This is a genomic window from Pantoea sp. A4, from assembly GCF_000295955.2.
Lineage (GTDB): Bacteria > Pseudomonadota > Gammaproteobacteria > Enterobacterales > Enterobacteriaceae > Pantoea > Pantoea multigeneris.
Window position 1 is genome coordinate 1 of the sequence record NZ_ALXE01000009.1, and the last position, 54806, is coordinate 54806.

Here is a 54806-nt window from a genome sequence, read left to right on the forward strand (position 1 = left end):
GGAAATGGAAAGCAGATCGGCGCGGATAATTTCAGGTTCATTTGCAGGCATTGTGGGTTGAGAGCCGCGCTGGTTGCCGCTGATGTGTGCTGAGAATGAGGTGTAAATGCAGGTTCGATCATTTATAAATGCAGGCCGCTACAGGTATACCGCATTTATCATCTCGACGGCCTGAGTGTAAAACGCAGGCAACGCCGCAAGGGGCTAACAACTGAGCGGTTTCCGCTTCCGCTTCTTCCCCCGGATGCGGCTGAGCTGAGATGGTCGATGATTTTTGTCATGGATGCACTTGCCAGCAGCTGCAGGATTAAGTGCCTGACCTGTTTGGATTATTTAACGAAGGAGTGTATGGCGATCATTACGGTATTCGGGATTACAGGCGCTCAGGTGACACGCATTATGGACAGAATCGCGCTGTTTCGGGCCCCCCCTGTAATGATAAGAACTGTTATAAGCCCGGAATTCACTTGCCACGCGTTCAATCAATGGATCTTCGAACATGGTTTTGAGTTGCGCTTAATCCAGCAGGGCAAGCCAAACCAGAATGGATTTATTGAGCGTTTCAATGGGCACTGTCGTGATGAATGCCTGAATGAGCATTGGTTAATGCGATATTCTACATACCCGGGAAATCATTAATGACTGGCAGCAGGATTATAACGAGTGTTGACCACACTCATAGCTGAATTACCTGACACTAGCTGAATATTAAGTGGGCTGGTGATACGGGAAACATGAATAAAAATCACGCGACATTACTAACCTAAGACTGTATCTAATACTCGGGGCAGGTCAAGGAACGGAATTAGTGTAAAAATAGCGCTGAATTAGGAATTCAAAACAATAAACAAATGAAAAAGCAAGCATTGTCTTAATCTTATTGGTTTTTTATTGATATTTATTTTTTTATAACTTAAATTAAAAGCATAAAAAATGAGATTTTTATGGTACTTGAGACAGAAGAGTAATGCCCTGTGAATTGTGATTTAATTATAGGTAGGAATTATAATGCTAAATGTAAAAACAGACACTAAGATAACGAGTGAATATTTACTAAAGTCAAGAGAGGAATTTTTAACTACCCTTGGGAATGGAAAAATACCACTTACTTCAGAGTGTGCAAAATGGGTTTGCTCTGAAGCATCCAGGCATGGAATGTATATTAATCATATTGAGTCTGGAGATTTGGTAAATTACACATACACGCCTTATTGTTATTTAATTTTGAGCTCAAAAGATATCATTAATAATGACGCTAAATTACACCACAACAACAACCATGCTACTTGCATTATATGCTCCCATGAAGAAATGGGATGTAAATTATTTAAGATTAAACTAAATAAATACATTGAAGTATAATTCAAAATTATCTTTGATAAAAATGGAAAAAATTTAGAAATTTTTAATCATATCACATCTCTTCTTTTGTATTTCAATAGATTTCCTGATTGATGTCCTTGCATTGCGAAGGCATGCTCCTACAGCTCCGCGATTGTCTGTAATATGACTCCTGAAAAACACTTGAAACTCTATATTGTAGTATTTCTGGCACAGAGAGTGCAAGATAAACCCTTGGGAATAAAGTCCTGAGTGTACTATTTTAGTATATTTCAAATAAAACCCATCTTATGCGTTTTTCATATCTCTTATTCTACACTCTGTCTTATCTTGACGCATCATTTTTTCACTTTTAAATCTATGTAGAATCTCTTCCTTTAGCATGGCTTCCCGTGCTTCATCGCGCATTTCTTTACGCGCGTTCCACAGGCACTTTGCCAACGTACGCCTGTCATCGAGATAATGGCTGCGAATAACTCGTTTAAAAATATCCCTACCTGAACTCATTACAAGTAAATGAGTCAAAAAACCATTCATCACAGGACTGGTATGAGCATTTTTTCTGTACTTCATAATCCATCTCCCAAAAATCAAGAAAGTAGTCTCATTTAAAATAAATTTATATTAAATTCATGGTATTTCCGTATTGTGTTTTTTTCATAGAAATAACAAGTTACCTAAATTCTCTTTGAGAAAATCAACTTATATTTTTCGTGCGCACGGTCTAATTAATCATAAAATCCTCAATCACGGGTTTTAGCGACCCTATTGAGTTGAAGTGCTGTAGGTATAAGTAAAGTAAGAAAGCATAACACTATAATATAAATAAAACTCCCGCTTGGGAGTTTGAAAATATTTACAAGTACGGCACTAATCAAAAATGAAATAACCATAACACTTGCAATGACGAGCATTGAGTTTAGTCGAAAAAAACGGCTTATGATCTTCATGTCATGACTCCTAATCATCTCTGTTAATTTCTTACTGAATTTAAATTCATCCCTCGTTAATATTTAGATTATAATTAATAAAATAGCAACAAAAAAGTAGAAGTGAAAATATAGCTTTTTTCATCCCGAATAGAGAATATAATTTTATTCAATAAATTCAGTGGCTTGTGAAGTTAATTTTGTCTGGGTAACTGAATATATTCAGATTATTCTCAAAAGGTAGGGGCACACACGCTGCGATCAAAAAACAACCAGCCTGTGTATTGCATTTAAGAATCCCGAGATGACAATTGGATTTCTTACTATATATTTAAATTGGCTTAAGGTATTCTTTGATTTAACACCTAATGAAGCCCATTAATCAAAATGAGCATAGTTTATTTTACAATCCTCCCTAAAAAGATTGGTATACTTCTCTTTGATGTGTTTAGTCTGCGCTTACATACAGTGATGGCATAACGTAACACTGAGTGCCACTCGGGGGTTGCTGTTTTGGCAAGGTAATTATTCAGCGCTGGTATTAATTCAGACCACAAATATATGTGTTCACTTTTCCTATGTTTCTGTTTCATTTCTTTAAAAACGACATCAACTTCTTTCTTAATTTCAACAATACCCGTCCCTTGCTGATGTTTAGCAGCAAGGCGTCGTATCTTAAGTACGTAGAATTCTATATTTATAACTTGCATTATGAAAGCACCCTCATTTGCATCAAAAATTACTAATTAAAAAATTTTATTTAAAATAGTTAGGATATAAGTGTTTTTCTACGCTTTTAGTCAGCTTGTTGCAAGTTTTTTTAAAAAAGATAAAAATTTGAATTTCAACTCAGGATGGTTTAGCTGTATTGACTAACGATTCTTGCCTGCGGATAGTTCTAACTTAACTTCATATAATTGGTGTTATATGAAGATAGGATCCCTTTGAGGATCCGGGTATGATAGGGATCAACCGGTTCCGCCCCCGGAAATGAGCAACATACAGGCAGCGCTACGTGAAATCTGACAAAGAAGCAGGGTATGACATCAGCAGATTTTGCGTAGCGTACAAACTCTCAGGTGAGGTTGCAAAATGACCAAATCGAACACTGTTTCACCCTCTTCCAGTTTGGCGGTGGTCCCGGACGAGGATCTGGCAGCCCGGCTGCGGGAGTTTGTGCAGGACAGGGAAGCGTTCTCTGACAACACCTGGCGGCAGTTGCTCAGCGTGATGCGCATCTGTGGTGCCTGGGCACAGAAAAACGGACGCAGCTTTCTCCCGATGTCCTCGTCCTGCCTGCGTGACTATCTGTTATATCTGCAGTCAACCGGCCGGGCCTCCTCAACCATATCAACCCACGCGGCGCTGATCTCGATGCTACACCGTAACGCCGATCTTAATCCCCCGAACAGCTCGCCGCTGGTCTTCCGGGCGGTTAAACGTATCAACCGTACTGCCGTGGTTCAGGGAGAGCGTGCCGGCCAAGCTATCCCGTTCCGGATCCGAGACCTGATGAAGCTCGATGCAGCCTGGGCGGAGTCAGTCTATCTGCGCGAGCTAAGGGATTTGGCCTTTTTGCATGTGGCCTATGCAACTCTGCTCCGCATCAGTGAACTTGGCCGGCTGCGCGTCAGGGACGTCACCCGCGTCGCCGACGGACGGATCATCCTGGACGTTGCATGGACCAAAACCTTAGTGCAGACAGGGGGGCTGATTAAGGCGTTGGGCGATCTTTCCACGACGCGCCTTACGCAGTGGCTGATGGCTTCAGGTCTGGCCTCAGAGCCTGATGCGTTTATATTTTCCCCTGTGCATCGTACGAATAAGGTCAGGGTGAATACGGAAAATCCGCTCACCACGCGTGCAATAGAGGATATTTTCAAACGGGCGTGGCAGGAAGCTGGGCCTGATGGGGAAATCGCCGGCAATAAGAACCGTTACCGGGGTTGGACCGGTCACAGTACACGGGTAGGTGCTGCTGTGGATATGGCTGCGAAAAACTACAGCACAGCGCAGATCATGCAGGAAGGAACGTGGAAAAAACCGGAAACGGTAATGCGCTATATACGGCACGTTGAGGCACATTCTGGTGCTATGGTGGATCTTATGACTACCTATAATATACTCAGTGATTAAGGGGTATGATGAAATTACCTGTAAGTAACTCTGTAAAACGGGCCATTCACTTTGAAAGATGTTCCACATAGTGACTATGTACCTTGAGGAGATAAACATGCGTAAACCGCCTCACCGAATACCAAATTATTACCGTGCTCAAGGCCGTTGTAGCTGGATGTATATTTGAAGAGCTTCTCTCGGAGCAGGAATATCCGGATCTTCGTACTACAACTGAACAGCGTAACTTCCTAAAAAAAATACGTCGAAAAATTACCGATTTATGGATCAATCCTGATATATTAAAAGTACGTGGTATTAAAGCCGGGATACTTATAATACCACCAAGTTTCTTGTGCCTTGTAAAACAGATTGCATCGGCAATACATGCTTGTGGCAAAGTTACCGGGAGCCCCTCTGACTTAGGACTAGCGGAGAATACTGACGATTTGTTTAACAGTAATCGATTCTTCATGGTATGTTCTCAGGTAACTTGATGAAGATATTACTCACATATCGGTCTAAAGTTAACTGGGAGGGAATCAGAATGTTAAGTTTAAAATAATTTTCTTATGGATGATGATTTTCTTTGTTGATTTAAAAAAAAAGCCGTCCATATGGGCGGCAAGGGTGTTTAAACATACAACTACCAACTCATAATTATTATAGCTATGATTTTTATACTGTAGAGGCAGTTTTGCAAGGTGGTTAATTGAAATTTTGTTGTGATTTTTTTGTAAGCCTGAACTTATCTTTCCCGAAGATTAGCTAAAATTTTGAGTTAGTAAAGTTACTTGTTTATACTTATCAAAAGCTTAGAACCATTCCTAAAGATATTTTCGGCGTGATTAACCATGACCCAGAATATTATACAAACTTAAGCAGGATCAATCGCATAAATTCCGGTTTATTATTCTGTAAACCTGCATTTTCTTACAAATACATAGCCATTGTCTGTTTTCAGTAGTTGTGATAACTGACGTCTCAACGCGATGCTGTCCAACATTTCAGCCACTTCTGTTGTGCACTGATTTTGACTACTCAGATCCCCGGACACCTACGCGTCTAGAGCTCGATTACCGTCAGCAGGCGGAGCCCGTGACCGTAAATCAACGCAGCGGGGAAAAAATCGATACCTCCTATGTGATTGGAACACAGCCACAGCGGCTGTAGCTGAAGTTTTGGCGCAAATTTATTGTGGCAAGAGCGTTTAAGCCGTAGCGATAACCCCTCTCGCGGTAAAACCGGTGAATGAGCTTGTGATTATCGCGCCAGTCTTCCCGTTTCAGCATGACCTGGAATAATGGATGCGGGTTTCAGTCATCTCCCTGATGCGCAGTCACAGCCAGTTGTCGTTTGCCGCAGTGGAGCGGTGCCATAACGAACCGCGGCTGATCTGCGGCGCAAAGCACATCTGTCTTTCGCTGAAACTGTTGCGTGCCTGTAAGACCCTGGCCCACTATCGCAGGTGTACCAGCGTCACCTCTTTTTGCCAGCACGTGCTACGGCATGCTCTTGTTGAGGCTTAGATCGATAATCTGTTTCTTCATGCGAAGGTCTTCCTCCTCGAGTTGCCGAATATGTTTGGTTCTGACGGTAAAATCCTGCCGCGCTTTTGCGCCAGGTGTAGAAAATGGCGCTGGGGCTGCCGGGCCTGTTTCAAACCTTCTGGCACGGGTGTACGCAATCTAGCCTGTTTCAGGGCAAAGCCAAATGACTCTTGGGTGAATCGAGACTTTTTGACAGGCATAACCTACGCTCAGGAAGTCAATCTTATACCGGGGTTATTAACCGAGCTTTTTATCTAATCCTTGGGGTAGGTAAGGGGTATTTCACTACGGGCTGAGTCAAGCAGTAAAAAAAAAACGATAAATCAATGTATTAAATTTCCTACTTTCCTAAATATTATATTGAACTATGCTTGATGAAGCAGGTCGTGTCTTTAATTAAAGAGGAATATTGCATGGGGCTTTTAGATTTCGTTAAACATGCTGGTGAGAAGGTATGGGATGCTGTTTCGAGTCATGATGATAGTGATAAATCAGGAAAGCTTAAAGAGCATATCAGAAGCCTAGGACTTCCGGGGGCAGAGTCAGTCGAGGCGAGTGTCGCAGATGACGGAACCGTGACACTGAAAGGCAATGTATCCTCACAGGAAGTTAAAGAAAAAATACTGGTAGCAGCAGGTAATGTGGAGGGCGTCAGCAAAGTAGACGACCAGTTAAAAGTTTCTACTGAAGAAAGCAAACACGAGAGTACTTACTATACCGTTAAGTCTGGCGATACTCTTAGCGCTATATCACATGCGGTTTATGGGACAGGGAACAAGTATCAGTCAATTTTTGATGCAAACAAACCTATGCTGAAAAGCCCTGATAAAATCTACCCTGGCCAAGTTTTGATTATACCGAAAAGTGATTAGTTCTTGATGTTACTTCGAAAATGATACGAAGGAAAACGAAAAATGGGACTTTTGAATACTGTAACAAACACCCTTGCAGGGCAAGGGGCAAGCTCCTCACCCTACCAAGTTATTTTCACATGGATAGAGGAGCAAGGTGGATGCGGGGCAATTCTTGAAAAATTTAAAGCTGAGGGATTGGAAAATCTCATTCAGTCGTGGTTAACATCAGGGGATAATCTACCTTTATCTCCTGAGCGAATAACAACTATTTTAGGCTCTCCTGCAGTTCAGAATCTGGCAGTGAAACTCGGCGTTGATTCAGAAAAAGCGTCAACTATCCTGGCAGAATACCTTCCTAAAATCATCGATACCCTCTCACCTAATGGGCATATTTCTGAGCGTAATGACCTCGTTTCGTCAGGTGTGAAATTGCTTGAAGGTAAGTTTTTCAGTTAGTATTAAAGGCCGGTTTTCTCGGCCTTTAATCAAATAAGTCGACATTAATGGCTGCTCTTACCATAAGTGTTTGACCGGTTTGCGTTGATTTCTAACCTGCGATATAAGAAGTATATTTATGATGACCGATCTTATTGCCTTAAGGTTGTATCTGATCCTCTGGCCGGACAAAATCAAGATAAAGATGGACGGTAAGTATGCAAAGACAGCTACTTTTCCCGTTGCAAAGCTATCCCATCCTTCAGATAAAGGCCCGTTATGCTTTTTTTATGCTTCTTTACGATGCAAGATAAAAAACAACATCTATCCTTAGTATGTTAGATACAGATATCCCCAATATGAGGCATTTGCGATGTATAAAAAAAGCGTGACTTTTCTCTTTATAGCTTCAACTTTGTCCTTCTCACTAACCGCCTGCTCCTCAAATCAGGCAATTAAAACTAGCGACGGGCGCACTATTGTTACAAATGGCAAGCCTCAGATAGACAGTGACACTGGGCTGGTTTCTTATAAAGATGCTAAGACAGGCCGAACCGAACAGATAAATCGCAATAAAATTACCAACATGAGTGAGCTAGATAACTGATAAGGAGCGTGTTATGAAGAAACTAATTTTTCCTGTCATGGGGGCGATCATTGCACTTTCATTACTTACTGGGTGCACACGGACAAGCTATGCTATTCATACAGTTGACGGTCGAACCATTGTGAGCGATGGTAAACCCAAAGAGTCGGATGCTGGTTTACTTGGGTATGTTGATGCTAATGGTGTAAAACAGCAGATTAACAAACAGGATGTCAAAGAAGTCTCTGAGATACCGCATTAATGCATAACCGCCTCCGGGCGGTTTTTTTACATCGCTCATTAATTCAGGTGTGCATATTAATCATCAAGGATATCCTTGAGATGGTAGCCCATTAAAGTTATATTAATATACAATAACATAATCCTTCAGGAAGAAACTATGCCGGTGTTTTGTTTTTTCAAAAAAGGCAATCATATTAATGCGCTCGATGTAAATGACTTAGACGGTTCTGTTTTCCTGCAGGAATGGGGGTATAAAAAGCAACCTGAAGAGGTGAATGCTCTTAATGCTCATTCCGCGAAAGCACTGTTTAATCAAATTCGTAATGAAGAAAAATCGACTCACCACGCACTCTCTTTCAGAAATTTTTTGGCGCTGATACTAAGCCTGATTGCAATATCAAACTGGTTATTTCTTTAGGAGCTCTAAATTTTTCTAGGATGATCCTCTAAGATACGTATCTATCTTTTAATGAACTGGTGTAGAGAGATACCGGTAATGTTGAGTCCGTTCATTGCGCGTCTGGACTGTGTCAGTCCCTTAACGCCGACCGCGTTTTTGTTTTCAATACGGAAGATGCTGGCTTTGTCGCTGTAAAACGTCAGCGGCTTGACGTGCTGCTCTAGGTAGCCGCGTATGGCTTCAAAATAGGTTAATGCAGAATCTGATTTTACAAAATGAAGTACCATCAGGCGGCTGGTCGCATCATCGACGTAAACCAGAGGCGTGCAGGCCGGGCCGCGTTCTGCATACCATCTGCGGTCAGAGCCGTCGATCTGGATGAGTTCGCCGGTGCGACGACAGTGTGGTTACTAGCTCTTCGTTGCTAGAAGTCTGCGGGGGATGCGTGTGATCCGGATTTTACTTTTACCCAAATCCAACTCTTTACAAATAAATGACCTGCTCTTCGTAAAAGTTTGTAGGGCTTTTACGCGCATGAGTAGTAATGCCACACGCACGCTGGATTATCACTTCCCTGAGGGATTTTTTTCAGAAAAAAATGAGGAGGACGCCGGTTATAACTTTATGGCTGGAGGAACGTGCCGGATAGGGGTGATGCACGTATCCGAACCGACCGGCAACAGCGCTGCGGGCTCACCGATAGTGATGAGGTAATCACAGGCCCGGGGCCCGACCGTCGCTCAGAAAGGGGTGGAAGGTGTTTTAAGGAGTTCTTGAGTTGCGGCGCCAATAGCCTCCTTTGCACTGGCGTACGCGACAGACAGCATTACAGGGCCGTCGCTCCAAGCCGGAGTGAGTGTCACTTTACGGGCTGGTTTGCGGCTCGCCTTTCGATTTATGTGTACGGGCATAAAACCCCAGTTGAACAGGAAGGCACGCTTTCCGTCCGGAAAAAGCGGCGCTCAGATTAAAGTAAGTAAGACAAACGCAGTAAGGATATCGCTGCAGGATATCGAACATTCGGGTGACTTGACGCGTGGCATCCAGCCTGAAAGTAAGATGAAAGCTGCTTATTCAGCTCAACGAAGGTCAGATCCTCCCGCCTTTAACTGGGAAGGGAAGTGGTAAGGTTATTTTTCAAACAACTTCACCCTAACACTTTTCGGTCTGCAAGCCCATGTTTATCGCATTTATCTGCGGCTTCTCTGTGGTGAACCACAATCACCCGGCAATAAAGATGTCTATAGTGGCTTTTGCTTTTAACAGACACCAAAAGTATGACTTAACAAAAGATGAAGATGCTCTCCACAGCAGTTAACTGAGGTTTTACGTGTACAGGTAGTAGTGACATACCATGTAAAATTATCACTTAATGGTGAAATTTGTTGCTGAAAACAGTGAGGAGGACGCCGGATATAACTTTATGGCAGGGGAATGTGCCGTACAGACGTAATGCCCGTATCAGGCCTGCAACAACGCACCGGGCAAAACGGAAGTGATGACGTAATCACCAGTCCCGGGGCCTGGCGTCGCTCAGACAGGGTCGGAAGTATCGGCCATCAGCATCAGGGTCTCCTGCAGGACCTGCCTCTGCTGTGCTTCCTCTGCGCAGAATGCCAGTTTCACCGCCAGCAGCAGCCTCAGCTCAGAGGTTAAGGTTTCCCTTCTTTTTCAGAAGTTGCTGTGATCCGGCACCGATGACCTCCTTTGCACTGGAGTACGTGACGGGTAGCATCACAGGGCCATCGTGCCCGAGTTAGTGCATGTCGCTTTACGGGAGGATTGCAGCCCGCCTTTCGATTTCTGTGTTTGGGCATACCCCTATACTGTATGAAAAGGCGTATTATTAAATCTGAGACGGCGAAGCCAGGAGACAAATGAGTAAGACTTATGCTTTGAAAAGATTCTGCAGGATGACGCTCTTTTAGAAACCCTGGCCGGGCTCGAATACACCGGAATTGTAACGACAGATGAGCGTTTTTTGGTCGTAGAAGGCGCATGCATCATCCCTGCAACTGGATAGCTGGTGCGGTACGATCACCCAAGCAGGATGATCTGTTCCTTTGCCGCTGTCTGGTCATTGCTGAAAAATGAAGCCTGTTTCGCCTTAAACTGGCTAACGATATTATCTGGTTACTGAAAGAAGGGTGGTTAATGGGAGTCGGGGTAGATTTATCCGACAAGTTTGAATATCTCTGATGTTCCAGAGGTGGTTATCTTCTGGCGCAAAATATCTGTTCAGGCTCTAGCGCATCCTCCATGCAATTAAGCGGACCGAAATTTCACACGGCGTGCTCGGCGAAACATAACGTTAGGGGTGCCATGTCTCTGCTATCGACTCATTTTTTTAGCTGTTCTCGCGCAGGCGGCCCTTGAAGGGCATAACGCCCTGACAGCAACGTACGAGAAACCCTTTTTATCAACCTAGATGAAGTCCTGCTCATCACGGAGTTGATTAATAGTACGATAGCCGGCCCCTTCCTTGGAGCGAATCTGCCATTCCCCAAATGGCTGCTACGTACTTCGCGAAGCGCCTGAAATACAGTATGTCTTTGTCGATGAGCATCAGGCTTACTTCCACATTTAATCCATGTGCTATGCACTTGCGCGTGGTGGCTCGCAGCCTCAAACGTTGCTGAGCGATTCATCCTGACGGTGACCTGCTCCAGACTCAGCGATTAAACAGCATCCGGAGTAGCGCCGTCAGGTGTTCCGCCTCGGCCTCATCGACGTTTCCGTCAAGCCTTGCTATCAGCTTCAGGCACAATGAGGTTCGCGTCATCCGCCTCTCCTGACGCAGGATCTCAACGGTGATGCGGCCCAGTAGCTCAATCTGACAGGGGTGTATTACCTGGCTGAAATAGCCGGTCAGCCTGGCGTCTTTTCCCGGCGGTAGTCCGTCCTGTCGCATGCAATACCCGTGAGTAATGAATAAGGTCGGGCGCAAAATAACCGATGCAGGGGCACGTGTACAGCAGTAATCCAGAGGTGCCCTACCTTTTTAACTGTTGAAACAGTTAGTCCCGACGTTTCAGCAATATAAACTAGCGAGCGAGGCTCTGTGAACAGCAAAATAGCGGCGGGCGTCAGCATAACTTTACGCCATCTGCGCTCAGGTAAAAGTTCCAGCAATCATCAACTTTGCCGAAACCTACGTCGCCGAACGCTGCGCAGAACAGCTATTCACCGGATTGATGTTACGCGTCTTGCAGCTCAAAATGCCTGACACACTGTCAGGAAACCATTAAAGATTCAACAGCCCTGCCACACGTGTCCGTCGTCGTAATACCGGAAAAAAAGGGCTCCGAAGAAGGCTAATCTTGTGCAGACATGCCATATTAAAACTTTCCACTACACATAATATCTTTTATCTGAGGAAAACATCATGACAACAGCAAAACGCGGTGGAGCAGGAAACTTTGCGGTTGACCCGGCACGCGCTTCTGAAGCAGGCAGCAAAGGTGGTGCCGTCAGCGGCGGAAACTTCAAAAATTGTCCAGAGCGTGCGCGCGAGGCTGGCCGTAAAGGTGGACTTATCAGCCGTCGGGGCCCAAAACCTGAGGTTTAATTAAGTCCCATATAAGCAAGACGCGGTTTATCGTATTTCAGGTGCTTAGGATAATGCGCTAAAGGTATTTGTACAGCCCCTGTTTTCAGTCGGTCAAGCGACGACACTGAAATACCAAAGCTGTTGAAGTGCAGAGCATGCCTGATGATTATAATGAAACCAGGTGATAACTGGCGGAACTGCGGTAAAAATGCGGATATTAACGTTTGCTCGCTTATCTACGAGCTGGCTGACGCCTGGGGAAATGCTGCGAGTTGCGTTCAGATAAGAGGGACCAGTTGAAATGGGTCACCGGATACGGTCGTAGCTCAACGCTCTAATATCTCTCCCGTCCGGTTCAGAAATCGGAAAGACTTTTTTCCTGCGCCCAGACACACACGCTGAACATAATATTTTTGAGTATTATACAAACCTTTCATTGTACAGCTTATGATTTGTATCAACCCCAACCTAACTTATTGTTTAGTATAGATAAGCACTTTTTGCACCAAAAGAAAAGTTATACAGAAACACAATGCCTGTACAAGTTTGATTTGATTGTATAACTTTACGTCATACAGGCCCGACTAGATTATACCCATTAAGAGGTTAACTATGCGTCAGAGCAATATGAAATACCCGGACTCAGCCAGCGAAATTGCGCACTATTTCAGCAAGATGTCTGCGCCGAACCAGCAGGAAATTCTGGGGCAGATTGTCATTGAAATCCTGCGCGCTGGCAAAACCCTCAACCGCAAGGCCATATGTAGCAAGCTGCTGCACCGCTTTGAAGTGGCATCCAGTCTCGAAGAAGAGCATCACTATCATACACTTATCGGCATGCTGTTTGAGCGTTGAATTAACGTTGCGCGCTGCGTGTCCTTATAACCATCTGGGGAGGCCCTGCCATCTTGCGCAGAGGGCTTGAACTGGGAAATGTGGGAAAGATGAATACAGATTTAACACGCCTCGTCGACGTTATAATGGGTGAAGCAGTGGTTGCTCTACTAAAAAGTGAAGACCACATTAGTGCGGACTCTCTTGCTATGCGGCTTCGCGCCATGAGCGAGGGCGAGAAGAACCCGGAAAAGCGTGATGCCATCGCCCTGGCGTTGTGCGAGGTACAGAGAGAATTTTTACCGTTGCGCTAGAGTCGCGACACAAACGTGCTGGCTTTTGATGTCCTGGCCGGTACGGGCAGTGACTGTAAAAAATATTCACAAATACTGATCTCTGTGCAGAGCAGAGAGTGGCAGGACGCCCGCAGGACGCGGCTACCAGAGGTAGGCCGTTTTTTTATTTCAGGTATCAGCCTGACCACTTTTGCCCGTGGGGCCTAACGGATTACACAATGCAGCTCAAAGAACAGAACATCACCAACGAAGCAGACATCATTCAGCACGGCAGCTTCGGCGACGCTCTGGCCGCCGAAGCTGCCGTGCTGGACGCCGTCATTCGCGACATCGTTATCCACGGTAAAAATGTGACCACTAAAGAGATTATTCTTTATCTTATCGCCGAGCTCGAAAGCACTTCAGATGTGGTCGAGCTTGATGTGCTTCGCAGCACACTCGAAATTGTGGTAGGCAAAACGCCGGACGATGTAGGCTTCTGAGGCCATTTTTGCTGCTACTGCGTAGCGTGAGTGACGTCGGCCAGCGCAGTCGGGGAATCAAATCCCCCCTGCGAAGCCCACACGGAGCAGCTGACGGCGATGGTGAGGGTTACAGCAATCCAGATTTTCATAGTTATCTCCCGGTTTGAGTTATGTCACACTTTTCATTGTTGCACTCTTTCATTATTGCGCGAGAGGTGTAAGTCAGAGCGGGAGAAATCTGAAGATCAGTGCATCTGCTGAGCCAGCAGCCTGATAGCGCTTTCGCAGCTTTCGCGCATTTTCGCTGTGCCATCCGTTTTGCCCATGCTGTAAAGGGCGCTGGTAATTTCGTGAAGAGTAAGGTGCTGATCCGGCTTAAGAAGGCGCGCTACGACCGTTCCGATAACGGCGTAGATATCTTCGGCGGTGATGTCATCATTCATATGACCCCCATCCGCAAGGTGTGTAAATATACAGTATAACATGAAAGCGCCATGGCAGAAACTGTCGGTTGACTTCAGTGAAGCTTATGCGCTGACCGATCTTCAACTCTTGGCAGTCCAGTCCTTTCACTGGCGCGCGTGTGCATTTCCCGCCGGACCTCTTCGATAGCCCGCAGTCCCGCGCGAACCCGATTTTCATCCGTTTCATTTTCAATGGCCAACCGAAGGCGCTCCGTCAGCACCGCCCATCCGATGGCAACGCCCTCATCCAGCAGTGCCGTGACGGCCTCGCCAATCATAATGTCGGCCATTTTTTCTTCAAAGTCATTTTTCATGGGGGTATCCGGAAGCAGGTTTCGGGCGCAAAGCTTATCACAGCGCTGCTGGCCCGAAAATAAACTAGAGCAATCGTACAGAAAACTTCTTCGATTCACCTTCAATACGCGTCACAGACGCCCTGTCCGGGAGAGGTGTTCTGTCCTGGATGCACCTCATAACAGCACCGCATTTCCCTCACTTGGTTTGAAAAGGCCGAACGAGGCATAACCCTGAGCCAGAAGATGCTGGAGAGCCGGCAGCGCTTGTAGCCGCACAGCACCCGCCCCAGGGGGCCGCATCCTGTTAATCATACGGAGCCCTGATTCTGTTCAAACGGCTTATATCACCTCGCGGGTCTCTGGCCAGGCGACAGACGCTCCCGATGCGGTGAACAGCGCGCCCTGGAAATCAGTGACCCCGGCCGCTTCCAGCCACATCCATTCCTCTGGCTGCTCTATATCTGCCGCAATAACGTTTATCTCAAGCGCCGAACAGCAGCGCAGCACGGCGTGTACCACCGCCTGACGGGGGCCGCTTCTTTGAATATTGCGGACGATCCCGGCGCCGATGCGTACGCGGTCCGGCTGAACGTGGGCCAGCAGCGACAGCCCGGCTGAGCCGTCACCAAAGTTATCAATGGACAGGCTGATGCCAGCCAGCTTAAGCCTACGCACCGCCTGAGAAAACGCCTCCAGCTGAGATATGACTTCCGTCTCCCTGACGCCCAGTATGATCTGCTGCGGAACCAACTCGGCACTTTCAATAGCGTTGACGATCCGATCTACGGCGTCCGGCAACACGACCAGTGTCATGGGCAGAATGCTGACGTACAGCATGATATCGTCCGGGCACGATCTGCCTGCCTTGTTCAGCACAGCGGTGACCGTCGCAAGATTATGTTTGTAGACCGCTTCGCCATAGAGCCCCTCCGGCGCTTCCTCGGGCAGGGCTTCAAGGGCCGTGACCTCACGGGCGAGGGGGTCGACCACCGGGCGGAAGGTGACGCCCGTTGCCGGAGCCGGTGACGTGTTGTCGTCCGGCACAAAGTTCCAGTAATCGGTGGGCAAGACCTCAAAGTAGTTTTCTTTCTCACGTGCTTCCACGAAAGTTCGCAGAAACTGCAGGCCTCGGTCGTCGTAGGTCAGGCGATATTTAGACGTGCCCCGGTCAAGTACCGCCTGCAGTACGCTGACGCTGTCATGGTGCCTCAGGTCGAACAGCTCCATGCCGTGGTTGCCAAAGCGGCGCGACGGTGAGTAGTCGCGCATAAGTTCAACCACGTTGTGGTGACGTCGGTCGGCACAGATGCGACCGTATATGTCCAGCACGCCCTCCTCCGGACCCTCCAGGAGCTGAAAGAAGTGCGTACCGTTAAAAAGCAGGATGCCTGTGACTTGATGCCGGGCGTTCAACAGGCTGGCCTTCTCTACCATGCCTGGAATGATGCTGACGGGTACCTCATCGTCGAGGTGACTTCGGTAAATTATTGTTGTAAGCATTTCAGGTTCCGCATTGCCGTAGATTGTCACGGACATCTTAGCAGCTACCTTCGTTTCCTCAAACCGGACCGGTAATGGGCATGGCGAGATGAGGAATAAATATCAAGGAATGCCTGCAACGATAATTTTTAACGCATGCAGAACCCTTTAATCATAGTTGTTGAAATAAATAATCAATAATTAGTTTTTTCAGAGCATTCTCCGGTCAATTTGGGGGGCTGCATCTAGAATTTACTAGGAGGCTGTCATCAATGTAAAACGGAGGTAGTAAATTTGTCTATTCATAACGACGGGAAAGGGCACGTCATTATTGGCGAGGCGGCACTAAGCCTAGCGCTAAGCGAAAAGGAAATAAGTGTGCGATCGCTTATTTCCGAGCTAAAACACATGGCTGAGGCTGGCGGCAACGATAACCAACTCACTGAAATATCCGAAGCCAGAGACTGGCTGAAGAGCTTCCACGAGCCGGAGCAAGCCGTCCGGCATGTGCCGTACCTGCAGACTCTTGCTGGCCTGAACGACGAGAAGAACTGACACCAAAGGATATAGTCCGGCTCTGGCCGGGAGACGACGATGACCCCAGCGGTCGCGCACAGGCGCGTACCGGCCGGGGAACCTGTCAGGGACGACATCTCCGATAGTATTGTGCTAAACCGACACAAGATTAATTACCATAACTACCAGTCCCTTCATGCGCTGTCTTATTTGGCTGGAAAGAGCCTACGAAATTCGTCACATCTGTCGGTAATCGCCTCGGGGCTGATCAGTCGTGTCGGTGAGTTACTGTCGTGGCGCGTCAACCTGCCGCGGGATAATCTCCGGGTCATCGTGTCAATACGGTTCTCGCTGCAAATTTATCCTGTAAATGCGAGTGCGGGATAAAAGAGTTTTTAAAGGCAGATTATAAAACTGGCAGATTGAGAGGTGGGTATAAAATCAAGTTCCCAGAAGATTCGGTTAGACAAGGTATAAGCTATAGATTAGTTCAGACAAAAGTCATTAACTTATATCTAAAGAGGCTTCGCGCTGGGCGGTTTTCAAAACCCATCTTTGAAGTTAACGCCTTTAATTTTAGGTAGATTTTCGACACTAGAGCAGATCTAAAGACACCATCGGCGTTGGACTTTAACAATTAAACTGCAATAACTCTTTTGAGTCTGCGCTCTGAGGGGATCTGCCTACGGAATATGAATATTGCAGTGCTCTTCAGTTACCTTGTATAGCCGAATGTAGAATACTAGTACTGTCGTAGAAACCCGAACGATAGTATGAAAAGGTTGCAGGCAGGTTGATCGGTATCTACCCCATGTAACATGTCCTCATGTCTTAAAATGAAAAAACCGGCACGGAGCCGGTTTATGTACAACATTAATGGCTACCACTTATAGTGGTTGGAGTCTTCCCAGTCCTTTAACTCTTTTTCAGCCTGCTCTTTGCCGTAACCGTAACGTTCCTGGATACGGCCTACCAACTGGTCACGCTTCCCTTCGGCCACGTCCATGTCGTCGTCGGTGAGTTTGCCCCACTGTTCTTTCACTTTGCCTTTAAATTGCTTCCAGTTACCGCTGATGCGATCTTCGTTCATGCCGGTCTCCTTCGTTAATTCACGGGCTGCCGTCAGGCAATCCCTCTGCAGAGTTTCATGCTAATCAGTATGGTCCATTCATGGCAATTTTCCTGTCGTGCATCACATTCTCGGAGTTTTCCTGAGGTGAAGTCACCCTCCCTGGATAAAGTCTGGTATTTTGGGACTACCCCTAATGGCTGCTTACTAGGGGCGACTTCCGTTCTATGCCTGCAATTCCTCCTGTCCTGCCCTAAGGCTTCGTCATGCAACGTATCGAATTGATTCACATAATCGTTTTTTTAAGTGCTAAAGGGGAAACGGTAAACTGACCGGGGTCCATGGGTTGCATCTTTCCCCTTGTTGTTATCTGCCAGATACTCAATCTGAGGCGCGGGCACTTAGATCCAGCCGTCTGAGATGACGAGAGCGTCGGGCGTTATGAGCTTCTCATTCTGAATTAGCCTCTTTAGCGTACCGTCAGGCAGGAGTTTATCGACGGAGCGGTTTTCCACGTTCGAAAGATAAGTATTCCCTGCCGCATCGATGGCGGAGCCACTTATAGACGGGATATCCGCAACTTTCTCAATTTGTCCCACGAGTGTTTTATCACTTAACCGCTGATCTTTTAATGAAGCCGTAGGGATACGACAAAGCGGGCCGGTCGGGGACGCATAGTAAAGCCATCGTCCGTCAGGGCTGACCTCGATAACGTCACTGTGCACGGCAGGGCGCTTTCCGCGGTTATCTTCAAGAATTCGGCCCTGGTAGCCTTTCTGAACGAGCCCCTCAGGTTTACGCAGCAATGCATTTCCAGAGAGCCTCCTTATCGTTTTGCCCGTCTCAAGGTCGTGAATGATGACGCCGCCAAGCCCTGAATCAGTCACATACACTGAGTTACCCTGTATGCGCAGGTCGTTAGGCGCTCCACCAGGCGGTAAAGCTTTTTTTTCATCAAATCGGATAACTGAAGCCGCTTCGCCTGTTGCGATGTTGAATGCAACGAGTTTTGCTGCTCCCTTTGAAGGTTGCTCTCCCTGAGTGGCCCCCTGATCAACCGCCCACAGCAGGCCGTCACCGAAGTGATGGCAGGCATTAACGTTGACAAGGCTGTTGAGACCTTCATCACCCGACGTCCATTCATTCCAGTGATTACCCGGGAAGGGGGCCAGGCCAGATTCGGTCACGCGCGCAAGCGCCGGCGACTTCTCATGCCCTTTAAAGCGGGGGGGAAGTTGAGGAACATGGTGCCGCTGGCTGAGACAGCAATGCCGTTGGCAAGCCAGGGTGAAGTGGCAGCAACCTGAAGTTGCAGATTTACCATCGACTCTGCCGCAGCGAAGGCTGCCCGCAACAGGCACAATGTTGCGAGTCCGCCCGCAATAAATTCACGTCTTTGCATCGTCTGGCCTCCGGTTGAAAGATTCAGGCTTCCGGTATCCAGCGCTGCTGAGTGGCTTCTGCGTCGTAGCGAATGCCTGAAGGCAGTGTGATGAGCTCAATGAGGACGCCAAAAGGGGTCATGCCGAACCACGTCTGATTGCCCACCCCATCCTCCTGAGCAAAGCAGTCGGAAGGGCCTTCAAGCATTTCAGCGCCATGCTCCCGCATTCTTTCCGCTGCCTGGTGAATGTTATCCACATACAGTGAGAAGTGGTTAATTCCCGGCATGCCCGGATGAGAGGAGTGATCTTTCGCGGCAGGCTGTGTCTGAAATAACTCAACATTGCACCCATTCTTCAGCCGTAGCATGGACAGGCCGATTAACCTGAGTTCTGCAGGGAAGCCATTGAGAGGAGCCATTTTCTTGCCCGGAATAAACTTTTCAGCGTCAGTGGGCGGAACGATACGGTAGAGCACAGATGCATCCAGTGCGCCGATGAAGAAATGTTCTGCCTGCTTTAAATCAGAAACGGTAATGCCAATATGTTCAATTCCGCGGATCATCGGTGATATCCTTTTTAAAGTGATGCAGGAGGGCCAGCCGGGTTGTATCTGTAAAGCTGGCACCCTGCCTTCAGATAAAACGTCTGAGGTTTAAGCGTGATCGGTCAGCGCCTGCGCCGCACAGATGAGAGCCAGGTGGCTCAACCCCTGTGGCATGTTGCCGCGCCACTCGCCGCTGCGGACATCAAACATTTCATTGAAGGTTTCGACGTTACCGCGCTGGCAGAGCTTATCCAGAATCTCTTCCATTGCCTCTTCGGCTACCCGGGTGTCACCCATGGCCGCCAGCGCCTCGACCAGCCAGAAAGAGCAGGCAATAAACGTGCTTTCTTCCTGCTCAACGCCGCTGTAACGGTATAGCATCGCGCTGCCGTGGCCTAAATCCTGCCGGATGGCACGATAAGTGGCACGCATGCGTTCCGGGTTAACCGTGTTGCCATAGTGGTGTACCAGCGCCAGAGCGGCATCGAGCTTACCGTCTGCGTGGGGATAGAAGAGGTATGCCTGCTTTTCCTCCGACCAGCAGTGCTGTTCAATCCATTCACTAATGCGCTCCCGCTCCCGCTCCCAGCGCTGAATCCAGGTGGGTTCAATATGTTTTGCTTTTGCCAGTGAAACCGCGCTGTCAAGCGCCAGCCAGCAGGCCATTTTGGAGTGGGTATAATGCTGTTCGTCTGGCAACTCCCAGATCCCGCTATCTTTCTGACGCCACTGATCGGCACAGTAGTTCGCCAGCTGTCCCAGCATGCGCGAAGTTTCAAGATCCAGAATGTGGCCGGCGCGGATGAAGAGTTCTGCCGTGGCCAGCATGTCGCCATACATGCTCAGCTGAACCTGGTCGCGTGCGTTGTTACCGACACGAACAGGAAGAGAGTTCTGATAACCGCGTAAGGTGAGGTAACTCTCTGCAGGAACCACACCGCCTTCAAGCGTGTAACAGGCGCGCAGCCGGGTGCCGTGGCGTATGATGGTTTTCGATAACCAGGAAAAAGCGGCTTTGCAGTCTTCCAGCGCGCCCAGGAAAACGAACGACTTGATAATCAGGCAGGCGTCGCGTACCCATGCATAGCGATAGTCATAATTCTTCTCCCCCCCAATGCCCTCAGGCAGTGAGGTGGTCGCCGCAGCGGCCAGGGCACCGGTTGGCGAATACCAGAGGAATTTGAGAGACAGCGCCGAGCGTCTCACGTTATCTGCATAGCGGCCTGCATAGCTCAGGCTGTGCGTCCAGTCGCGCCACGCCGTATGGCTGGTTTCAATACGGGCATCAATGGCTTTCAAATCAGGCACAGCCAGCGGCTCGCGCTCCGTCACCAGCAGGGCGACCAGAGAGTGGCTTTCAGGTCGGGTGCGAAGCGTTGCGCGTATTATCCCATCGCCGCGCTCAGTGATTAGCCAGTCTTCAGTCGTGCGCAGCATCGCCAACAGATCGGCAAGATGATAAACGTCTCCTTGTTCTGTGTCGTCCCGCCACGGTGAGCGTGTTTCGGCTGCGGTGCCGAAGCGTAACGTTAGGCACAGCTCAACTTCGCCTTTAACCCCTTCAATACGTCTTGCTAGTTCGCTCCAGGGAAGACGACCGGCCAGCGTGCTGTTGATGGACTCTGTGATGAGTACACTGCCAGCCGACGTGAAAAACCGAGTTTCAAGTATATTGCTGTGAGGGCGGTAAGCCCGTTCTGTACGGTACTCATCTAAAGGTTCTATCTGGAAAAAGCCGCCAATTTCCGGATCCAACATGCGGTCAAATAATGGCGGTGAATCAAGGTTTGGTGCACACCACCAGTCTATGGCCCCATCAGGGGCAATAAGTGCCACAGACCGACCCTCACCAATGGCCGCATAGTCCCCAAGACGGGCAAATCCATCCTCGCGCATCGGCGATTGTAGTATCTGATTAATCATTGCTCTTCCCTGCATGCTGAGACGACAACGTGGCCGCTTTCGGCCACGTTCTTCAAAATCCTGCTGACACTCAGACCGTGCCGGTGCCGCCATCGGAGCACCAAACTTGTCCGGAGGCGAAGCTGTTGGTGGTTTCAGCGAAGGTGACATAGAGAGGCGCAATTTCTGCCGGCTGGCCAGGACGCCCCAGCGGTGCGGTGGCACCAAACTGCTCAACTTTTTCCTGTGGCTGGCCACCGCAGATCTGCAGAGGCGTCCAGTAAGGTCCGGGTGCGACAGCGTTAACGCGGATTTGCTGTTCGCCCAACTGCTTCGCGAGGGCTTTGGTGAAAGCGGCTATCGAAGCTTTTGTCTGAGCGTAGTCCAGTAGAATGGCGCTCGGTTCGTAGGCCTGTACTGAGGTGGTATTGATGATGGATGAACCGGCAGGCATGTATTCCAGCGCCGCTTTGGTTATCCAGAACATCGCATAAACGTTGGTCTTAAATGTAGCGTCAAAATCTTCCGTAGATAGCGTACGAATCGATTCGTTAAACTGCTGGCGCCCGGCATTATTAACCAGAATATCCAGACCATTTAATTGAGTGGCAGCTTCATTGACCAGTTGCTGACAAAATTCTTCCGAACGAATATCGCCGGGAATGGCAACGGCTTTTCGGCCTTCCGCTTCGATTAATTTAACAACTTCAGCGGCATCCTGCTCTTCATCTGGCAAATAATTAATAGCAACATCGGCGCCTTCTCGGGCATACGCGATAGCAACGGCACGTCCAATTCCAGAGTCTCCGCCAGTGATCAGTGCTTTACGTCCGGTTAGACGTCCTGTACCCCGATAGCTCGTTTCACCATGGTCGGGGCACGGCTCCATTTTGCTCGCCAGACCCGGGAAAGGCTGATGCTGTTTTTTAAACGGCGGCTTTGGATATTCCTGCGTGATGAGATTCTTATTGGTAAATGAGTTCATCTGTATCTCCTTTTGGGTGAGTAATATAAGCCTGGCAAAAATGTGAGGTTTGTCACGCTGACAGACATTAAAATAATTTTTTTAATAAAAGCAGCGTAATTCTGTTTAATTATTGAGCAGCTTTAAAAAAGTAAACTGAGTGAATTAAACACCAGAGGAAAGTTGAGAAGATTCTTAATTATGGCGGCTGTAAATGTGCAGCTTGAACCGGATTGACAAAATGACCCGGAGATTATTCCTCAGGCAGGGTGACATGCCACGGCAGTAACTCACAGATGCAGTTGTCCCGCCGCTTGGCGATCATCGATAGTACGTGACTAAGATAGCATTCAGGAACGATGCCATTCAGACGGCAGCTGACGATAAGTCCGTACAGTTGCGTGCCACGCTATCCATCGTGTTCGTAGCCGAAGAACCGATGATGTTTTCTCTCAAGATTTACCGTGCGCAGCAAGTTTACAGCCTGAATGTTGTCGGCCTCTGCCCAGCCGTCGCCAGCGTAGTTCTTCAGTGCTTCCCACGCATTCAGTATATATGCGAACGCTTTCACCAGCTCCGAGTGTCGTGACGGCTTTCCCGCAGCCAACCTGCATGCGTCTGGATCGCAATACGCATCAGTCAAAGCTGACTGTTGATAAGTTCTTGTCATGACTTAACCGCTCACCTATTCTCGTTTCTTCTTTGGAAAGCGAAAAAGGAAAACTCATGAAAAAGACGATCATTGCTGCAGCGGCTTGTCTATCGCTCTTATCCGGCGTGGCCATCGCGGCCCCGGGTGACAATCTTGCCAGCGTAGCGGATGCGCACTTTTCAAAAGGCAGTAACGGCATTACCTACGTTGACGGGATTGTCACAAATACCACGGACCACACCCTGAGCATGCAGAGCGTCAAAATCAACCTACTCAAGGACGGCATTGTTGTGGGTGATACCATTGGGCTGGGACAGAACATAGAGGCAGGTCAGCGGTGGAAGCTCCATGCGCCGGTAAATGCCAGTGAAACTCCTGACAGCTTCAAAGTGACGGAAGTGCTGCAGCTGCCTCACTGACAGTGATTAGCTGGCCTGCCAGATTCGGTAGGCCAGTAGCCTAGCTATGAAGTTATTCTGGCGTTTTGTTTTTTTTCTCAGATATATAGCTTGTTTCAGGAACGTCATTTCTCACTGGAGCCAAATCGACAATTACGCTATCTTTAGACGAGTTCCGCAACGCAGGCGCGACGACAGCGTGGCTGCTGGATCTTCGGCGCACGTAGTCTGCGGGGATCCAGAGGCCGGAAAGTATCATCAGCTTATGCACCTTTTCTTTAGATAACACCACGCCGTGGAGTTAGGCCAGCTTCTCACATGCCCGCGTCGGACCGAAGCCAGTATAACGTTCGCGGATGATCTGGATAGCATGTTCAGCGAGAGCCTCAGGCAGCTGGTAATTGCTGGGCTTGCCGCGCCGCCAGTCAGCCATACCGAGCGGACAATCAGTACGGTAGCGCTGGATTATGCGGCGGCACTATCTGTCAGAAATACCGAGACACTCCGCAGCAAGATTGGTTGTCAGCCGCCGGTCGACAACGTCCTGAATTATTTTAAGCCGGTTAACTTCATTCATCTTGAAAAATTCCACATCAGAAGCCGCCATCTCAGGGGCCTCAGCAGGTTGCCCGAAGCGGGCAGGTAAGGTAAGAAAGGTCAGGTTAGCTTTACCTTTATAAAACATGTCTATCCTGATTTTAAATGTCATTCTGATTTCCCATTTTTGAATGTCACTTTCGGCTGTTTTCTTAATAAAAGAAAAGGGCAGTGCGCTCATTTTTTTAGACTAGATTTGAAGAGTGGTGGCTCAGCCACAACGGGATTTATCGCCCTGAGTTGCTCCTGAATCTGCGCCCGTCTCCCGGGCATGTGTGTGCTGCGTTCACGTTTGCCGGCCACGTCCAGCTCATCCGGTTTCTCCTGCGCCAGTTTCAGTACCGCGCCCAGTCTTTTATTATCAATAATGCGCCCTTGCTGATAAACTCCATATTATGGAACATCTGGTACTCTAGGTCTTTGATGCCTGCAGTGACGGAAGACGAGCGTGCCGTCCGGGTAGTCAAATGCGAGAATTTTCTCTACGGCAATGTGCGAGTTTTCCTCCGTGTGTTCAACCAAGTATAAAATTTTATCGTACTGAAAAGTCACTGATTTTGAGAACGTGTGCTGTGTCTGCCAGGCGACGATATCGTCCAACTCTTGGCCGCTCACCAAAACGATGCGGCGCAGGTTTTTCGGGTAATTTAGCCGGTCGGGCAAAGCGCTGGTTAAAGTCCTGGATGAATGTTTCCAGCCAGGCGTTAGCTGAATGAATACCGGTGAGCTACATATACTTAGCTCGGGATAAAAACACATACTGGTAGCGCCTCTGAGCAAATCCTATTGCAACCATGATTAATTGGTTAGACGTGCGGTTTTGTGGATTTTTCTGGCAGTACTGGATTTAATTCTTATGATAATCAATATCATGCGTAATTTCGCGCAAGTGGATAGTATGTAGATCTGAAGCAGAAACCACGGAACTGAACACGGTAACTGCTGAGCGAGTTCAGCCTCACGACGGCCTACCGGGCGCTGGGATGCATTGATCCGTAGGAAACGTCGGACGCGTATTTCATTATTTCCAACGACCGCGACGAGGTCCGGTTTATCGATAACCGCCACCTGCAGACCGTGTGTGTACGCCGGGACAGCACGGCATTCCGGTTGCCGCTCTCTTCCCTCGACGAACGTTTCGTGACCTGTGAACTCCCGATGTTACCCCTCAGGCTCAGCGATTAAACAGCATTCTGAGTAGAAACTTTAGGTGTTCCCTTTCGGCCTCATCGTCGCTACCGTCGAGGTGCCCTATTAGTTTCAGGCACAAGGCGGTGCGTGTCAGCCGCCGCTCCTTACGCAGGATTTCAACGGTGATGCGGCCCAGCAGCTCAATCTGGCAGGGGTGGGTGACCTGGCTGAAGTAGCCGGTCAGCCCAGCGTCTTTTTCCAAGGGTAGTCCGTTCTGTTGCATGAAGTCTCTGTGTATGATTAATGACGTCGGGCGCAAAATAACCGATGCACAGGCGCGTGTACAGTAGTAATCCTGCGGTGCTCTATCTTTAAAAAGCACCACCCGTTATTGCAGACAATTCAGCGGCATAAATTAACGCTCCGGTTATCAGGGAGGTTTAGTGAACAGAAACATAACGGCGGACGACAGCATGCCAATTACCCTACCCGACACCAGCTTCTGCCAGGTGCTCAATCCGGAAGATACCAACCGAACCGATCCCCGCGCGTTTCTTGACCGCGACGTGGAGCCGTTTACGTTGCCCGGGTTTGTGACCCCTTTCGGCTACGTCCTCTGGCAGAACAGCGCGGAGCGCCAGTTCAGGCTGGTCACGCAGGAGCCTGAGCCGGAGACTGTTTATGCGGTGCAGCAGGAGGAAACCGAAGACTTCATCTCACCGGAGCGCGCCTCCATACAGGTTATGGTAAGGCGTACCCGCCAGCCTCAGCATGAAGGGGCGGCGCACGGCCTGTCGCGGCGTTTTTTCTGCCATTTTCTGCACCGCTGGTCGATCATCATTACCGACAGCGCGCAGACTAACGCCGCAAAGGTGATGTGGGACGGTAAAGGGGAATCGGGCTGCCTGCATCCCGTGCGCAGCTGGCTGGCGTTCTGCGGCCACTGGGCCGCCTTCTGTTGGGGCACCGAGCCTGAGAGCCATCTTCGTAGACAGGTTGTCATCAGCACGCACCCTCTGAACGCCGCGCAGAACTGATGCAGCTGAGGAACGGCACGGCCGCAGAACAGTTCTCCACCGGAGGGTTATCACGCGCCGTTCCGCGCACTAATCCTGGCGCATCCCAATGAAATGGCAAGCCGCAAGTGCTGTCAGGCCCGCGTTAAAGGTTCAGCCGTCCTTTGTCATACCCTTGAAAAAAGTGTCCTGAAGGCAGGCAGCCCAGTGCAGACGTGCCGCACTATAATAGTCTGATAAACTGGACAACTTTTATCTGAGGAAGACATTATGACAACTGCAAGACGCGGTGGAGCCGGAAACTTCGCGGCCGACCCGGCACGCGCCTCTGAAGCGGGCAGCAAAAGCGGTGCCGCCAGTGGCGGCAACTTTAAAAACTGTCCCGACCGCGCACGCTAAGCCGGCCCTAAAGGCGGACTTATCAGCCGCCGGGCTCCCAAAACTGAAATTTGATTAGGCTCAATGGACGCACGCCGGGGGTAATATTTCATCACGACGCGCTCAATTAGGAGATCTGTACTTCCTGATTATCTCTGATGTTAATGGACGATAACTACCAGCACTTTATCCCCTGGTTTTTTTATGCTCAGCTTATATTAACGGTCAGTACCCTGCAGTCTTATCATCCATATTTCAGGTCATGTTAAATCCTCTTCTAAGATTAAATCCCGAAACGCAGACATGCCCAGACTGTACATCAGGATGAAAACGATTTTAGACCACTCATAAGGTTTATTCAGTGTTTTTCGATAATTACTTCTGATAATCTGTCAGGCATCTGGATTCAAGTTTTTTTTTATCGCTGTGCGGCTGTGCGAAATTCTGACTGACGGGATAATGCGCGGAAAGTATTTATACGGAACCGGTTTCCAGTCCGTTAAGCGGCTACACTGAAATACCTTAATAAGGCGGAGGGAGAGCAGAGCGTGCCTGATAATGACCATGACCAGCACCATCTGATTATTGGCGAAGCTGCGGTTCATCTGGCGGTCAATAATACGGATATTACCGTTGATTCTCTAATCCGTGAGCTGGCGAATATGGCCGCCAGCGAGAAAAATCCTGCGCGCTGCGTGCAGATAAGAGGGGCTAAACGCTGGCTCCGCGGGTTTAAGTCATTACCGGGCAACCGGGACGAGCTGAGATGGGTCACAGTATCGGGGCGCGGCTCAACGCACTGAGGGGTTTTTGCCCGTCCGGCTTATACACCGGACAGGGTTCTTTCCTGAGACTCGGAAACGTACGTTCACCACAACATTATTCATCTTATACAAAAATTTCATTACCTCACTCACCATTCGAATACTAATACTCACCTAAGTTACTGTTTACTAATACCTAGCACTTTTTGCAAAAAAAGATAAGCTGTACAACAACACAATTGCTGTACAAGTTTGATTTAGTTGTATAACTTTACGGTCAGATCGAGCCGACTACATTTTAGCTATTAAGAGGTTCACCATGCGTCAGAACGTTACGAAATATCCGGATTCTGCCAGCGACATTGCGAACTACTTCAGCAAGGCATCGGCGCCGACTCAGCAGGAAACGCTGGGGCAGATTGTCGTAGAAATCCTGCGCGCAGGCAAGATCCTTAACCGTAAGGCCATTTGTACCAGACTGCTGCGCCGCCTCGAAGTGGCAGCGAATCAGGAAGAAGAGCGTCACTACCAGACGCTAATCGGCATGCTGTTTGAACGCTGAATAACCCCGGCGTGAAGAGGCGGGGCCCGCAGCATGCATTTAGGACCGCCCGGAATGGCGGTCCTGCCATGTTGGCCGGAAGGCACGAACCGGAAGATGCGGGTATGAATAATGCAGACTTCACTCGCCTGGCCGGTGTTGTGCTGGGCGAGGCGGTGGTCGCGCTGCTGAGCAGCGATGACCATGTCAGCGCAGACGGCGTGGCACGGCAGCTTCGCGCTATGAACAGCGACGAGACGAACCCGGAAATACGTGCAGCTATTGCCTTGGCGCTGGGCGAGGTGCAGAGCGAGTTTTTCCAGTCCCGTGAGAGCCGCGACGCAGACGTGCTGGTATTCGGTGCGCTGACAGGCCCGAATGGCGGTAATAATAAGTAATTGAAGAACTAATCTCCGACTAGTGCGGAGAGTGGCAGGACGCCCGCAGGACGCGGCTACCGGATGGTGGCCGTTTTTTATTTCAGGCAGTGAGCCTGGCCACTTTTGCCCGCAGGACCTGACGGATTACATCATGCTAAACAAACAGCCGACCACGACAGAAGCCGACATCATTCAGCACTTCCGCAGCGGCGGCGACGCGCTGGCCGACGAAACCGCCGTGCTGGACGCTGTTATCCGCGACATCGTTATTCACGGTAAAAAGGTAACCAGCAAAGCGATCATTCTTCATCTGATCGCCCAACTGGAGAGCACCACAGACGTGGTTAAACTGGACGTGCTTCGCAGCGCGCTGGAAATCGTGGTGGGCAAAACACCGGACGACGAAGGCTTCTAATATTAATTCTGCTGCGCAGATGCCAGCGCAGCCGGGTAGTCAAATCCCCCTTTTGAAGCCATGCGGAGTAGCTCAGGGGGGCGGCAAGGGTTAAGGCAATCCAGACTTTCACAGGCATCTCCTGGTTTGAATGATGCCACTCCCACCAGTGTGGCACGACAATGTTGTTGCACGAGGGGTGTACGTCAAAACGGTAGGAATCTGAAGGTCAGTGCATCTGCTGAGCAAGCATCCTGACGGCGCGTTCGCAGCTTTCGCGCATCCCGGCTGCGTCGGCCGTTTCGCCCATGCTGTGCAGGGCGTTGGTGATTACGTGAAGGGTCAAGTACTGGTCCGGCTTAAGAAGGCGCGCCACGACCGTTCCGATAACGGCCTAGATATCTTCGGCGGTGGTGTCATCAATCATATGACCTCCGTCCGCAAGGTGGATAAGTATACAGTATAAAAGAAAGACGTCGTGGCGGATACCGCGCCGCCCCGGCCGTCAGTGGAGCTTCTGCTCTGTCAGGCTGGCCACGCCGGTCTTTTCACTGCCGCGGATCTGCATTTCCCGCCGGACCTCTTCGATAGCGCGCAGCCCGGCGCGAATCCGATCTTCATCCGTTTCATTTTCAATGGCCGACTGCAGGCGATCCGTGAGGGCCGCCCAGCTGATGGCCACGTCCTCATCCAGCAGCGCGGTGACGGCCTCGCCAATCATGATGTCGGCCATATTTTCTTCAAAGTCATTTTTCATGGGGGCTTTCCGGCAGCAGGTTTCGGGCTCAGAGCTTACCACAGTGCAGTTAGCCAGAACATTCACAGGGACAATAACCTGTGAAAACTTTTGCGCTGCTGCGTCAGCGCTGTCCGGCAGAGATATGCTGTCCTGAAAATACCTTACTTCAGCGCTGGTAATTTCTTTCTGCGTACGCGCGGCTTTGCTGCGGGCGTTGCGGCATCCGCCCCCGGTGAGGGCTTCTCCAGGCGGTACAGGAAGATATCGCCGCGCTCCGCCTAGCTCGCTGGCCAGATCATCGCCGCATTCCCATCCTCCACGTAAAGCTCGCCCAGCGGCTGTACAACGGCCCAAGGCACGCCCAGCGTGCGGCGCAGTTGCAGGAGCTCCTGGGCCATCGCCACGACCTCCGCCTCATGGCTGTCCGGATTCTCCACGATCTGGCTGAGTCGGTCTTCGCTAATCATCGCTGTTTCCCCCTGTCCGTTATTTCCTGTTGCACTGATAGTCGCCGGCGTATTGCCGGACACGCCCTGCTGACGCATGCTGCAGGAAGCTGCAGCGCTGAAAGGGGCTTAGATATTGTCTTTAAGAAATTTTTACGCCTGATACCGTGCTGATGGCTTGCAGAGTGCGCAACCAGTTTTACGCTGGGCATACCGGTGAAAAGAGTACCGATTTTAAAACAATAAAAGGCGAAAAAAATGATTTTAAGTGAGTTTATGCTGAAGGTGAGCCGCTGGCCTGACATGCATTTCACAGCAATTGAAAGCGAGCAGCGCGAGGCCGGCATCGAGATTTATGCCCTCGACGAAAAGCCGGCTGCTGATTTACCGCACGCAGGATGCGCAGCATGCGTCGGCCATGATGACGCATTTCCGCTCCTGACTTAAAAAGGCCAACCGCGGCAGGAAAAGGCTGATGTGCCCGCGGCCGTTATGACCACGCAGCTTCCGCCTCACCGAGCCGCGTCCTGTTAATCACAGTGGGCCCGCGGGTCCTTTTTCTGATCCGGCGCTACAGACAGCCTCGCGGGTCTCCGGCCAGGCAACGGCCGCGCCCTCTGCGGTGAACAGCGCGCCCTGGAAATCAGTGACCCCGGCCGCCTCCAGCCACATCCACTCTTCCGGCTGCTCGATACCCGCCGCGATTACGTTAATCTCCAGCGCTGAGCAGCAGCGCAGCACCGCGTGTACCACCGCCTGACGTGGGCCGCTGCGGTGAATATTACGCACGATCGAAGCCCCGATGCGTACGCGGTCCGGCTGGACGTGCGCCAGCAGAGACAGCCCGGCGGAGCCGTCACCGAAGTTATCGATAGAGAGGCTGATGCCGGCCTGCTTCAACTGCCGCACCGCTGCGGAAAATGCTTTCAGCTGAGAAATCACCTCCGTCTCGCTGACACCCAGTATGATTTGCTGCGGTACCAGTTTAGCGCTGTCGATGGCGCTGACAATCCGACCAACGGCATCAGGAACGGATACCAGCGTCCCGGGCAGAATACTGAGGTAGAGCATAGTGTCGACGGGACACGATCTGCCGACTCTTTGCAACGCCTCGGTGACCGCAGCGAGATTATGTACGTACATCTCATCGCCTGAGAGCCCTTCCTGCGCATCATCGGGTATGACCTCAAGGGCCGTGATCTTACGGCCGAGCGGATCGACCACCGGGAGGAAGGTCACGCCCGCCGCGGGCGCTGGTGACCCGTTCTCATCCGGCACAAAGTCCCAGTCGTCAGCGGGCAGAACCTCAAAGTAGTTTTCTTTCTCCCGGGCCTCCACGAAGGTTCGCAGAAACTGCAGGCCACGATCATCATACGTCAGGCGGTACTTAGAGGTGCCGCGGTCAAGCACCGCCTGCAGCACGCTGCCTCGGGGGTGATGGCGCAGATCGAACAGCTCCATGCCGTGGTTGCCGAAGCGCCTCGACGGCGAGTAATCGCGCATCAGCTCAACCACGTTGTGGTGACGCTGGTCGGCGCAGATGCGGCCGTAGGTGTCCAGCACGTCCTGTTCCGGGCCTTCCAGGATCTGGAAGAAGTGCGTGCCGTTAAACAGCAGGATGCCCGTCACCTGGTGGCGGGCGTTGAGCAGCCTTGCCTTTTCCGCCATGCCCGGCAGGATGCTGACGGGCACGTCATCGGCGAGGTGGCTCCGGTAAATTATGGTTGTAAGCATTTCAGGCTCCGAATTGCCGCAGATTGTCACGGGCACGATAGCAGCCGGCCGCGCTTTTTCAAACTGGACCAGTAACGGGCGTGGTGAAATGCGACTTGAATATCGAGGAATGCGTTAAACGGTAATCTGTAACGCGCGCAGGGCCTTTTACTCATAATTATTGAAATAAATTATTACGCATTAAGGTTTTTTCAGAATATCCTCCGGGCACTTTCTTCAATTGTGTTTACAGTGTGACGTGAGGCTGTCATCAACGTGAAACGGAGGTAGTAAATTTGTCTATTCAACATGACGGGAAAGGGCACGTCATTATTGGCGAGGCGGCACTGAGCCTGGCGCTTGGCGAAAAGGAAATAAGCGTGCATTCGCTTATTGCCGAGCTAGGACACATGGCGGAGGCCGACGGCAGCGATAATCGTCTCACTGAAATAGCCGCAGCCAGAATCTGGCTGAAGAGCTTTCACGAGCCGGAGCAGGCCGTCCGGCTCGTGCCGTACCTGCAGACTCTTGCGGGCCTAAGCGACGAGAAGAACTGACGCCAAAGGACGTAGTCCGGCTCTGGCCGGAAGACAACGATGAAGATGACCTCAGCGGTCGCGCTCAGGCGTCTACCGGACGGATAACCTGTCAGGGACGACAACCTCCGCTTATCCCGCGCTTAAATCGCATTAGAAATTAATTCCTCCGTTATATTCAGGCATAAATTGCTCCTTTTATCATGGAAGGATGCCGCCTATGTGGCAGTTTTACTATCTGCTCAGAAAAGATCAGCAGGACCAGCTGCTCGTGAAGGGCTGCGTGAGACTTGAGGACAACTCTGAGCGTCATTTTTTGGGCTCGGCCGTGAGCTACCGGCACGCATATCAGATTGCGTCACAGCAGCTGTAGAAAAGGGCCAGCATCTGCCGCCTGTGCGTGGACGAAAACATGACTGAAGCGCGGTACGCCTCGCTTTTACCGCCCGCGTAGTGAGCGGTTTTTACGCTTAAGTCACAGACCGGATATTTGTTCACCTTCAGGTACCGTCACGAGGCTAAACTTAACGTTACCCGATACCGGGTGAGGGAGGTAACCATGGCTGACAGTAACGAAAAAAATGTGAAGGATGGCAAAGACGCCGACCACAGCAAGCTGCCCGCTGGCAACAAAAAAGACACCAGGGACAGCGATAAGATGAAACAGAAGGGCGTCAAATAGCATGTCTGACCAGCCGATGCCTGACGATGCGACGCCGCTGCCGGACCACGAGCCGGCGCCCAGTCATGAAGACGAGTTGCCGTGCGGCGAAAGAGATACTCCGCCCGATCGGGGCGCTACCCTGCTTATTTAACCGCCTCCGGGCGGTTTTTTTGATGCTTATATCTGCGCGCCGCTTATCGCGATACACTGACTATATCCCCCAATAAGCGGAGCGCCTCTGAAAACCGAAAATGAAATAGAGGAACTGATGCATGAAATCATCGGGCTGGCCATTAGGCAGGTACTGCACAGGGCCGGGGCAGTCAGCCCGCAAGAACTTATCGGCACGCTGTGGCGCCTGAAGGAGTCCGGTACCGATATGGCCATGCGCGAGGCCTGCAGCTTGGCCATCCGGATTTTTGCCGCCAAACTTAACTGAAATAGCCCCGTCACGCAGGTGTTATGAGGCCTGCCCTCAGGCATCGTCCGGCGTGTGACTGACAATAAGCTCTAGCACGCTGCGCAGCACCACCTGTCTCTGCGCGTCACGCTCGTGCTCAAGGTCGCGAATGATGTGGATGATGAGCGTTTTATTGGTCAGCTTTCCGCCTGAGGCCAGAATCGCCTGTATAGCCTCTTCAAGCTCCTGACTTTCAGCCGCCAGCGCGTTGCCGCCGTTCTGCAGGCGGCTGCGGATTGTGATCACTGAGTCGGTATTTTTCATGCTGTGAAGGTCCCTGCCGGAACATCCTGAGCGGATGAAGGCGATAATGGTGTTGACGCGGATTGTTATTATGTGTCCAGCAGCGCTACATCTGCAAAACGTACCCGATGACAGAGAAATTATAGGTTAAAAGGAGCTGCGGTGCGCTTCGTTAATCATGGCGCGCGTATGCAGTCATCTTGCGAAGTCAGGTAAAGTCGGGCGCTCAGCGCCCGCTGACGGAAGCTGTGGTTATCTCATTTTATCTTCATCATCAAACTGCAGGCGAATGATGGCCTCGCCGCCGGCATTGTGAATGTCTGCATCAGACAGCATCCATTTCGCATTTGCACCCCGGCGCACACCAATAGTACGGAAGTCGCGCAGCCAGCTGATGGCATCGCTGATACGCCGGCTGCGGCTGCTGATTTTCTCTGCTTTAAACATAATGTTCAGCTCTGTCAGGAGAGCGTCAACGGATATTTCCTCTTCACGCACGGCAAGATTGACTGCTGCTTCACCAATAACTGCGTGACCGGTCATGTCTTCGCTGTACAACACGTTTACACCTCGCTTAAAAAAACAATGGAAATAATCTCAACCATATCCCTATTATAGCAAGTTGCGGAGAATAATTTAAACTATTAGCATGTTTGTCGGGTATGGGTTAATAATAAATAGATTGAAAATTTTTTTTATTATAAGTTTATGATATTATTCTGATATATCGATGTCGTGTGTTTTATCCTGAGGAAATATTTCTCACCGTGACCTGCATCTAGGTCAAAGAGAGTGGAACCTCCAAGCGGAAACACCGTGCATGCTGCGTGTATCAGATTGCGCTAGGGCTTGCCCCTTAGGGTTTCTGCGTTATCATGCTCTGGTGTAGAGAAGCCAAGGATGTCCGGAACGGTTTTACTCCACAACGAGTTTTCTGCAAATAATATCATCATGCACCCCACACCCTCGTTTATTTTCTGCAGAGGATAGATAATGTCCGAAGCGTAAAATTCAACCACTTCCACACTGGCGCTATGCTTAAATATAAATCTGTCTGTTCGCAGTGGTACTTGCAGTAAATCCTGAAAAAACCGAAGAATACAGACGTCACTTTAAGCCGAATATCTTCATGCTAGAGATTTCAAAATGTGGCAGATATGCCGTTGTGCAAACCTGTAATGCTCCTAGTGAAGATGGGAATATCCTGTCGGTGATGGATTTGCAGACCAAAACAATTCTGTTTTCTGTTACTCCATCAACAGGCTGGGCCTCTCGCTATAAATTCAAAGTAGAAGACGATGGACGATTGCTATCGCTCAGGTGTGAACATCGAGGTATTGGCTGGTTCAGCTACTCGCACTATGGAACATTCAATGATGAATTTGCTTACCTAAAGGCTCGGCTTGAGAAAGGGGATTACAGCCTGAAAATTCTGGCTGCGAGAGAGTGGTTATACTCAAGTGTTGACAAAAAAATGCTCGGATCGTGTTAGGTGTACTAGAGTCGGCAATATCCGAAGGGGCTGATGTGCGGCCTTACTGGGGCTCTATTGCACATCGAATTCGTGGAGAAGCCTTTGAAATTTTAAGTGATCCGGCTAATGCACTATGCGCGTATGAAACAGCCATCAGCCTCAATCCAAAATTGGTGTAATAAAGCAGACTTTCAGCACTTAAGAAGCAATTATCACATAATTAATGTAAGCGTCTCACCTGCACTGTCTTGCGCTTTGTACTATCCGTCGTACCCAGCCGCTAAACTCTGACAGTGAAGGTGATACCTGTTTCTGCTAATCGAATTCAGTGCTCGATATTTTTACTAATATCAATCTAGGCGTGGACTAATCCCGCCTTCTCATTAGCTTTTGAATGGAGATTACAATGGAACTTGTAAAAGAAGCGGAACTGAACAGGCGCGTCTCATGGGGAAGTATCATTGCTGGCGTGGTAACTGTAATTGCAGTATCCCTACTATTAGCTACTCTTGGGTCCAGCCTGGGTTTTTCAATGCTTTCACCTCAGTCTGACGATGTAATCAACGGTGCTGACAAGGCTGTTCTCATATGGTCAGTTATCTCGATAGTACTGAGTCTAGCCTGCGGCGGTTTCGTGGCTGGCAGGCTGGCGGGGGCGGATGGAACCATCCATGGATTTCTATCATGGGCGACATCTCTGCTCGTGGCTTCAGTGCTGGGCTTCGCCGCCGCTGGCGGCATTTTGCAAATGGCCGGAAGCGCAATTGGCGCGGCAGCATCTGCCACAGGTACTGCCGTGAGTGGATTGGGCAATGCTGCTGGAAAAGCGTCTGGCACAACAGCAGATATAGCCCAGAACATTGCTGACAGGCTCGGACTGAACACTCAGCTCACGGCCCCACTTGCGAACGGACAGGTACTAGATGCGCTGCGCAAGAGTAATATAAGAGAACTTCAGCCGGAGTTTCTGCAGTCCCAGCTTCAGGCAGCCGGAAGTGATATCGCGAGCTCTGTCAAAGATTTGGCCATTAACCCGGGCAACAGTGACGCCATTATTAACACGTTAAGCGATAAACTGAAGTCACGGGCGGAAGCTGTCAGCAAAGGTGTCGACAGGAATGAGGTAAAAAAAGCGCTGACAGACAATACCCGCCTGTCATCTGAAGAAGCAGACAAGGCCGTTGATAACTTCATTCAGGCCCGTGACAAAACCGTTCAGGAGGTAAGCGAGCGTATGGCTCAGCTCCAGAGTAATCTGAACGATGCGAAAGCGCAGTACGCTGAATTTAAAAAACAGGCAAAAGAGAAAGCTGATGAAGCCGCCAGCGCGGCTGCAAAAATTGCATTATGGTCGTTTTTTGCTCTTCTGTTAGGCGCTGTTGTCAGTTCGCTGGCCGGTTTATGGGGAGTCAATACTCACCCTTCATACCGAAAAATCAGAGCCTGAAAAGAATCGGAAGACATGATCATCACACTGGCATTCCGTTACCTTTTCTGATGTGTGGTTCATCTGCAAATTCACCATAAATAAAAAGGCCTGCGATTAAAGCCGCAGGCCTTTTGTATGCTGAAAAGTGCAACTGTCCCGGACGTGTCGGGTGCCTCCCGATAGGTCAGAAAAGCCAGAGCCTGACCCGCTTATTGGCTTAGGCTTACGCCCGTTTGTGGCTTAGCCCCACCGCTGAGGGGGGATTCACCGCATAAGAAAAAATAGCACATACTACACGACAGCCTGGCGAATTTTTATTTATAACTGATACTGATGTGTCGTGTTCAGGGAGGCACTTTCATCAATCATTCGCATTTTCTGCCGTAAATCTCCACGGCAGCAGCTCACGTATACGCTTTACCGGCCAGTCCTGGATATGGGTAAGCACGTAACGCAGCCACGCCTCCGGCTTCACCCCGTTAAGCCGGCATGAGCCGATTAGCGAGAACAGCACCGCTCCCCGCCGGCGTCTGAACCGGCGAACAGCCAGTTTTTCCGGCCCAGGGCAACGCCCCGCAGTGCGTTCTCCGCGATGTTGTTATCTATCTCCACCCAGCCGTTGCTGCATTGGAGGTTTAACGCATCCAACTGCTTCTGCAGGTAGCCGAACGCCTTCGCCATATCCGAGTGATGCAACAACACCTTCAACTGCCTCTGTACCCAGTCGATCAGCTACTGCATCAGCGGGACGGTCTGCGCTTTCAGGTAGCTATGTCCCCTTCTGGCACTAGGTGGACATTGCTGCGTTCAATATCTGTGCCGATGAACAATGTCTTTTGTGTATGCCGTTTTTACGGCATGAAGGTGCCAGATGACGGTACCTACAGCTGTAATGCTGGATGGCACCGGTAGCTGCTAACGCCTCACGAACTCGGATTGAAATCCGCCTTTGTTCACCGTTTCTGATTCACGGGTACGCTTACCAGCGCTTCATCGCTTCCGCGGCGTCTGGCAGACTGTAAAAAGTTATTCTGACCAGAAATCATCATGACACGACTGTCCAACCTGACGCCCGCTGAGAAGAAATTTCTTGACGATGCTGTTGCCGCTGCTGAGAGAGTGTCAGGCAAAGCTGAATCAGCCGAACCGGCAAATTGTCCTGAACAGGGAGCGGGCGCAGATCGAATCGTAGCATCATGCAAACCGTCAGCGGACGCTGCGTCGGTGAGCGCCACGGCAGAGCTTTTTGTCCAGCACGGCTCTGAACGGAGGGAAAAAAAAGGAGCCCAGTGGCTCCTAAACGTTCTGCTTAATTGTCTTCGTCGTTTTCACCAAGGTGACAGTGATTTTGGCGGGATCACCTTATGAATATGGCATAATCCCGGACTCCGTGCTGAAAAAACTCCGTGATCTGCGGCACAAATTCCGTAGAAAACAGGGTAAAACGCCCGCACGCGCTGAGGGAGTACGACCCGGTGCGATGATTAGTCTTATGTTAAATTTTGACGCTTAAGAACCGTTCATCCGGCCGATATAAATCTTTTGCTAGTGTATCTTTCGGGGTCGAACTAAAAGGTACAAAGATCGAATTTTCGAAGGGGGAGATACATATGAGTAAATATTTTCTGGCCTTTTTTTTCGCTCTGTGCACTTTTTCTGTGAGTGCCGGGTATGGAGGGGCTGGCGGTAAAGGTGGAGCCGCTGGTGGTATGGGTAGGCAAGGTAAAGACGGTGCTGACGGCGGAAATGGTTCGGATGGCGGCAGCGCGAGCAACACCTCAGGCAGACCTGGTTGTCCGGGCGGAACAGACCCTGATTCTACTGGTAAATTTTATCTTCCGGGAACGAAACAGGAATGTAATCCGGGCATGCAGGACTCGATGTAAAAACATCAGCCTGTGGTTGTCGGCTTCTGATTCGCAAGAAGTCTTATGTTAAATCATGTGCTGTCATGTGCTTAGTTGGCTTGTTTATCAAAGATAACTTAGAGAATCTCTTTTGTAATAACAATCAGAGAGGCAACTGTGAAGATAACAAAAATTGACCACATACATGTATACGTCGAGAACATTGTACTTGCAGAATGCTGGTATCAAGAGGTTCTTGGCTTCTCCTGACCCTGACCCTGACCCTGACCCAAAATCCTGCTCCATTCAGAAACAGAATTCCGGCATGATAATGACTCCCCTGAGCGGAGGCTGTGCCGATGAAAAAGTCACGATTCACCGAAGAGCAGATTGTCTTTGCCCTGAAGCAGGCTGAGCTGGGTACGTCCGTGCCGGAAGTTTGCCGCAAGCTGGGTATCTCCGACGCTACCTTCTACACCTGGCGCAAAAAGTACGGCGGGATTTCTCCTTCAGAACTGAAGCATATGCGGCAGCTCGAAGAGGAAAACCTTCGCCTGAAGAAGCTGGTTGCCGATCTGAGCCTCGACAAGGCCATGTTGCAGGACGTGCTGGCAAAAAAGAGCTGACGCTGGCACGCCTGCGCGAATGGGTCAGGGACTTACAGACCCGCAACGGTACCAGTGAAAGACAGGTCTGCTTTGCGCTGCAGGTCAGCCGCAGTTCGTTCCGGTACCGCTCCGTTGCGGCAGATGACAGCGCGCTGCGACTGCGCATCAGGGAGATAACCGAAACCCGCGTCCACTATGGCTACCGCAGGGTCCACGTCATGCTGAAACGGGAAGGCTGGCGCGATAATCACAAGCGCATTTACCGGCTTTACCGCGAGCAGGGATTATCGCTCCGGCTTAAACGCCCCCGCCGTAATAAATCTGCGCTGAAACGTCAGCCACAGCCGCAGGGGCTGTATCCCAATCACGTATGGGGGATGGATTTTGTCTCCGATGCGTTGTTTGACGGTCGCCGGCTCCGCCTGCTGACGGTAATCGATCTTTATACGCGTGAGTGTCTGGGTATCTGCGTAGGCCAGAACCTGCGCTCTTCAGAAGTGGCTGAAATGCTGGACAGCATCGCGTTGAGACGTCCGTTACCGCAACTACTGAAAACAGACAATGGCTCTGAATTTGCAGGAAAAATTCTGGATAAGTGGGTATACGAACGTGATATCCGGATTGACTTCTCACGGCCGGGCACGCCCACGGATAATGCCACAGTAGAGTCGTTCAACGGCAGGCTGCGGCAGGAGTGCCTGAACGAGAACTGGTTCATGTCTCTGGAGGATGCACGATGCAAAATCGAGGCCTGGCGCATACACTATAACCAGAGTCGCCCTCATTCTGCGCTGGGCTGGATGACTCCATCCGAATTCGCCGAAAAATCTGCCGGTTGCCAGAATAAGCAACCAACCTGAAGCCGGTATTCCTGATTATGCCTGGATCATATTCGGGGTCAGGGTCACTCCCGCGATGACTCGCTGTACTTCTGGTATGAACAGGGAGGGCCGCTGGTTATCAGAAATCACGGCGCGTCAATTTCCCTGTTCACCAGAAAAAATCAGCATCCCGGTCATACGATGGCATTTAATGTGGAAGCAGCTGAATTTATCAATCTTGTGCCTACTCTACACGCCAAAAATATCCCGTTCACCGTCTGCGATCACGATGTATCTATGTCCGTTTACTTTAACGATCTTAGCGGTAACAAGATTGAGCTGACCAGTTACGAGTACCTTAAGGCAAAGCAGATACTGGGGAGCGTTGTTTAGTTTTGTCTCCTTGCTTAGGCCGGATAACAACAAGGTTGATATGTATAATTTGGCAGAATTTGCCTGCCGCCATCATTTTGACGTCTGCTGTTCGCTCTCTGCGGACGTTTCGAAATAATACCTTCTGTGTTATATGAATATCAGACACCGGGCAGAATCCAACTGCCCGTCCCATTAGAAAGCCCCTTTCGGGGCCGGATTCAGGGACATTCACGGTCAGTTTACAGCTGACGAACCGGGTCATCCCGCAGCCCGTTTTTGCCACTCCCTGAGCATATTCAACACATCACAGTGGTACAACTGGCCAAAGGTCCAGCGCGCGTACCAGCGAGGCAGAGATGCGGCAGAGCACATGGCCAGCTCCGACTCCGCCTGCCGGATGAGCCACTCCTCCCGGGCAGTGGCTCTCAGCAGGCTTCGCGCAGTGCGGTCGGGGCATCTGCCGTGCCCTGCCGTCTCTGGACGCGGCCAGGCTGACGCCGCGCGCGGTGTATACCGTTTCTTCTCAGGCGCAGGCGCCGTGCAGCAGAAGTTCAGCTTCATGCGTGCGGCCCTCCCCGCCAGAGCACCGAGGCAATATCCACCGGCTGCGTTCTGCCGGCACTGACCAGCGCATCAATGCGTTCCAGCAGTCCCGTGATGCTCCCCGGATCAAACCCGTCCTCATTCCAGCAGTACAGTCCCGTGCTGCCCGTATTGACCCACAAGAGCCCGTTCCAGTAGGGCGACGCCGGCCCCGCGCTCATGACGTCGATAATGATCTGGTCGCACGCCTTGTGCGTAAAGCGAAGATGCACCGGGCAGACGCCGCCCCATTCCCCGCCCTGCTCAAAATCGACCCGCCAGACGTGCGCCGGGCGCAGAGCCGCTATCACCGCCGCACTCAGGCGACGCCGGAAGTCTTCTCCACGCAGACACCAGGCCTCAAAATCGGCGGCACTAAACTGCTTCAGTTCGGCCACGCCAAGGGGCGCATCCGGCGTCATATCTTCCACTCGCAGGCGCGGAACATCGTTCAGGTGCGCGGCAGGAGCAACGCGCTTGCCACGGACATTTTTTGCTTTAGACTGTGCAGCTGACATATTAATTATCCTCTCAGGTGATTGAGTGTCCGGCCCTGCGGAGGTGCAACTCCGGCAGGGCACCTTTTAGCGTGCCGGCACGCCGTACTTTTCAAGATTGCGGTTCAGCCAGTACCCCGCCTCATGGTCAAAATTGAATGCCCGCCAGACCATCCGGCCCTTCCCGTCTCGGATCACCAGCTGAAAATGAAAGTCCTTGTCGTTCTCGATCGTGACGTTGTCATACGCCGCTTCGACGGCCTTCGCCTGGGCGCGGGTAAAACTGCCGTCCGGCAGTGTGGGTAATGTGTCGGGTGTCATGGTTCATCTCCTGTTAATGGCCCTGCCGCTGCAGGGCTGTCGGTTGATCAGAAAGGCACGTCTTCATCCGGCAAAGCGTCTTCAGGTGGTAAGTGGCCACCGGCAGGCGGAGATGACGCCGGGGGCGTTCTGCCGCCGTTCGCGCCGCCACGTCCTGCTCCGGGAGACGTCCCCTGACGGCTCCCGCCCAGCATCTGCATCGTTCCGCCGTTGCCCACCACGATCTCGGTGGTGTAGCGTTCCTGCCCGTCCTGGCCCTGCCATTTGCGGGTGCGGAGCTGCCCCTCGATGTAAACCTGCGTGCCTTTGCGCAGATGTTCTCCGGCCACCTCGGCGAGCCTGCCGAACAGCACCACGCGGTGCCACTCGGTGGTTTCTTTGTTCTCCCCGGTTTGCTTGTCACGCCAGGTCTCTGACGTTGCCAGGGTGATATTGGCGACCGCCCCCCTGTTCGGCATGTAGCGGATTTCCGGGTCCTGCCCCAGATGCCCCACCAGGATGACCTTGTTAACGCCTTTTGAAGCCATGCACTTTCTCCTTCTGCTGTTGGTGTTTACCCCCGTCACCCGTTGAGTTTCAGGAGCCGCGGTGTTGACGTTTGTGTGGACCGGCTATTTTTTCTCTCCGGTATACCTTCACCCGTTTGAGAACCTTCGCCGCAAGGGCGTCATCCGTCGCAGGGGAGTGCAGCCGTCCAGGGGACGGGGGAAATTTTTGTCACCATGAAAATTTTCACCGTGTACATCTCCCCCTGGACGGCAAGGGAGGCTGTGACTGACTCAGCCCAGGCGAAAGGGGCTTAAACGGCGGAATGCAGAGGGGATGAACTGAGCGGGGACACACCGCAACGCCCGCGTGCGACAGCAACACGGCGTTGCCCTTCAGAGCTGCAGCTGCTTCACCGCTGCAGCGGTTGATGCGACAGCCTTCTGGCTGGCTGCAGCCCCTGACCTCAGACATCAGACCCTAGCCGCCAGGCCCGAAGCCCGCTTGCGGGTTTCGGCGGAGCTTACCGGCTTGCCGGTTAGCGCAGTCGGGCTTGACGACCCGGCCACGCCGGGGAGCCGAAGGTGGCCCCGGCCCGTGACCTGGCCTTTGATGGTTATCCCTTTCCCGAACAGCAGATCGATGACTGAAAGTAAGAAAAGCCCCGGAGAGCAGCAGAGAGAGAGAAAGCGCAGGCGAAGGGGTGAAAGCGGTGCGTCAGCACCGCCTTACCCCGGCCCTTCAGGGCCGCCTAGCAGTTCAGCGCGCGAACAGGCGGGGACAATGCCCGCCGGAAGGAAATCAGAACCCCGCACGCGGCGAGGCCGGGTTTAGCGATTCATGAACACGTAGCCGTCAGAAAATACATAGCCGTCCATAAACAGGTCACGGGCATACGCCTCGTAATCAAAGTAGCCCCGGAGGTCGGACGGCATACTGTCGAGCAGCCCGTGATCGCTGACCGTCTCAATGGCATACGCCTCCTCACTCTCCGCCTCGCACAGGTAGGCGCTTTCAAAGGCCTGATAGTTCCCGTCAGCCCCGGTCTGCAGCCAGGCCAGAAACGCGGCCTCCATGCCATTGTCCTGGGCTTCCCGGAACGCCTCGACGAAATCCCAGTCTATCGAGCACTCGGCCCCTTTATCCCCCGGGAAGCCTTCCCAGTCCTGAAACATCAGCTCAGGATCGGCTTCATCGGCGTGCAGCGCGAGGCAGGCCGCAAAGAAGCTCTCTTTATCGTCGAACTCCAGCAGATCAAACCATTTCCCGTAAATGCTTCCGCAGTTGTATTTGTGCCAGGTGCCTACATAGACGGCGGGTGTGGTAACAGTGTTCATAGCGCGCTCCGTTGGTTAGGTGGTCTCAGTTCCGGCCTGTGCCGTGCCGACACGACAGCCCGGCCACCGGCAGCGGATGCAAGGGCGTCCCCGAGGCCGCAGCGCAAACGCAGCAGAGGGCGGGAGCTGGACGGCGGAACGGCGAAACCTGAGACGTTCCGCGACGGGAAGATACCGGCCTCTGCCAGTGCGAACGGGCGAGAGGGACGGCTAGCGAACCCTTGCCTCCGCTGCGGCCGGGCTACAGTGAAGGCACGGCACCGGCCGTCACGCGCGCACTCCCCCGTCCCGCCGGGAGGCGGAATAAAGAGCGGAACGGCGTGACATCATTATTGGCTCGTCAGGCCCGGGGAGGAGCAGGCCGGGAACGGCAGCGGGAGTTATCCCCTGTAATGCGGGATATCGGGGCGGATTGCCTGTGGATAACCCCCGGAGGCGCTACATTCAGGCACTGTAGAGAAACAGGTCGCTTTTCAACCAGACGCGACCGGTGACTCAGGAAAGAAGCTGTACGTATGCTGTCACCGGAAAGATGGCCTTTCTGACACTGCGAAGCGGTGTAGTCTATTTTCAGTTCATGGACAACATTGTCTCTGAACTGATTTTTCTAACATTAAAAAGGAAAAAAGAGTTTGTTGTTATCATTTAAATAATATGCTAAGAGATATTATGATGGTATTATTGTTATCATAAAGAATCAAAATTCAATTCATATTTAACAACTAGCCTTAAAAATAACCACCTTAGTTAAAAAGGATAAAATATCATGATTGACCCGCTAATTAGAAACCTGCAGTCTGACATTTCAGTTCTTCAGTATTATATCAATCAACGCCAAAAAGCTGGCTTTCACGATATGGAGAGAATGCTTGAATCGTTAACGATTTTTATCTTTCGCGCCCTTCGGAAAGGAAACTTAGAAAACCTTAATCAGATAAAAGTCAACTTCCCTGCAATTGACTTAGCTGATCAAGAAAATAAAGTTGCAGTTCAAGTTACGACAAACGCTAGTCCATCGAAAATAGATAAAACAATTGAAGCGCTTGAAAAGAAAAACCTCTCAGGTGAGAGCTTGAGAGATAAATACTCTGTATTGTATATTTTTGGTTTTTGTAAAAAATCAAAGCATCCCGTCCCAGATTATTGTAAATTAATTGACACTGAATTTCTTATACAAGAACTTATTGATAAAGCAGATGAAGAAATGATCCATGATATACTTGATGCCATTAGGCGGCATCAAGATTACTCTTCATTGCACCCTTGGGCTGATAAAGACTCACTAGAAATAATCCTTAATTACATTAATCGTAATGCAATTAAACATAGTATGTTTTGCGAAGGTAGCATTTCTGAAATGGTTGCAGGATTTAAAGAATTAAATGAGTTGATTGGTAAAGGAACAATACAAAGAAAACAACGCGCTAAATCTTTATCTGACTTCAAAGATGAGAGCATGATTAAATTTCTGAGAGGTATCATGGATGATCTATCTTACATTCAGTCCTTAATATACAAATCAAAGACTAGCAGCGGTGACATGGCCTACATAAACCTCGAAGACATGAATAAAATTGATGCAATAAAAGAAAGGATAGCGCGTAATTCATCAGAGATCGCAAAAACCAATAACATCAAAATAGAAATTAAAGCAATTCGTTATTGATCCTCCACTTCCAAAAAATTATAATGATATCCCAGCTTCGTTATGCTGGGATATCACTGACGCCTCTTTATTAACCAGCGACTGCAACCTTTAACTATTAACAGTAATTATAGCCGGATGGAAACGTCACGCACTGACTCGCCCATCCGGAAGGGGAAAAATCGCAACCTTTCCTGTTACTTTTTACCGAACATGCTGTTCATGTTCGCCCTCACCTGGCCGGATGCCCCGGGAGTCTGAGCTTCATCTTTTGCATCAGGAACATCTTCAGCAGGCGCAGCTGCGCCCCCGGCCACTTTTATCGCCGTCTTCACCACGTCCTCTATGTCGGCCTCAGAGGGTTTCCAGCCGCTGACCTGACGGACCATGGCAATCAGCTGCTCATCACTTAGGCTGCCGTCAAAGAGCGTGGCCAGCAGTTTCGGGAGCCGTGGATCCAGGGTATGCAGCGCACACCCGGCGATGACCGCCTGACGGATAAAGTCGCCCCTTACCCGCTGCGACACGGATTCAATCACCTCCCTGCACTTCACGTCTGCAGGGTCGTCCGGGTGTAAATAAAATCCCTGTTTAATGCGGTCTGCCATTCTCAGTCCTTACTGCGGTAGCGTGCCAGTTCCCGTGCAAGCGCCTCCTGCGGGTTTTCCAGCACGATGATTTTTTCCGGCTGCAGGTGGGTCCAGGTCTCGCGAAACGCCTTCTCTACCAGGGTTCCGCCCCCGCCGACCAGCAGCACGTTGTTGACGTCCCGGAAGTCGGCCAGATCGTTCACCACCATGCTGCCGAGATTATGTATCTCAGATTCAACGGTTTTCAGGACATAGTCAACGCGTGCCGGGTCGTTCACTACCGATTTGATGAATTCTGCATCATTACGGCGGCGGAGAACCAGGCTTGCCACATAGGCGCTCACCTCGCTCCCGGCCGACGCAAGCGCGGACTGGACGCGGGACGTGATAAGGGACACCCCGAGCTTCGGGTTGCCGTGGATCGCGCTGACGTCCTCAAACTGGCCGACAATGATCCCCGCGTCCAGCGTTGTGCCGCCGACGTCCACTACCAGCGTCTTCTCCAGGGACCCCACGTTCAGCTCAGACAGCGACGTGAACGCGGCAGGCAGGGATTCCGGCATGACGTCCACCTCACTCACGGTAAACGCCTTCCCTTTGTTGATTTCCAGCCGGCGCAGCAGGTTTTTAATCTTGCGCGCTATCTTGACGTCATCGCGCTGCAGATCGGCATCGTAGTACTCGCTCAGCGGCAGCGTCACGGTCAGCCTGACCGGCTGAGGCTCAAGCCCGGAGGTATGCAGCGCGTGATGCACCGCCAGAAGATTCAGATCGCTGTACTGGTAGTCGACGTTGGTCGTGGTGATCGCGGTGCTGCTCACCTTGTCAAAGGCGAAGCGAACGCCGTCAAGGGCATAGTTGTAGACGCGCTCGCTGCCCATTCCCTCAATTTTCCATCCGTTACGGAACGAGTTAGCTGAGATGGCACTACGGAATTCATCGCCCTCGAACCAGGCAAGCTTGACATTGGTCGAACCGTCGTCGCAGATAACATGAAGCATGATTGCACCTTTATATAGACTCATTTTGAGTTTACATTATAACCCAACCAGCAGAGTGAGTGAACATTAAAACTCAAAAAGAGTAACAATATAATCTCACAATGATAATTAAGAAAATATGAGCACCTTAATAAACTCAATTTGAGTGCATTTAGATTACTGTTGCGGTGTCTGCTGAACCTGTAATACTGTATATAGATACAGTATTGTTAAGGTGACTCACATGCGACTGGATCTGCTGCTTCCCGAAGAATCCCCCCCGGCGAGAACCTGCCCGTTGTTTCTTGAGCGGGTCCCGTGCGGTTTTCCAAGTCCTGCCCAGGATTACGTCGAGGCCGATCTGGATCTGAACAGCCACTGCGTGGTCCATCCGGCAGCCACGTTCTTTTTCCGGGTCGACAGTCTCAGCGGTGAGCAGCCCGGCATGAACACCGGCGATATCCTGGTCGTCGACCGCTCTCTCACGCCGGCGCATGACGACACGATAGTGGCCTCCGTGGACGGAGTTTCTGATCAGGAAGCTGCACCTGCACGGCAGGCTTTCGCTGCGGCCTCTCTACGGTCACGGGGAGACGCTTTATCCGGATCCTGACGCGCTGGATATCTTCGGCGTTGTCACCCATTTTGTGCACAGTACACGGAGGCGCTGATGTTTGGTCTGGCGGACGTTAACGCTTTCTACGCGTCCTGTGAGCAGGTCTTCCGGCCCGATCTGCGCGGGAAAGCCGTCGCCGTGGTTTCGAATAACGACGGCTGTATTATTGCCCGTAACCGGGCGGCAAAGGCGCTTGGCCTGAAGATGGGGGACCCGTGGTTTAAGATAAAAGAGCAGCACTTCAGGGAAAAAATATACATATTTTCAAGTAATTATGAGTTATACCACAGCATGAGCCAGAGGGTTATGGCCTGCCTTGAAGCGCTTTCTCCCCGCGTGGAGCAGTATTCCATTGATGAAATGTTCCTGGATGCGCGTGGCATAGGCACCTGTATGCGCTATGAAGATTTTGGCCGGCAGCTGCGCGAGCGCGTGCTGAGACTCACCGGCCTGACGATTGGCGTGGGACTTGGATCGTCGAAAACCCTTGCTAAATCAGCCCAGTGGGCCTCCAAAGAGTGGCCGCAGTTCGGGGGCGTTCTGGCCCTGACGCCGGAAAATCCGGCGCGCACCCGCAAGCTGCTCAGTCTCCAGCCCGCAGAAGAAATCTGGGGCGTCGGTCGCCGCATTTCTAAAAAACTCAGCCTGCTGGGTATCGATACTGCCCTTGACCTGTCCCGGGCCAACCCGGCTTTTATCCGCAAGAACTTCAGCGTGGTGCTCGAACGCACCTGTCGCGAGCTGAACGGCGAGTCCTGCATCAGCCTGGAGGACGCGCCGCCGGCAAAGCAGCAAATCGTCTGCAGCCGCAGCTTCGGTAAGCGGATCACGGAGTATGAGTCGATGCGGCAGGCCGTCTGCCAGTACGCTGAACGCGCAGGCGAGAAGCTGCGACAGGAAAAGCAGTACTGCCGCTATATCAGCGTGTTCATTAAGACCTCCCCCTTCAACCCTGATGAGGTCTACTACGGGAACGTGGCCAGCGAGAAGCTGGCTTTTCCCACCTGCGACACGCGGGACATCATTGCGGCGGCGATGAAGGCTCTGGACACCGTCTGGATAGCCGGGCACCGCTATGCAAAGGCCGGGATCATGCTGAATGATTTTACCCCTTCAGGCGTAACCCAGCTGGGGCTGTTTGATGAGCATCAGCCACGGCCCGGCAGTGAGCAGCTGATGAAGGTCATGGACAGCATCAATAACAGCCTGGGCAGCGTGTGGTTCGCCGGGCGTGGGATCGCACCTGACTGGCAGATGAAGCGGGAAATGCTCTCTCCGGCCTATACAACGCGCTGGAAGGACATACCGGTAGCACGTCTTGGCTAAGAGACCGGGTTAAGCGGTCACTTTCATAAGGTTTCCCGTATCAGGAAGGTGGCCAGGATCATAATGCCGGTCTTCCTGAGCAAAAAAGTCGGTGGTTTCATAAGTCAGCTAATGGTGCTGCCGAGGGATTTTATGAAAGTGGCCGCTTAACGTTTATGAAAAACCGCACGGAGTGTTGATTTCATAAATATGATGTTATAGGTATGGCTATCAATAATTGAGCCTTTGGATAGATAACTAGATGAAAATTAAAGTTTTATCCCAGAAATTATAGATTCGCAATTATAGATAAATTTGCAAACGGAGAAATTCAATAATCTCATTTCATTTACTCTTTAAGCACATCTAACAACCCTAGTTCTAATCGATGATATGAAGAACTTTTCAAACTAAACATGATGCCGCAAGTCCTATACCAACCCAAATCAGAACCTACTTATGTATTTCACCTACATTCAATAGCATTCATTTTGCCCTTCCCCGCCTTGAGAACATAGTGAACGTCGGGAGCTGGCAGAAATTTTTTCTGGCAGTGGAGCCGACGTTAAACAACCGAACAACGTGAGGGCGTTAGTGCAGATTATACAAATGAGCGCTCAAGTACTCGCCTTGTTTAATACTACTCATTTACAGATTATGGCAACTTACTTCACTTGACCTCACCCAGTTACAAGTATAACGATCAGTTCGTAACTCCTTCATCTTTCGCCTAAGTGCTTCCCATGAAGAAGCGAAATTATAAGTGACAGATAATCAGCCACGACACGGCAGCTAACATTTGATGAAGGTCTTGGACAGAATCTATAAGAGTGCCCTTTGTAACGTATGGTTTGCAGGGAGAAGGATCGCGCTGATTGGCAGATTAAGCGGGAAATGCTTTCGGCTAGCTATACCACAGTCATACGCTGGGAGGATATCCCAGTTTCGAGGCGAAGGTGAGAGCCTAAATTCAGCGCCTACTTTATGCTTCCGGAGGTACTGAATAGATGTTTAAGAACCGAGAATGGATTTAGTTCTATGAAACATCTAATAGGTATGCACGGGGTGTGGCATTTTAGTAATATCGCAAGTTACTTAGCCTAAGCAGTAACTTAAGGTTTATAAATTCTAAAATCTGAAACGTTCATGCATGACCTGAGGTGCTTCTATAGGATCAGAATGGTGCCTGTTGATGGTATTTATCCCCTTCCTTTTTATCAATGGTCTGACTCAACAGAGGTCCACTTCCGGTGATTCAGCCATTTGGCGTGTAAATTTACACATCAGTGATAATTAGTATCGCTTCGAGTCAGGCACAAAGTAAGTAGGGTTTCCAATATCTTTTAAGGCCAATGGTCCTTTAGCGTAGTTTTTCTTCGAGATCCAAAACTACTTTAGAACCAGCATCCATCGATACCTTAACTATCCTCTTACTTCTTAAATTCACTCAGCCAGAATTAATTATTGCCTTTTTTCCCGTCAAACCCTATCAGTTGTAACAAGTCAGATGCGGTAACAGCCCAACCAATTCCGCTGGGACCGTGGTCCCAGTCGCTTCTTGATAGATAGTACTTCCATGATAAATTCGCCACTCAGGTTTGATCAGACTGAGCTGTGGGCGGGTTTAGGTTTCAATGATAAGACTTAGTTGGGACCATGGTCCCACTTAGGTTCAGTACTGTAAATGAAGTGATTGAGCTTAAAGAGAAAGGCGTTTGAATTCATTGGGACCAAGGAAAAGAAAAGACTGGGACCGCGGTCCCAGTAGCAAAAATCAGAGTTCGGATTTGGAAAGCAGTTCCTCAAGTTGTTCAATCAGAGACTGAGGAACTTTATTTCTATCTAAACTGAACAAAACTTTGTTTCCTTTATATTGGGCTGTCGCACCTGGTCGAAAATCTTTTTTTACTGTCGGCTCCCGAGGGGGCTCATCCTGTTTAATTAACGCAGCATTTAGCTCTTGAATGATGTCATCTGATTCGTATACCAAGCCGTTCTTACGGCTGGTTTTCAGGGTATTTGCTTTTTCAACCAGTAGGGATGCTTTGCCCTCAAAAGCTTTAAACAACTGTTCACCCGATCTGGCCGACAGCTCGCCAGGATGGGAGAAAAGGGATATCACGTCGTAGGGCAGCTTAGCGGTATTCATGCAGCGGGTGATAACTTTGCGTGAGATACCTTCGGCTTCAGCCAGTGCAGAGATATTGTTAGAAAACTCATTTTCTAGTCTGAGTGCGTAGCGTCTTCCACGCTCATAAGCACTGGTTGGCCGGTAATCATTCCCGAGCTTACATAATGCATTCATCTGCTCGTCATCAAGATCACCAACAAGAACACGGTAATCCGATGAAGTTAGGATAGCCGTCATGCGCCGGCGGCTGCCATCGGCAACCTCAATAACGTCTGAGAGCTGACGTCCAAAAGCAGGGTTCTGCTGGCCACTCAGAAGGAAGGAGGGGATCAGGTCATCAAGAGCTTCTTCCGTCAACAGCTCCTGGACACGTTCGTTGCCCGACCAAACGCGAGTGCTCTTTTCCACTTGTACAGCAGGCACAGTTTCCAGAGTGAACTTAACGTTACGTCCACACACTGGCAGAACAATCGTATTCCCCTTAGCCATGGCACCAACACGTGCGATCAGAGAATCAACCATCGGTGCAGCCGGTGCAGCAGCCGGAGCACTGGTAGAAGAGGGCGAAGATTTTTGAATAACCGGTGCGCGTTTCATCATCGGATCTCCCAGCGCGGCTTGATTAGCCGATCAAAGATTTCGTTACAGACAGATTCCCAGATAGCCAGTGCATTACGCCATGCGCCAGTGGAAGAGCGCTGGTCAATCGCCTGTTCAAATACAGTGCGCATTCTTATCTGGCCTTTACCCACTTCATCAGTTTCGCGGACGACATTTTTAAGCACCATGCCACCCCAAGCATCACGAATCTGTTCTTCCATCCACGGGGACTGCGAGCCGTTGTTGTTGCTGTATTTGGTCAGCAGGATTCTGACATCTGGTTCAAATCCTTGCAGATCGACGTTCTTCAGAAGGTCACGCAGCATGTCAAAAAACTGCAGTGCAGAGGTGTAATCAAACAATTCTGCAGGTGTTGGTACAATCAGCACGTCAGCAGCACACACAACATTGATGGTACCGATACCCAGGTTTGGTGCGCTATCGATGACTATAACATCGTAGTCTTGTGCTACAGATTCGATAGCAAGTCTGAGCATCATATGAGGTTCAGTAGGTAACTTGCCCTCGTCATATCGCCCCATGAGTTCGGTTTCGATACGGTGTAGAGCCAAGCAAGATGGGATGATATCGAGGCCAGGCCAGCAAGTGGACTTGATAGCATAGAATGCATCGTCACGTTCGCCGAGGTAGAAGGGTAGTAATGTATCGTCGGCATGAATATGAAGATCGGGCACCCATCCGTGATACATGGAGGCGGTTCCCTGTGGGTCGTTGCCCTCGACTAACAGTACACGAAGACCTTTCAAGGCAAGATCCTGTGCCAAATGAACTGAAACAGAAGTCTTGTACACACCGCCTTTGTGCGCGGCGACGCCAATCACGGGAGGGAGACTTTCATCGGGCCTGCGCAGGCGAGTCCCAAAAACATCCCTCATGTGATTGATCTGTTCAATGGTATAGCCGACACGCTGTTCGACTCGTCCACGCATCTCAAGATCAGGGTAGGGTAGCCGTCCGGCTTTTTCAGCATCACGTATAGCCTGAGGCGAGACACCGATAAGATCAGCGGCTTCGCCTACGCGCCACCGGCGAGTAATCTTACGTGCTTCAGGACTATCATCATTAAATTGCGCCACAGCAATCGCACGGGTCATTTCATGTCCAGCGGCTATGCACTGATCGAGCGTATTCATCAATCCCACGGGCATTTCCTTTATCAACTTTGCATGCGAAGATTAAATCTTGATATTTTATGCAAAGCAACACCAAACTTGCAAATAGAATCCTTTCTTGCAAAGTTTTAAAAAATGTTGAAAAAAAAGCCGTCGATAAAGTGCTTTGCGTATCTGACAACACTGTGTGATATCTGAAGAAGGCAGCAGGGGAAATCTTCAAAGAATTCACGTAGCAACGTTGATGTGAAGAAGATCCTGGGATTTCTCCGCACTGCTAGCTGAAGGCAAAACCACCACGAACAGAGAAACTTACGGTGTACAGCGATCGTAACGCATACGTACTTATCAAATAGGATCCGTACATCTGAACTGCCATATGAGTTTAGCTATTGGCCTACAGGCGTACGGATAAAATCGATGTTTCGATTAGGGCAATGGTCACCCACCTTCATGATCCGTTCAGTCAGTTTGGTACTGATATCAGCTGTCTAGTCGTAGGAGAACACCATGCACATCCCTTAGTAGCCCTGTAACCTCAGCAGTATCCGGCAGAGATTTATCGTATACCAGTTCAGCAAAACCATTTCGGAAGGTTCCTTCAATCCTTCGCCAGGTTTCTTCAGGCGCATTAAATAGCCTGCAATTCGCCAACGGGCAATCAAGCCACGTTGCTGCTTGTTGAAAGAGGTCACGATCACTGGCTCGCACAATATTTAATAGATCATGCAGTTCATCAGAGGTAAAAAATACATGGTATTCAGGCTGACGTCTAATCATAACAAGATCATAGATATGACGGATTTTAGCCGACAGCGTACTGATATCTTCATCGTGTGACGCCCTTACCAGCCCCAGAATTTTTTCCGCAATGGTTCTTCTGATATCCAGTACATTGACGTTGAAAGTGGTTAAACCATAGATCATTAACAAGTCTTGCCTGGTAGTAGTCAGGATAAAATCCGCGATAAGCGTATTCACAGGCATCAACGTAAAAGGCTCGGGTGTAGTAAAGCTGTTAATTTCCAGAAGGATTTCAGCTGATGCATGGCCAAAATCCCCAGATAACTCATGAGGATACTGGTAGTAATGCTTTCTGAATTTACTGCCTGCGCTGCTCTGCGGGTTGTTGGTTTTCTCCAACCCCTGCGTTATGGCTTTTTCTGCTGCTCTGATACGGTTACGCACCTGATTTGCAGAGAGTGAGCCGTCATAATGGAAGGCTAGATCAACATCTTCAGAAAAACGGTGAATGATGCGAAATGCCTTTGAGAGCGCAGTGCCGCCTTTGAAGACAAAATTCTCCCGGTATTCAGACTGGCTCAACTTTAATAAAACTCGGGTTACCCAGTAGTCCTTCTCAACATAAATTTCCGGTATGTTAAAAGCGTTGGCTGTGACACTGATCAGTTCACGAAACAGTTCTGGATTTTCATGCAGATTCATTCAATATTCCATGCCTTGGCCTCTGGCCAAAGCCCTTTCAGGCCGATCTTGTAGCGAGTAGTTGGATTGAGCTCATTTTTCAGTCCATCAACATCGCAGATGTTCTTGCTGCCTAACAGAAGTCCGAGCAAAGCTTTCACCGAGGGTGGATACCCACGTGCAAGTTCGACCAGCAACGAACAGGTGAATGGAGCCATCTCTTTAATACGGTCAGCTAGTATGTTGAGTACGAATGCAGGTTCTGCATCCGGGATATTCCTGATATCTGCCAGTGCATCCAGAATCTCAAGACAGGCACGATTTTCGTTAGTCACTTCATACCGCGCTTTAATCAGGCGTACCTCTACAGTTCCATGATTTTTCAGCTGTGCGGACATGTCCGAAGCAATCGTGATAGTACGTGCTACCTGCGTTGTCAGGCCCAGGCGGTTGTAGAGGCTGGTTCCGGTGATGTAACCAACACGTTTGCCTTGTCTGAACAGGTAAGTTTTGATTTTCTCACTATCACTGAGGGGCACTTCACCAAACAGACCCAGTTTAGGCCGGTAGAAAAGGCCTTTAGAAAAGCGACGCAGTGACCCATCCAGTACCAACCTGCTAACAGTTTTGATGGTTGTGGAGGGATTTTCCTGGAAGACGGGAAGATCGTTATAAGAAAATATCTGACCGGGCTCAAAACGGCTTACTTCAAGATCAACGAGTGGTTTAATACGCATAGACGCCTCCTGGATGTTTATCATACTGTATTCAACAGTCATCAAAAAGTTTTTCAGGTGAAAAACATGACAAATTACTAAAGTGTTCGTTTATTGAGACGGTTTTGGCCAGAATGACAACGCACTTTTGTACAGCGACAATCTGAGTACGGCTAAAGCTTTGCAGGCCACTAAGATCTGTAAGGATTGCGAATATCATTAGTCTTTTGCCTAAATCCTGTTGCCATCAGTGTGTGTAAAGACATTTTCTTAGTGAAGTTATCCACTTATCCCCAGCTACGATCCAGATAATAATGATCCTAATGAGATCCCATATAGATCCCAAAGAGATCCCCGATCTCTGCAGCCCGCGCCAACTCTGGCTTCAACTGGGGTTTCGATAAGCTATAGACAGTAAAATATAAGCTATGATGAGCAGAACATAAGCTGAAGATTGTTAAATATATGCTGTAGTCAGTCTGCAACATAAGCTATAGTGAGTTTCTGTCTGATTTATGACTACCCGGAGTGGATAACTTTTTCCCTATGGCTCAGCAGGTTAATACCCTTTGTTCACAGTAATGCCATCAAGATCCACAGCCGAGGCAGGCGAGATCCTG

The 54806-nt window shown here is 50.2% G+C and carries 60 protein-coding genes and 7 pseudogenes; 35 read left to right on the top strand and 32 right to left on the bottom strand.

Annotation, left to right across the window (positions count from 1 at the left end):
* Positions 1–141: 141 nt before the first annotated feature.
* Positions 142–667, top strand: a pseudogene (locus B880_RS24505) (integrase core domain-containing protein); the annotation flags it as partial.
* Positions 668–1008: 341 nt separating this feature from the next.
* On the top strand, positions 1009–1362 hold the full coding sequence (locus B880_RS26545) for a hypothetical protein (RefSeq protein ID WP_071524361.1): 354 nt from the start codon (positions 1009–1011) through the stop codon (positions 1360–1362).
* A 267-nt stretch (positions 1363–1629) separates the two neighbouring features.
* Here B880_RS26545 and B880_RS0102100 read toward each other — a convergent pair whose 3' ends face one another.
* Entirely contained in the window at positions 1630–1914 is a 285-nt protein-coding gene (locus tag B880_RS0102100; RefSeq protein WP_026042377.1) for a hypothetical protein, read from the bottom strand.
* Between the two features lie 1448 nt (positions 1915–3362).
* Here B880_RS0102100 and B880_RS0102110 point away from each other — a divergent pair.
* The 6 genes from B880_RS0102110 to B880_RS0102150 all read left to right on the top strand — a co-directional run bounded on the left by B880_RS0102110 (position 3363) and on the right by B880_RS0102150 (position 8471).
* On the top strand, positions 3363–4406 hold the full coding sequence (locus tag B880_RS0102110) for a tyrosine-type recombinase/integrase (RefSeq protein ID WP_017345732.1): 1044 nt from the start codon (positions 3363–3365) through the stop codon (positions 4404–4406).
* Between the two features lie 1942 nt (positions 4407–6348).
* Complete coding sequence (lysM, locus tag B880_RS0102125; RefSeq protein WP_017345734.1) at positions 6349–6807, top strand: peptidoglycan-binding protein LysM; 459 nt, start codon at positions 6349–6351, stop codon at positions 6805–6807.
* A gap of 42 nt (positions 6808–6849) precedes the next feature.
* Positions 6850–7245: a YidB family protein gene (locus B880_RS0102130; protein ID WP_017345735.1), complete on the top strand. Its 396-nt coding sequence runs from the start codon at positions 6850–6852 to the stop codon at positions 7243–7245.
* A gap of 352 nt (positions 7246–7597) precedes the next feature.
* On the top strand, positions 7598–7831 hold the full coding sequence (locus B880_RS0102140) for a YgdI/YgdR family lipoprotein (protein ID WP_017345737.1): 234 nt from the start codon (positions 7598–7600) through the stop codon (positions 7829–7831).
* A gap of 13 nt (positions 7832–7844) precedes the next feature.
* Positions 7845–8072 (top strand): YgdI/YgdR family lipoprotein, encoded by a 228-nt coding sequence (locus B880_RS0102145; RefSeq protein WP_017345738.1) that lies wholly within the window; start codon positions 7845–7847, stop codon positions 8070–8072.
* A 138-nt stretch (positions 8073–8210) separates the two neighbouring features.
* Positions 8211–8471, top strand: a complete 261-nt coding sequence (locus tag B880_RS0102150; protein ID WP_017345739.1) for a hypothetical protein — start codon at positions 8211–8213, stop codon at positions 8469–8471.
* Between the two features lie 68 nt (positions 8472–8539).
* Here the strand turns inward: B880_RS0102150 and B880_RS26990 are convergent.
* Both B880_RS26990 and B880_RS0102175 read right to left on the bottom strand, forming a co-directional pair.
* A pseudogene (locus tag B880_RS26990) lies at positions 8540–8860 on the bottom strand (ISNCY family transposase); the annotation flags it as partial.
* A 2264-nt stretch (positions 8861–11124) separates the two neighbouring features.
* Positions 11125–11364, bottom strand: a complete 240-nt coding sequence (locus tag B880_RS0102175) for a hypothetical protein (RefSeq protein WP_017345743.1) — start codon at positions 11362–11364, stop codon at positions 11125–11127.
* Positions 11365–11838: 474 nt separating this feature from the next.
* Between B880_RS0102175 and B880_RS0102180 the strand changes: the two genes are divergently transcribed.
* The 4 genes from B880_RS0102180 to B880_RS0102200 all read left to right on the top strand — a co-directional run bounded on the left by B880_RS0102180 (position 11839) and on the right by B880_RS0102200 (position 13615).
* On the top strand, positions 11839–12021 hold the full coding sequence (locus B880_RS0102180; RefSeq protein WP_017345744.1) for a general stress protein: 183 nt from the start codon (positions 11839–11841) through the stop codon (positions 12019–12021).
* Between the two features lie 594 nt (positions 12022–12615).
* The gene (gene ycgZ, locus B880_RS0102185; protein ID WP_017345745.1) at positions 12616–12858 is read left to right on the top strand and encodes a regulatory protein YcgZ; all 243 of its coding nucleotides are present in this window, start codon (positions 12616–12618) and stop codon (positions 12856–12858) included.
* Positions 12859–12947: 89 nt separating this feature from the next.
* A complete protein-coding gene (locus B880_RS24510) occupies positions 12948–13151 on the top strand; it encodes a hypothetical protein (RefSeq protein WP_017345746.1) in 204 nt (67 codons plus the stop codon).
* 200 nt (positions 13152–13351) lie between these two features.
* On the top strand, positions 13352–13615 hold the full coding sequence (locus B880_RS0102200) for a biofilm development regulator YmgB/AriR family protein (protein ID WP_017345748.1): 264 nt from the start codon (positions 13352–13354) through the stop codon (positions 13613–13615).
* Between the two features lie 227 nt (positions 13616–13842).
* On the opposite strand, the gene B880_RS0102210 is transcribed toward B880_RS0102200, so the two are convergent.
* From B880_RS0102210 to B880_RS0102220, 3 genes are all read right to left on the bottom strand, one after another.
* On the bottom strand, positions 13843–14040 hold the full coding sequence (locus B880_RS0102210) for a hypothetical protein (protein ID WP_017345750.1): 198 nt from the start codon (positions 14038–14040) through the stop codon (positions 13843–13845).
* Between the two features lie 74 nt (positions 14041–14114).
* Complete coding sequence (locus tag B880_RS0102215) at positions 14115–14375, bottom strand: hypothetical protein (protein ID WP_017345751.1); 261 nt, start codon at positions 14373–14375, stop codon at positions 14115–14117.
* A 321-nt stretch (positions 14376–14696) separates the two neighbouring features.
* Positions 14697–15857 (bottom strand): diguanylate phosphodiesterase, encoded by a 1161-nt coding sequence (locus B880_RS0102220; protein ID WP_026042378.1) that lies wholly within the window; start codon positions 15855–15857, stop codon positions 14697–14699.
* Positions 15858–16130: 273 nt separating this feature from the next.
* Between B880_RS0102220 and B880_RS0102225 the strand changes: the two genes are divergently transcribed.
* Positions 16131–16391: a hypothetical protein gene (locus B880_RS0102225; RefSeq protein ID WP_017345753.1), complete on the top strand. Its 261-nt coding sequence runs from the start codon at positions 16131–16133 to the stop codon at positions 16389–16391.
* Between the two features lie 841 nt (positions 16392–17232).
* On the opposite strand, the gene B880_RS0102230 is transcribed toward B880_RS0102225, so the two are convergent.
* From B880_RS0102230 to B880_RS26995, 7 genes and pseudogenes are all read right to left on the bottom strand, one after another.
* Positions 17233–17442: a CsbD family protein gene (locus B880_RS0102230; RefSeq protein WP_017345754.1), complete on the bottom strand. Its 210-nt coding sequence runs from the start codon at positions 17440–17442 to the stop codon at positions 17233–17235.
* 380 nt (positions 17443–17822) lie between these two features.
* On the bottom strand, positions 17823–18608 hold the full coding sequence (locus tag B880_RS24515; RefSeq protein ID WP_017345755.1) for an SMP-30/gluconolactonase/LRE family protein: 786 nt from the start codon (positions 18606–18608) through the stop codon (positions 17823–17825).
* Complete coding sequence (locus B880_RS26840) at positions 18605–18823, bottom strand: hypothetical protein (RefSeq protein WP_017345756.1); 219 nt, start codon at positions 18821–18823, stop codon at positions 18605–18607. Before B880_RS26840 ends, B880_RS24515 begins: the two co-directional genes overlap by 4 nt.
* A gap of 23 nt (positions 18824–18846) precedes the next feature.
* Positions 18847–19368, bottom strand: coding sequence for a VOC family protein (locus B880_RS0102240; protein WP_017345757.1), 522 nt, complete (start codon positions 19366–19368; stop codon positions 18847–18849).
* A gap of 90 nt (positions 19369–19458) precedes the next feature.
* A complete protein-coding gene (locus B880_RS0102245) occupies positions 19459–21273 on the bottom strand; it encodes a glycoside hydrolase family 15 protein (protein ID WP_017345758.1) in 1815 nt (604 codons plus the stop codon).
* A gap of 70 nt (positions 21274–21343) precedes the next feature.
* Complete coding sequence (locus tag B880_RS0102250; RefSeq protein WP_017345759.1) at positions 21344–22237, bottom strand: SDR family oxidoreductase; 894 nt, start codon at positions 22235–22237, stop codon at positions 21344–21346.
* Between the two features lie 232 nt (positions 22238–22469).
* A pseudogene (locus B880_RS26995) lies at positions 22470–22805 on the bottom strand (transposase domain-containing protein); the annotation flags it as partial.
* Positions 22806–22942: 137 nt separating this feature from the next.
* Here B880_RS26995 and B880_RS0102260 point away from each other — a divergent pair.
* Entirely contained in the window at positions 22943–23287 is a 345-nt protein-coding gene (locus tag B880_RS0102260) for an FxLYD domain-containing protein (RefSeq protein ID WP_017345760.1), read from the top strand.
* A gap of 146 nt (positions 23288–23433) precedes the next feature.
* On the opposite strand, the pseudogene B880_RS25795 reads toward B880_RS0102260, so the two are convergent.
* Positions 23434–23873, bottom strand: a pseudogene (locus tag B880_RS25795) (helix-turn-helix domain-containing protein); the annotation flags it as partial.
* Between the two features lie 167 nt (positions 23874–24040).
* Positions 24041–24590, bottom strand: a pseudogene (locus tag B880_RS27260) (ISNCY family transposase); the annotation flags it as partial.
* Between the two features lie 212 nt (positions 24591–24802).
* Between B880_RS27260 and B880_RS27000 the strand changes: the two are divergent.
* Positions 24803–25048, top strand: a pseudogene (locus B880_RS27000) (hypothetical protein); the annotation flags it as partial.
* Here B880_RS27000 and B880_RS0102275 read toward each other — a convergent pair.
* Positions 25038–25277 carry a hypothetical protein gene (locus B880_RS0102275; RefSeq protein ID WP_017345762.1) on the bottom strand — a complete coding sequence of 80 codons (240 nt, stop codon included), beginning with the start codon at positions 25275–25277 and terminating at the stop codon, positions 25038–25040. The pseudogene B880_RS27000 and the gene B880_RS0102275 sit on opposite strands and share 11 nt — an antisense overlap.
* A gap of 190 nt (positions 25278–25467) precedes the next feature.
* On the opposite strand from B880_RS0102275, the gene B880_RS0102280 reads away from it, so the two are divergent.
* The 7 genes from B880_RS0102280 to B880_RS26555 all read left to right on the top strand — a co-directional run bounded on the left by B880_RS0102280 (position 25468) and on the right by B880_RS26555 (position 28933).
* Complete coding sequence (locus B880_RS0102280) at positions 25468–26031, top strand: hypothetical protein (protein WP_017345763.1); 564 nt, start codon at positions 25468–25470, stop codon at positions 26029–26031.
* Positions 26032–26280: 249 nt separating this feature from the next.
* Positions 26281–26409, top strand: a complete 129-nt coding sequence (locus tag B880_RS27215; RefSeq protein WP_017345764.1) for a general stress protein — start codon at positions 26281–26283, stop codon at positions 26407–26409.
* Between the two features lie 527 nt (positions 26410–26936).
* Positions 26937–27191: a hypothetical protein gene (locus tag B880_RS0102290; protein WP_017345765.1), complete on the top strand. Its 255-nt coding sequence runs from the start codon at positions 26937–26939 to the stop codon at positions 27189–27191.
* Between the two features lie 280 nt (positions 27192–27471).
* Entirely contained in the window at positions 27472–27714 is a 243-nt protein-coding gene (gene ycgZ / locus B880_RS0102295; protein WP_017345766.1) for a regulatory protein YcgZ, read from the top strand.
* Positions 27715–27818: 104 nt separating this feature from the next.
* Positions 27819–28091 (top strand): hypothetical protein, encoded by a 273-nt coding sequence (locus B880_RS0102300; RefSeq protein ID WP_017345767.1) that lies wholly within the window; start codon positions 27819–27821, stop codon positions 28089–28091.
* A 133-nt stretch (positions 28092–28224) separates the two neighbouring features.
* Entirely contained in the window at positions 28225–28488 is a 264-nt protein-coding gene (locus tag B880_RS0102305; protein WP_026042380.1) for a biofilm/acid-resistance regulator YmgB/AriR, read from the top strand.
* A gap of 211 nt (positions 28489–28699) precedes the next feature.
* On the top strand, positions 28700–28933 hold the full coding sequence (locus B880_RS26555; protein WP_017345769.1) for a hypothetical protein: 234 nt from the start codon (positions 28700–28702) through the stop codon (positions 28931–28933).
* A gap of 39 nt (positions 28934–28972) precedes the next feature.
* On the opposite strand, the gene B880_RS0102315 is transcribed toward B880_RS26555, so the two are convergent.
* Both B880_RS0102315 and B880_RS24535 read right to left on the bottom strand, forming a co-directional pair.
* On the bottom strand, positions 28973–29224 hold the full coding sequence (locus B880_RS0102315) for a hypothetical protein (RefSeq protein WP_017345770.1): 252 nt from the start codon (positions 29222–29224) through the stop codon (positions 28973–28975).
* 260 nt (positions 29225–29484) lie between these two features.
* Positions 29485–29673, bottom strand: coding sequence for a hypothetical protein (locus B880_RS24535; RefSeq protein ID WP_157060489.1), 189 nt, complete (start codon positions 29671–29673; stop codon positions 29485–29487).
* 237 nt (positions 29674–29910) lie between these two features.
* On the opposite strand from B880_RS24535, the gene B880_RS24540 reads away from it, so the two are divergent.
* Complete coding sequence (locus B880_RS24540; protein WP_017345772.1) at positions 29911–30099, top strand: hypothetical protein; 189 nt, start codon at positions 29911–29913, stop codon at positions 30097–30099.
* Positions 30100–30186: 87 nt separating this feature from the next.
* On the opposite strand, the gene B880_RS24545 is transcribed toward B880_RS24540, so the two are convergent.
* Positions 30187–31386 (bottom strand): diguanylate phosphodiesterase, encoded by a 1200-nt coding sequence (locus B880_RS24545; RefSeq protein WP_051005672.1) that lies wholly within the window; start codon positions 31384–31386, stop codon positions 30187–30189.
* A 275-nt stretch (positions 31387–31661) separates the two neighbouring features.
* On the opposite strand from B880_RS24545, the gene B880_RS0102335 reads away from it, so the two are divergent.
* From B880_RS0102335 to B880_RS26560, 3 genes are all read left to right on the top strand, one after another.
* Positions 31662–31922: a hypothetical protein gene (locus B880_RS0102335; protein ID WP_017345774.1), complete on the top strand. Its 261-nt coding sequence runs from the start codon at positions 31662–31664 to the stop codon at positions 31920–31922.
* Positions 31923–32460: 538 nt separating this feature from the next.
* Positions 32461–32583, top strand: a complete 123-nt coding sequence (locus tag B880_RS27220; RefSeq protein ID WP_017345776.1) for a hypothetical protein — start codon at positions 32461–32463, stop codon at positions 32581–32583.
* A gap of 250 nt (positions 32584–32833) precedes the next feature.
* Entirely contained in the window at positions 32834–33004 is a 171-nt protein-coding gene (locus B880_RS26560) for a hypothetical protein (RefSeq protein WP_017345777.1), read from the top strand.
* 36 nt (positions 33005–33040) lie between these two features.
* Here B880_RS26560 and B880_RS0102355 read toward each other — a convergent pair whose 3' ends face one another.
* Together B880_RS0102355 and B880_RS0102360 are read right to left on the bottom strand one after the other, a co-directional pair.
* Entirely contained in the window at positions 33041–33289 is a 249-nt protein-coding gene (locus B880_RS0102355) for a biofilm development regulator YmgB/AriR family protein (RefSeq protein ID WP_017345778.1), read from the bottom strand.
* A 231-nt stretch (positions 33290–33520) separates the two neighbouring features.
* Complete coding sequence (locus tag B880_RS0102360) at positions 33521–33829, bottom strand: hypothetical protein (protein ID WP_017345779.1); 309 nt, start codon at positions 33827–33829, stop codon at positions 33521–33523.
* A gap of 568 nt (positions 33830–34397) precedes the next feature.
* Here B880_RS0102360 and B880_RS26565 point away from each other — a divergent pair.
* A complete protein-coding gene (locus B880_RS26565) occupies positions 34398–34760 on the top strand; it encodes a hypothetical protein (RefSeq protein WP_017345780.1) in 363 nt (120 codons plus the stop codon).
* A 388-nt stretch (positions 34761–35148) separates the two neighbouring features.
* Positions 35149–36189 carry a hypothetical protein gene (locus B880_RS0102365; RefSeq protein WP_017345781.1) on the top strand — a complete coding sequence of 347 codons (1041 nt, stop codon included), beginning with the start codon at positions 35149–35151 and terminating at the stop codon, positions 36187–36189.
* 343 nt (positions 36190–36532) lie between these two features.
* Here B880_RS0102365 and B880_RS25810 read toward each other — a convergent pair.
* Positions 36533–36903 (bottom strand): annotated as a pseudogene (locus tag B880_RS25810) (IS66 family transposase); the annotation flags it as partial.
* Between the two features lie 315 nt (positions 36904–37218).
* Between B880_RS25810 and B880_RS26845 the strand changes: the two are divergent.
* The 3 genes from B880_RS26845 (at position 37219) to B880_RS0102400 (ending at position 39486) form a co-directional block, all read left to right on the top strand.
* On the top strand, positions 37219–37539 hold the full coding sequence (locus B880_RS26845) for a hypothetical protein (RefSeq protein ID WP_017345784.1): 321 nt from the start codon (positions 37219–37221) through the stop codon (positions 37537–37539).
* A 242-nt stretch (positions 37540–37781) separates the two neighbouring features.
* Entirely contained in the window at positions 37782–38057 is a 276-nt protein-coding gene (locus tag B880_RS27225; RefSeq protein ID WP_026042381.1) for a hypothetical protein, read from the top strand.
* 320 nt (positions 38058–38377) lie between these two features.
* A protein-coding gene (locus B880_RS0102400; RefSeq protein ID WP_443146811.1) for an IS3 family transposase occupies positions 38378–39486 on the top strand; the annotation gives its coding sequence in 2 pieces (ribosomal slippage) (positions 38378–38639 and positions 38639–39486; 1110 coding nt in all).
* A gap of 893 nt (positions 39487–40379) precedes the next feature.
* Here the strand turns inward: B880_RS0102400 and B880_RS25575 are convergent.
* The 4 genes from B880_RS25575 to B880_RS0102430 form a co-directional block, all read right to left on the bottom strand.
* Positions 40380–40922 (bottom strand): conjugation system SOS inhibitor PsiB family protein, encoded by a 543-nt coding sequence (locus B880_RS25575; protein WP_017345791.1) that lies wholly within the window; start codon positions 40920–40922, stop codon positions 40380–40382.
* A 66-nt stretch (positions 40923–40988) separates the two neighbouring features.
* Complete coding sequence (locus B880_RS0102420; protein WP_017345792.1) at positions 40989–41222, bottom strand: DUF905 family protein; 234 nt, start codon at positions 41220–41222, stop codon at positions 40989–40991.
* Positions 41223–41269: 47 nt separating this feature from the next.
* On the bottom strand, positions 41270–41749 hold the full coding sequence (ssb, locus tag B880_RS0102425) for a single-stranded DNA-binding protein (protein WP_017345793.1): 480 nt from the start codon (positions 41747–41749) through the stop codon (positions 41270–41272).
* Positions 41750–42538: 789 nt separating this feature from the next.
* Positions 42539–43045: an antirestriction protein ArdA gene (locus B880_RS0102430; protein ID WP_017345794.1), complete on the bottom strand. Its 507-nt coding sequence runs from the start codon at positions 43043–43045 to the stop codon at positions 42539–42541.
* 766 nt (positions 43046–43811) lie between these two features.
* Here B880_RS0102430 and B880_RS0102440 point away from each other — a divergent pair.
* Complete coding sequence (locus B880_RS0102440; protein ID WP_017345796.1) at positions 43812–44711, top strand: SMEK domain-containing protein; 900 nt, start codon at positions 43812–43814, stop codon at positions 44709–44711.
* Positions 44712–44887: 176 nt separating this feature from the next.
* Here the strand turns inward: B880_RS0102440 and B880_RS24570 are convergent, their stop codons facing one another.
* Together B880_RS24570 and parM are read right to left on the bottom strand one after the other, a co-directional pair.
* Positions 44888–45298 carry a plasmid partitioning/stability family protein gene (locus tag B880_RS24570; protein WP_017345797.1) on the bottom strand — a complete coding sequence of 137 codons (411 nt, stop codon included), beginning with the start codon at positions 45296–45298 and terminating at the stop codon, positions 44888–44890.
* Positions 45299–45300: 2 nt separating this feature from the next.
* Positions 45301–46281, bottom strand: a complete 981-nt coding sequence (parM, locus tag B880_RS0102450) for a plasmid segregation protein ParM domain-containing protein (protein WP_017345798.1) — start codon at positions 46279–46281, stop codon at positions 45301–45303.
* 223 nt (positions 46282–46504) lie between these two features.
* On the opposite strand from parM, the gene B880_RS25820 reads away from it, so the two are divergent.
* The 3 genes from B880_RS25820 (at position 46505) to B880_RS27290 (ending at position 49141) form a co-directional block, all read left to right on the top strand.
* Complete coding sequence (locus B880_RS25820) at positions 46505–46873, top strand: S24 family peptidase (protein ID WP_337589533.1); 369 nt, start codon at positions 46505–46507, stop codon at positions 46871–46873.
* A gap of 57 nt (positions 46874–46930) precedes the next feature.
* On the top strand, positions 46931–48202 hold the full coding sequence (gene umuC / locus B880_RS0102460) for a translesion error-prone DNA polymerase V subunit UmuC (protein WP_017345799.1): 1272 nt from the start codon (positions 46931–46933) through the stop codon (positions 48200–48202).
* Positions 48203–49027: 825 nt separating this feature from the next.
* Positions 49028–49141, top strand: coding sequence for a DUF4113 domain-containing protein (locus tag B880_RS27290; RefSeq protein WP_071524363.1), 114 nt, complete (start codon positions 49028–49030; stop codon positions 49139–49141).
* Positions 49142–49955: 814 nt separating this feature from the next.
* Here B880_RS27290 and B880_RS0102470 read toward each other — a convergent pair.
* The 4 genes from B880_RS0102470 to B880_RS0102485 form a co-directional block, all read right to left on the bottom strand.
* The gene (locus tag B880_RS0102470; protein WP_026042383.1) at positions 49956–50909 is read right to left on the bottom strand and encodes a ParB/RepB/Spo0J family plasmid partition protein; all 954 of its coding nucleotides are present in this window, start codon (positions 50907–50909) and stop codon (positions 49956–49958) included.
* Positions 50909–52075: a plasmid-partitioning protein SopA gene (gene sopA / locus B880_RS0102475; RefSeq protein ID WP_026042384.1), complete on the bottom strand. Its 1167-nt coding sequence runs from the start codon at positions 52073–52075 to the stop codon at positions 50909–50911. Before sopA ends, B880_RS0102470 begins: the two co-directional genes overlap by 1 nt.
* A gap of 453 nt (positions 52076–52528) precedes the next feature.
* Entirely contained in the window at positions 52529–53491 is a 963-nt protein-coding gene (locus B880_RS24575) for a nucleotidyl transferase AbiEii/AbiGii toxin family protein (protein ID WP_017345802.1), read from the bottom strand.
* Positions 53488–54207: a DUF6088 family protein gene (locus B880_RS0102485; protein WP_017345803.1), complete on the bottom strand. Its 720-nt coding sequence runs from the start codon at positions 54205–54207 to the stop codon at positions 53488–53490. Before B880_RS0102485 ends, B880_RS24575 begins: the two co-directional genes overlap by 4 nt.
* Positions 54208–54806: the final 599 nt, after the last annotated feature.

Excerpts from the sequence above, each read along its gene's own strand:
- B880_RS26545 (WP_071524361.1), top strand. The coding sequence starts at position 1,009 with ATGCTAAATGTAAAAACAGACACTAAGATAACGAGTGAATATTTACTA.
- B880_RS0102100 (WP_026042377.1), bottom strand. The coding sequence starts at position 1,914 with ATGAAGTACAGAAAAAATGCTCATACCAGTCCTGTGATGAATGGTTTT.
- B880_RS0102110 (WP_017345732.1), top strand. The coding sequence starts at position 3,363 with ATGACCAAATCGAACACTGTTTCACCCTCTTCCAGTTTGGCGGTGGTC.
- lysM (WP_017345734.1), top strand. The coding sequence starts at position 6,349 with ATGGGGCTTTTAGATTTCGTTAAACATGCTGGTGAGAAGGTATGGGAT.
- B880_RS0102130 (WP_017345735.1), top strand. The coding sequence starts at position 6,850 with ATGGGACTTTTGAATACTGTAACAAACACCCTTGCAGGGCAAGGGGCA.
- B880_RS0102140 (WP_017345737.1), top strand. The coding sequence starts at position 7,598 with ATGTATAAAAAAAGCGTGACTTTTCTCTTTATAGCTTCAACTTTGTCC.
- B880_RS0102145 (WP_017345738.1), top strand. The coding sequence starts at position 7,845 with ATGAAGAAACTAATTTTTCCTGTCATGGGGGCGATCATTGCACTTTCA.
- B880_RS0102150 (WP_017345739.1), top strand. The coding sequence starts at position 8,211 with ATGCCGGTGTTTTGTTTTTTCAAAAAAGGCAATCATATTAATGCGCTC.
- B880_RS0102175 (WP_017345743.1), bottom strand. The coding sequence starts at position 11,364 with ATGCGACAGGACGGACTACCGCCGGGAAAAGACGCCAGGCTGACCGGC.
- B880_RS0102180 (WP_017345744.1), top strand. The coding sequence starts at position 11,839 with ATGACAACAGCAAAACGCGGTGGAGCAGGAAACTTTGCGGTTGACCCG.
- ycgZ (WP_017345745.1), top strand. The coding sequence starts at position 12,616 with ATGCGTCAGAGCAATATGAAATACCCGGACTCAGCCAGCGAAATTGCG.
- B880_RS24510 (WP_017345746.1), top strand. The coding sequence starts at position 12,948 with ATGAATACAGATTTAACACGCCTCGTCGACGTTATAATGGGTGAAGCA.
- B880_RS0102200 (WP_017345748.1), top strand. The coding sequence starts at position 13,352 with ATGCAGCTCAAAGAACAGAACATCACCAACGAAGCAGACATCATTCAG.
- B880_RS0102210 (WP_017345750.1), bottom strand. The coding sequence starts at position 14,040 with ATGAATGATGACATCACCGCCGAAGATATCTACGCCGTTATCGGAACG.
- B880_RS0102215 (WP_017345751.1), bottom strand. The coding sequence starts at position 14,375 with ATGAAAAATGACTTTGAAGAAAAAATGGCCGACATTATGATTGGCGAG.
- B880_RS0102220 (WP_026042378.1), bottom strand. The coding sequence starts at position 15,857 with ATGCTTACAACAATAATTTACCGAAGTCACCTCGACGATGAGGTACCC.
- B880_RS0102230 (WP_017345754.1), bottom strand. The coding sequence starts at position 17,442 with ATGAACGAAGATCGCATCAGCGGTAACTGGAAGCAATTTAAAGGCAAA.
- B880_RS26840 (WP_017345756.1), bottom strand. The coding sequence starts at position 18,823 with ATGCAAAGACGTGAATTTATTGCGGGCGGACTCGCAACATTGTGCCTG.
- B880_RS0102240 (WP_017345757.1), bottom strand. The coding sequence starts at position 19,368 with ATGATCCGCGGAATTGAACATATTGGCATTACCGTTTCTGATTTAAAG.
- B880_RS0102245 (WP_017345758.1), bottom strand. The coding sequence starts at position 21,273 with ATGATTAATCAGATACTACAATCGCCGATGCGCGAGGATGGATTTGCC.
- B880_RS0102250 (WP_017345759.1), bottom strand. The coding sequence starts at position 22,237 with ATGAACTCATTTACCAATAAGAATCTCATCACGCAGGAATATCCAAAG.
- B880_RS0102260 (WP_017345760.1), top strand. The coding sequence starts at position 22,943 with ATGAAAAAGACGATCATTGCTGCAGCGGCTTGTCTATCGCTCTTATCC.
- B880_RS0102275 (WP_017345762.1), bottom strand. The coding sequence starts at position 25,277 with ATGCAACAGAACGGACTACCCTTGGAAAAAGACGCTGGGCTGACCGGC.
- B880_RS0102280 (WP_017345763.1), top strand. The coding sequence starts at position 25,468 with ATGCCAATTACCCTACCCGACACCAGCTTCTGCCAGGTGCTCAATCCG.
- B880_RS27215 (WP_017345764.1), top strand. The coding sequence starts at position 26,281 with ATGACAACTGCAAGACGCGGTGGAGCCGGAAACTTCGCGGCCGACCCG.
- ycgZ (WP_017345766.1), top strand. The coding sequence starts at position 27,472 with ATGCGTCAGAACGTTACGAAATATCCGGATTCTGCCAGCGACATTGCG.
- B880_RS0102300 (WP_017345767.1), top strand. The coding sequence starts at position 27,819 with ATGAATAATGCAGACTTCACTCGCCTGGCCGGTGTTGTGCTGGGCGAG.
- B880_RS0102305 (WP_026042380.1), top strand. The coding sequence starts at position 28,225 with ATGCTAAACAAACAGCCGACCACGACAGAAGCCGACATCATTCAGCAC.
- B880_RS0102315 (WP_017345770.1), bottom strand. The coding sequence starts at position 29,224 with ATGAAAAATGACTTTGAAGAAAATATGGCCGACATCATGATTGGCGAG.
- B880_RS24535 (WP_157060489.1), bottom strand. The coding sequence starts at position 29,673 with ATGATTAGCGAAGACCGACTCAGCCAGATCGTGGAGAATCCGGACAGC.
- B880_RS24540 (WP_017345772.1), top strand. The coding sequence starts at position 29,911 with ATGATTTTAAGTGAGTTTATGCTGAAGGTGAGCCGCTGGCCTGACATG.
- B880_RS24545 (WP_051005672.1), bottom strand. The coding sequence starts at position 31,386 with ATGCTTACAACCATAATTTACCGGAGCCACCTCGCCGATGACGTGCCC.
- B880_RS27220 (WP_017345776.1), top strand. The coding sequence starts at position 32,461 with ATGGCTGACAGTAACGAAAAAAATGTGAAGGATGGCAAAGACGCCGAC.
- B880_RS26560 (WP_017345777.1), top strand. The coding sequence starts at position 32,834 with ATGCATGAAATCATCGGGCTGGCCATTAGGCAGGTACTGCACAGGGCC.
- B880_RS0102355 (WP_017345778.1), bottom strand. The coding sequence starts at position 33,289 with ATGAAAAATACCGACTCAGTGATCACAATCCGCAGCCGCCTGCAGAAC.
- B880_RS26565 (WP_017345780.1), top strand. The coding sequence starts at position 34,398 with ATGCTAGAGATTTCAAAATGTGGCAGATATGCCGTTGTGCAAACCTGT.
- B880_RS0102365 (WP_017345781.1), top strand. The coding sequence starts at position 35,149 with ATGGAACTTGTAAAAGAAGCGGAACTGAACAGGCGCGTCTCATGGGGA.
- B880_RS26845 (WP_017345784.1), top strand. The coding sequence starts at position 37,219 with ATGACACGACTGTCCAACCTGACGCCCGCTGAGAAGAAATTTCTTGAC.
- B880_RS27225 (WP_026042381.1), top strand. The coding sequence starts at position 37,782 with ATGAGTAAATATTTTCTGGCCTTTTTTTTCGCTCTGTGCACTTTTTCT.
- B880_RS25575 (WP_017345791.1), bottom strand. The coding sequence starts at position 40,922 with ATGTCAGCTGCACAGTCTAAAGCAAAAAATGTCCGTGGCAAGCGCGTT.
- B880_RS0102420 (WP_017345792.1), bottom strand. The coding sequence starts at position 41,222 with ATGACACCCGACACATTACCCACACTGCCGGACGGCAGTTTTACCCGC.
- ssb (WP_017345793.1), bottom strand. The coding sequence starts at position 41,749 with ATGGCTTCAAAAGGCGTTAACAAGGTCATCCTGGTGGGGCATCTGGGG.
- B880_RS0102430 (WP_017345794.1), bottom strand. The coding sequence starts at position 43,045 with ATGAACACTGTTACCACACCCGCCGTCTATGTAGGCACCTGGCACAAA.
- B880_RS0102440 (WP_017345796.1), top strand. The coding sequence starts at position 43,812 with ATGATTGACCCGCTAATTAGAAACCTGCAGTCTGACATTTCAGTTCTT.
- B880_RS24570 (WP_017345797.1), bottom strand. The coding sequence starts at position 45,298 with ATGGCAGACCGCATTAAACAGGGATTTTATTTACACCCGGACGACCCT.
- parM (WP_017345798.1), bottom strand. The coding sequence starts at position 46,281 with ATGCTTCATGTTATCTGCGACGACGGTTCGACCAATGTCAAGCTTGCC.
- B880_RS25820 (WP_337589533.1), top strand. The coding sequence starts at position 46,505 with ATGCGACTGGATCTGCTGCTTCCCGAAGAATCCCCCCCGGCGAGAACC.
- umuC (WP_017345799.1), top strand. The coding sequence starts at position 46,931 with ATGTTTGGTCTGGCGGACGTTAACGCTTTCTACGCGTCCTGTGAGCAG.
- B880_RS27290 (WP_071524363.1), top strand. The coding sequence starts at position 49,028 with ATGGTTTGCAGGGAGAAGGATCGCGCTGATTGGCAGATTAAGCGGGAA.
- B880_RS0102470 (WP_026042383.1), bottom strand. The coding sequence starts at position 50,909 with ATGAAACGCGCACCGGTTATTCAAAAATCTTCGCCCTCTTCTACCAGT.
- B880_RS24575 (WP_017345802.1), bottom strand. The coding sequence starts at position 53,491 with ATGAATCTGCATGAAAATCCAGAACTGTTTCGTGAACTGATCAGTGTC.
- B880_RS0102485 (WP_017345803.1), bottom strand. The coding sequence starts at position 54,207 with ATGCGTATTAAACCACTCGTTGATCTTGAAGTAAGCCGTTTTGAGCCC.